The organism is Shewanella sp. SM73, from assembly GCF_025653795.1.
In the GTDB taxonomy this organism is placed as follows: domain Bacteria; phylum Pseudomonadota; class Gammaproteobacteria; order Enterobacterales; family Shewanellaceae; genus Shewanella; species Shewanella oncorhynchi.
In genome coordinates this window covers 173015-230685 of the sequence record NZ_JAKKRY010000006.1, presented here as the reverse complement: position 1 = coordinate 230685, position 57671 = coordinate 173015, and the positions used below count along the sequence as shown (strand labels likewise).

At 46.2% G+C, this 57671-nt stretch carries 53 protein-coding genes (1 of these 53 cut by a window edge); 36 read left to right on the top strand and 17 right to left on the bottom strand.

Features of this window, described 5'->3' with window-relative positions; translation table 11 throughout:
• A protein-coding gene (locus tag L5M51_RS11360) for a LysR family transcriptional regulator (RefSeq protein ID WP_168822696.1) crosses the window boundary here: on the bottom strand, window positions 1-404 show its start. 520 nt of this gene lie to the left of the window's left edge; only the first 404 of its 924 coding nucleotides appear in the window; its start codon is at window positions 402-404; its stop codon lies off the left edge, out of view.
• 118 nt (window positions 405-522) lie between these two features.
• Here L5M51_RS11360 and L5M51_RS11355 point away from each other — a divergent pair, with 118 nt between their 5' ends.
• Both L5M51_RS11355 and L5M51_RS11350 read left to right on the top strand, forming a co-directional pair.
• Complete coding sequence (locus L5M51_RS11355; protein ID WP_168822697.1) at window positions 523-1212, top strand: SDR family oxidoreductase; 690 nt, start codon at window positions 523-525, stop codon at window positions 1210-1212.
• A 98-nt stretch (window positions 1213-1310) separates the two neighbouring features.
• A complete protein-coding gene (locus L5M51_RS11350) occupies window positions 1311-2498 on the top strand; it encodes an MFS transporter (protein ID WP_168822698.1) in 1188 nt (395 codons plus the stop codon).
• Between the two features lie 383 nt (window positions 2499-2881).
• Here the strand turns inward: L5M51_RS11350 and L5M51_RS11345 are convergent, their stop codons facing one another.
• Both L5M51_RS11345 and pyrC read right to left on the bottom strand, forming a co-directional pair.
• Entirely contained in the window at window positions 2882-3928 is a 1047-nt protein-coding gene (locus L5M51_RS11345; RefSeq protein ID WP_263172751.1) for a hypothetical protein, read from the bottom strand.
• Between the two features lie 131 nt (window positions 3929-4059).
• Window positions 4060-5091: a dihydroorotase gene (gene pyrC, locus L5M51_RS11340; protein ID WP_263172748.1), complete on the bottom strand. Its 1032-nt coding sequence runs from the start codon at window positions 5089-5091 to the stop codon at window positions 4060-4062.
• A 354-nt stretch (window positions 5092-5445) separates the two neighbouring features.
• Here pyrC and L5M51_RS11335 point away from each other — a divergent pair, with 354 nt between their 5' ends.
• The 10 genes from L5M51_RS11335 (at window position 5446) to L5M51_RS11290 (ending at window position 15706) form a co-directional block, all read left to right on the top strand.
• A complete protein-coding gene (locus tag L5M51_RS11335) occupies window positions 5446-6708 on the top strand; it encodes an efflux RND transporter periplasmic adaptor subunit (protein WP_131523180.1) in 1263 nt (420 codons plus the stop codon).
• A 109-nt stretch (window positions 6709-6817) separates the two neighbouring features.
• Window positions 6818-7081 (top strand): hypothetical protein, encoded by a 264-nt coding sequence (locus L5M51_RS11330; RefSeq protein ID WP_028761690.1) that lies wholly within the window; start codon window positions 6818-6820, stop codon window positions 7079-7081.
• Window positions 7082-7166: 85 nt separating this feature from the next.
• The gene (locus L5M51_RS11325; RefSeq protein WP_028761691.1) at window positions 7167-7916 is read left to right on the top strand and encodes an ABC transporter ATP-binding protein; all 750 of its coding nucleotides are present in this window, start codon (window positions 7167-7169) and stop codon (window positions 7914-7916) included.
• Between the two features lie 11 nt (window positions 7917-7927).
• A complete protein-coding gene (locus L5M51_RS11320; RefSeq protein ID WP_263172745.1) occupies window positions 7928-9238 on the top strand; it encodes an ABC transporter permease in 1311 nt (436 codons plus the stop codon).
• A 10-nt stretch (window positions 9239-9248) separates the two neighbouring features.
• Window positions 9249-10448, top strand: a complete 1200-nt coding sequence (locus L5M51_RS11315) for an FtsX-like permease family protein (RefSeq protein WP_028761693.1) — start codon at window positions 9249-9251, stop codon at window positions 10446-10448.
• A gap of 123 nt (window positions 10449-10571) precedes the next feature.
• Entirely contained in the window at window positions 10572-12050 is a 1479-nt protein-coding gene (locus tag L5M51_RS11310; protein ID WP_263172742.1) for a sigma-54-dependent transcriptional regulator, read from the top strand.
• Window positions 12051-12096: 46 nt separating this feature from the next.
• Window positions 12097-13785, top strand: a complete 1689-nt coding sequence (locus L5M51_RS11305) for a sensor histidine kinase (RefSeq protein ID WP_263172741.1) — start codon at window positions 12097-12099, stop codon at window positions 13783-13785.
• 298 nt (window positions 13786-14083) lie between these two features.
• A complete protein-coding gene (locus tag L5M51_RS11300; RefSeq protein ID WP_263172739.1) occupies window positions 14084-14494 on the top strand; it encodes a curli production assembly/transport protein CsgE in 411 nt (136 codons plus the stop codon).
• 10 nt (window positions 14495-14504) lie between these two features.
• Entirely contained in the window at window positions 14505-14900 is a 396-nt protein-coding gene (locus tag L5M51_RS11295) for a curli assembly protein CsgF (protein ID WP_106649655.1), read from the top strand.
• Entirely contained in the window at window positions 14900-15706 is an 807-nt protein-coding gene (locus L5M51_RS11290) for a CsgG/HfaB family protein (protein WP_105251644.1), read from the top strand. Before L5M51_RS11295 ends, L5M51_RS11290 begins: the two co-directional genes overlap by 1 nt.
• Window positions 15707-15853: 147 nt before the next feature.
• Here L5M51_RS11290 and L5M51_RS11285 read toward each other — a convergent pair whose 3' ends face one another.
• Complete coding sequence (locus tag L5M51_RS11285) at window positions 15854-16459, bottom strand: TetR/AcrR family transcriptional regulator (RefSeq protein ID WP_263172737.1); 606 nt, start codon at window positions 16457-16459, stop codon at window positions 15854-15856.
• A 17-nt stretch (window positions 16460-16476) separates the two neighbouring features.
• Entirely contained in the window at window positions 16477-17901 is a 1425-nt protein-coding gene (locus L5M51_RS11280) for a coniferyl aldehyde dehydrogenase (RefSeq protein WP_263172733.1), read from the bottom strand.
• A 226-nt stretch (window positions 17902-18127) separates the two neighbouring features.
• On the opposite strand from L5M51_RS11280, the gene L5M51_RS11275 reads away from it, so the two are divergent.
• The 3 genes from L5M51_RS11275 to L5M51_RS11265 all read left to right on the top strand — a co-directional run bounded on the left by L5M51_RS11275 (window position 18128) and on the right by L5M51_RS11265 (window position 19660).
• Window positions 18128-18511 carry an STAS/SEC14 domain-containing protein gene (locus L5M51_RS11275; RefSeq protein ID WP_028761699.1) on the top strand — a complete coding sequence of 128 codons (384 nt, stop codon included), beginning with the start codon at window positions 18128-18130 and terminating at the stop codon, window positions 18509-18511.
• Window positions 18512-18619: 108 nt separating this feature from the next.
• On the top strand, window positions 18620-19051 hold the full coding sequence (locus L5M51_RS11270; RefSeq protein ID WP_028761700.1) for a universal stress protein: 432 nt from the start codon (window positions 18620-18622) through the stop codon (window positions 19049-19051).
• A gap of 171 nt (window positions 19052-19222) precedes the next feature.
• Complete coding sequence (locus L5M51_RS11265; RefSeq protein WP_219251157.1) at window positions 19223-19660, top strand: universal stress protein; 438 nt, start codon at window positions 19223-19225, stop codon at window positions 19658-19660.
• Window positions 19661-19675: 15 nt separating this feature from the next.
• On the opposite strand, the gene L5M51_RS11260 is transcribed toward L5M51_RS11265, so the two are convergent.
• Both L5M51_RS11260 and L5M51_RS11255 read right to left on the bottom strand, forming a co-directional pair.
• Window positions 19676-20533, bottom strand: coding sequence for a substrate-binding periplasmic protein (locus L5M51_RS11260; protein ID WP_263172731.1), 858 nt, complete (start codon window positions 20531-20533; stop codon window positions 19676-19678).
• A gap of 151 nt (window positions 20534-20684) precedes the next feature.
• The gene (locus L5M51_RS11255; protein ID WP_263172730.1) at window positions 20685-21236 is read right to left on the bottom strand and encodes a DUF924 family protein; all 552 of its coding nucleotides are present in this window, start codon (window positions 21234-21236) and stop codon (window positions 20685-20687) included.
• A gap of 207 nt (window positions 21237-21443) precedes the next feature.
• Between L5M51_RS11255 and L5M51_RS11250 the strand changes: the two genes are divergently transcribed.
• The 5 genes from L5M51_RS11250 (at window position 21444) to L5M51_RS11230 (ending at window position 26277) form a co-directional block, all read left to right on the top strand.
• Complete coding sequence (locus L5M51_RS11250) at window positions 21444-21770, top strand: winged helix-turn-helix domain-containing protein (protein WP_113941178.1); 327 nt, start codon at window positions 21444-21446, stop codon at window positions 21768-21770.
• A 25-nt stretch (window positions 21771-21795) separates the two neighbouring features.
• Window positions 21796-22134, top strand: a complete 339-nt coding sequence (locus L5M51_RS11245) for a carbon starvation protein CstA (RefSeq protein ID WP_198571788.1) — start codon at window positions 21796-21798, stop codon at window positions 22132-22134.
• Between the two features lie 241 nt (window positions 22135-22375).
• The gene (locus tag L5M51_RS11240) at window positions 22376-23665 is read left to right on the top strand and encodes an NCS2 family permease (protein ID WP_131523194.1); all 1290 of its coding nucleotides are present in this window, start codon (window positions 22376-22378) and stop codon (window positions 23663-23665) included.
• Between the two features lie 203 nt (window positions 23666-23868).
• Window positions 23869-24987: a glutamate 5-kinase gene (proB, locus tag L5M51_RS11235; protein WP_105251651.1), complete on the top strand. Its 1119-nt coding sequence runs from the start codon at window positions 23869-23871 to the stop codon at window positions 24985-24987.
• A gap of 12 nt (window positions 24988-24999) precedes the next feature.
• Window positions 25000-26277 carry a glutamate-5-semialdehyde dehydrogenase gene (locus tag L5M51_RS11230; RefSeq protein ID WP_168822721.1) on the top strand — a complete coding sequence of 426 codons (1278 nt, stop codon included), beginning with the start codon at window positions 25000-25002 and terminating at the stop codon, window positions 26275-26277.
• A 104-nt stretch (window positions 26278-26381) separates the two neighbouring features.
• On the opposite strand, the gene L5M51_RS11225 is transcribed toward L5M51_RS11230, so the two are convergent.
• The 3 genes from L5M51_RS11225 to L5M51_RS11215 form a co-directional block, all read right to left on the bottom strand.
• Window positions 26382-26690: a hypothetical protein gene (locus L5M51_RS11225; RefSeq protein ID WP_212599364.1), complete on the bottom strand. Its 309-nt coding sequence runs from the start codon at window positions 26688-26690 to the stop codon at window positions 26382-26384.
• A 229-nt stretch (window positions 26691-26919) separates the two neighbouring features.
• Window positions 26920-27396: a Cys-tRNA(Pro) deacylase gene (gene ybaK, locus L5M51_RS11220; protein WP_028759489.1), complete on the bottom strand. Its 477-nt coding sequence runs from the start codon at window positions 27394-27396 to the stop codon at window positions 26920-26922.
• Between the two features lie 119 nt (window positions 27397-27515).
• Window positions 27516-28436, bottom strand: coding sequence for a DMT family transporter (locus L5M51_RS11215; RefSeq protein ID WP_263148816.1), 921 nt, complete (start codon window positions 28434-28436; stop codon window positions 27516-27518).
• Window positions 28437-28724: 288 nt separating this feature from the next.
• Between L5M51_RS11215 and dnaK the strand changes: the two genes are divergently transcribed.
• Both dnaK and dnaJ read left to right on the top strand, forming a co-directional pair.
• Window positions 28725-30644 (top strand): molecular chaperone DnaK, encoded by a 1920-nt coding sequence (dnaK, locus tag L5M51_RS11210; RefSeq protein WP_263172727.1) that lies wholly within the window; start codon window positions 28725-28727, stop codon window positions 30642-30644.
• 110 nt (window positions 30645-30754) lie between these two features.
• Entirely contained in the window at window positions 30755-31891 is a 1137-nt protein-coding gene (gene dnaJ / locus L5M51_RS11205) for a molecular chaperone DnaJ (RefSeq protein ID WP_263172725.1), read from the top strand.
• A gap of 561 nt (window positions 31892-32452) precedes the next feature.
• Here dnaJ and L5M51_RS11200 read toward each other — a convergent pair.
• Both L5M51_RS11200 and L5M51_RS11195 read right to left on the bottom strand, forming a co-directional pair.
• Window positions 32453-33469, bottom strand: coding sequence for an IS110 family transposase (locus tag L5M51_RS11200; protein WP_106649633.1), 1017 nt, complete (start codon window positions 33467-33469; stop codon window positions 32453-32455).
• 1046 nt (window positions 33470-34515) lie between these two features.
• Complete coding sequence (locus L5M51_RS11195) at window positions 34516-34794, bottom strand: DNA polymerase III subunit epsilon (RefSeq protein WP_263172723.1); 279 nt, start codon at window positions 34792-34794, stop codon at window positions 34516-34518.
• Between the two features lie 542 nt (window positions 34795-35336).
• Here L5M51_RS11195 and L5M51_RS11190 point away from each other — a divergent pair.
• From L5M51_RS11190 to L5M51_RS11155, 8 genes are all read left to right on the top strand, one after another.
• The gene (locus L5M51_RS11190) at window positions 35337-36668 is read left to right on the top strand and encodes a DEAD/DEAH box helicase (RefSeq protein ID WP_263172721.1); all 1332 of its coding nucleotides are present in this window, start codon (window positions 35337-35339) and stop codon (window positions 36666-36668) included.
• A gap of 137 nt (window positions 36669-36805) precedes the next feature.
• Window positions 36806-37390, top strand: coding sequence for a GNAT family N-acetyltransferase (locus L5M51_RS11185; protein ID WP_263172719.1), 585 nt, complete (start codon window positions 36806-36808; stop codon window positions 37388-37390).
• A gap of 149 nt (window positions 37391-37539) precedes the next feature.
• Window positions 37540-38349 (top strand): M48 family metallopeptidase, encoded by an 810-nt coding sequence (locus tag L5M51_RS11180; protein WP_263172717.1) that lies wholly within the window; start codon window positions 37540-37542, stop codon window positions 38347-38349.
• A 219-nt stretch (window positions 38350-38568) separates the two neighbouring features.
• Window positions 38569-39186: an FKBP-type peptidyl-prolyl cis-trans isomerase gene (locus L5M51_RS11175; protein WP_006083907.1), complete on the top strand. Its 618-nt coding sequence runs from the start codon at window positions 38569-38571 to the stop codon at window positions 39184-39186.
• A 71-nt stretch (window positions 39187-39257) separates the two neighbouring features.
• A complete protein-coding gene (dapB, locus tag L5M51_RS11170; RefSeq protein ID WP_105251661.1) occupies window positions 39258-40070 on the top strand; it encodes a 4-hydroxy-tetrahydrodipicolinate reductase in 813 nt (270 codons plus the stop codon).
• Window positions 40071-40238: 168 nt separating this feature from the next.
• Window positions 40239-41399, top strand: coding sequence for a glutamine-hydrolyzing carbamoyl-phosphate synthase small subunit (gene carA / locus L5M51_RS11165; RefSeq protein WP_113941188.1), 1161 nt, complete (start codon window positions 40239-40241; stop codon window positions 41397-41399).
• A 27-nt stretch (window positions 41400-41426) separates the two neighbouring features.
• Window positions 41427-44651: a carbamoyl-phosphate synthase large subunit gene (gene carB / locus L5M51_RS11160; RefSeq protein WP_105251663.1), complete on the top strand. Its 3225-nt coding sequence runs from the start codon at window positions 41427-41429 to the stop codon at window positions 44649-44651.
• Window positions 44652-44823: 172 nt separating this feature from the next.
• Window positions 44824-45555, top strand: coding sequence for an RluA family pseudouridine synthase (locus L5M51_RS11155; protein WP_263172715.1), 732 nt, complete (start codon window positions 44824-44826; stop codon window positions 45553-45555).
• A gap of 80 nt (window positions 45556-45635) precedes the next feature.
• Here the strand turns inward: L5M51_RS11155 and L5M51_RS11150 are convergent, their stop codons facing one another.
• The 4 genes from L5M51_RS11150 to L5M51_RS11135 all read right to left on the bottom strand — a co-directional run bounded on the left by L5M51_RS11150 (window position 45636) and on the right by L5M51_RS11135 (window position 50080).
• A complete protein-coding gene (locus tag L5M51_RS11150) occupies window positions 45636-46409 on the bottom strand; it encodes a substrate-binding periplasmic protein (RefSeq protein ID WP_263172713.1) in 774 nt (257 codons plus the stop codon).
• A 216-nt stretch (window positions 46410-46625) separates the two neighbouring features.
• Window positions 46626-47714, bottom strand: a complete 1089-nt coding sequence (locus tag L5M51_RS11145; protein ID WP_263172711.1) for a methyl-accepting chemotaxis protein — start codon at window positions 47712-47714, stop codon at window positions 46626-46628.
• A 265-nt stretch (window positions 47715-47979) separates the two neighbouring features.
• Window positions 47980-49353, bottom strand: a complete 1374-nt coding sequence (mgtE, locus tag L5M51_RS11140) for a magnesium transporter (RefSeq protein ID WP_173243187.1) — start codon at window positions 49351-49353, stop codon at window positions 47980-47982.
• 19 nt (window positions 49354-49372) lie between these two features.
• The gene (locus L5M51_RS11135; RefSeq protein ID WP_263172710.1) at window positions 49373-50080 is read right to left on the bottom strand and encodes a hypothetical protein; all 708 of its coding nucleotides are present in this window, start codon (window positions 50078-50080) and stop codon (window positions 49373-49375) included.
• Window positions 50081-50846: 766 nt separating this feature from the next.
• On the opposite strand from L5M51_RS11135, the gene L5M51_RS11130 reads away from it, so the two are divergent.
• Window positions 50847-52052 carry an endonuclease/exonuclease/phosphatase family protein gene (locus L5M51_RS11130; RefSeq protein ID WP_263172708.1) on the top strand — a complete coding sequence of 402 codons (1206 nt, stop codon included), beginning with the start codon at window positions 50847-50849 and terminating at the stop codon, window positions 52050-52052.
• 301 nt (window positions 52053-52353) lie between these two features.
• Entirely contained in the window at window positions 52354-53544 is a 1191-nt protein-coding gene (locus L5M51_RS11125; RefSeq protein WP_011788387.1) for a class I SAM-dependent rRNA methyltransferase, read from the top strand.
• A gap of 183 nt (window positions 53545-53727) precedes the next feature.
• Here the strand turns inward: L5M51_RS11125 and rpiA are convergent, their stop codons facing one another.
• The gene (rpiA, locus tag L5M51_RS11120; RefSeq protein ID WP_263172705.1) at window positions 53728-54390 is read right to left on the bottom strand and encodes a ribose-5-phosphate isomerase RpiA; all 663 of its coding nucleotides are present in this window, start codon (window positions 54388-54390) and stop codon (window positions 53728-53730) included.
• Window positions 54391-54629: 239 nt separating this feature from the next.
• Here rpiA and L5M51_RS11115 point away from each other — a divergent pair, with 239 nt between their 5' ends.
• The 4 genes from L5M51_RS11115 to L5M51_RS11100 are packed head-to-tail and all read left to right on the top strand — an operon-like array spanning window position 54630 to window position 57670.
• The gene (locus tag L5M51_RS11115; RefSeq protein WP_105251669.1) at window positions 54630-55562 is read left to right on the top strand and encodes a DUF808 domain-containing protein; all 933 of its coding nucleotides are present in this window, start codon (window positions 54630-54632) and stop codon (window positions 55560-55562) included.
• A gap of 35 nt (window positions 55563-55597) precedes the next feature.
• Window positions 55598-56530 (top strand): 3'-5' exonuclease, encoded by a 933-nt coding sequence (locus L5M51_RS11110; protein ID WP_263172703.1) that lies wholly within the window; start codon window positions 55598-55600, stop codon window positions 56528-56530.
• The gene (locus L5M51_RS11105; protein ID WP_263172701.1) at window positions 56527-56685 is read left to right on the top strand and encodes a hypothetical protein; all 159 of its coding nucleotides are present in this window, start codon (window positions 56527-56529) and stop codon (window positions 56683-56685) included. The genes L5M51_RS11110 and L5M51_RS11105 overlap by 4 nt, the downstream gene beginning before the upstream one ends.
• A 40-nt stretch (window positions 56686-56725) precedes the next feature.
• Entirely contained in the window at window positions 56726-57670 is a 945-nt protein-coding gene (locus L5M51_RS11100; protein ID WP_263172699.1) for a hypothetical protein, read from the top strand.
• Window position 57671: the final 1 nt, after the last annotated feature.

Genomic DNA, 57671 nt, shown 5'->3' with positions numbered 1-57671 from the left:
GCAATATTAGACAAATTATCATTGAGATACAGATAGGGAACGATATCGGGGTAGCGGTCGGTGAAGGCGGACAAAATCGGCAGTATATATTGTTTGCCTATATCTTTTGGCGCAGCAATTTTTAAGGTGCCTTTGACCTCTTTTACCCCATTCTGCAGCAAATTTTCGGTTTCTTTTACATTTTCGATAATCCCCAAGCATGCTTGGTGATACAGGGCCCCAGAGTCTGTGAGTGACAGATGTCGAGTACTTCGATTGAGCAGCTTAACCCCGTAGCGTTCTTCAAGTGCTTGTAAGCGCGCCGTGACGGTTGCTGGAGAAAGTCCGAGCTCGCGACCCGCCGCTGCCAACCCTTGATGTTTCACTATGCTGATAAACAGCGCCATATCTGAAAATTTATCCATTTTCACTTCTATTGTTTGTCTGGGCTGAATAATGAATTCATATATTAATCAATTATCAAAATATGTCGAATGAATATACTGACTCTACTAACCAATCAGCAGTACAGAGAGTAGTCACATGAGCAGCCATATCAGTAATCAGATTAGCAATCAGAGCAATAGCGATAAAGCTGTGGTTGTCATCATCGGCGGAACATCAGGAATAGGGGCTGCGCTTGCTAGGCAGCTAACGGCAGACAACCAGATTGTCCATGTCGCCAGTCGTCAAACAGGCGTAGATGTGGCGGACGAACAATCGGTAAATCGATTTTTTGAATCCATTGGTGCGTTCGATCACTTAGTGATCACCGCGGGTTCTTCTGCGCCAGCTGGCAAGGTCGTTGATGTCGATATTCAACAAGCTAAAGCGGCTTTTGACACTAAGTTTTGGGGTTCAATCAATGCTACAAAACAGGCGGTTCGTTACATTAAACAAGGTGGTTCTATCACACTAACCACTGGGATGCTGTCACGAAAAGTGGTCGCTAATACCTATGTTAAAAGCACAATGAACGCCGCCTTAGAAGCCTTTACTAAGGTGCTCGCTAAAGAGCTTGCCCCCATTAGAGTCAACGCCGTTAGCCCTGGATTAACAAGAACCGGGTCAATGCCAGCGCAAACGGCGATGTACGAACAAGCCAAAACCACATTGCCTGTGGCAAAAGTGGGTGAGCCGAGTGATATCGCTATGGCCTATTACCTTGCCATTAACAACAGCTTTATGACTGGCGCCATTATCGATGTTGATGGTGGCGCGCTGATTAACTAATGCGCTGAATAAATAGTGCTTTTACCCATGATTGCACCGAGCTGATAACACATCGCCGGTATGTTCCCTACACAAAATTTAAAATAAGCGAGATTACAATGAACAAGGAAAAAATGCCGTTACAAGTGTGGATACTAACGCTAGCAGCGTTTGCAATTGGCACCGCAGAGTTTGTGATTGCTGGTATCCTGCCACAAATTGCCACGTCTTTGTCTATTAGTGAAGGTCAGGCAGGGTATTTGATCAGCGCCTATGCATTGGCAATTGTGTTTGGTGGTCCTATCCTCACGATTTACTTGGCGCGGTTCAATAAAAAAACCGTACTGACCAGCTTAATGGTGCTGTTTATCTTGGGTAATTTGCTGTCGGCATTTGCCCCCAATTACACCTTGCTGATGATTAGCCGAGTGATTACTGGCTTAGTTCAAGGCCCATTTTATGGCATAGGTGCCGTAGTGGCGACCAGTTTGGTATCTGAAAAAATGGCCGGACGTGCTGTGGGTCAGATGTTTGCGGGTTTAACCTTAGCTAACGTATTGGGTGTACCAGGTGGCACTTGGATTGGCTTGCAATTTGGTTGGCAAACCACCTTTATCACAGTCGCGATATTGGGCGTTATCTCAATCGCGTCTATCTTCAAGTTTATTAATGCGACCGGCCATGGTGAAGCTAAAAATGTTTCGGCTCAGCTGCGAGCGTTTAAAAACCCTATGTTGTTGATTAGTCTTGCTATCACAGTGTTTGCTTGGTCCGGTTTTATGACTGTTTACGGTTATATTGCGCCAATTGCGATGCACATTACGGGTTTTAGTGAACATGCAGTAACGTGGATTTTAGTTATCGTCGGCTTAGGTTTGATATTGGGTAACACTTTAGGTGGGCGTTCATCGGATAAAAACCTGCAGAAATCGTCGATGTTTTGGGCGATAGCCATGATAGTGTCGCTGCTACTGGTTGGTTTCGCGCTGGACAGCAAAGTGATGTTTGTGATTGCCGTTTTTGTCTTTGGTATCGCTTCGTTTGCTAATGTTCCTGCGATGCAGTTACGGGTAATGAATCACGGTGGTGAAGGCCAAGAGTTGGCAGCAACCGCTAATATTTCAGCCTTTAACCTAGCTAATGCGTTCGGTGGATTTTTAGGGGGGATGGTGCTGGATAGCCAGATGGGCGCAGGCATGATCCCTTATGCAGCAGTGATTGTCCCTGTGCTTGGCTTAGTGTTTATTTCGATGGTAAACAAACGTGAGACACGTGCCGCGAATGCTGTAGCTGTGCCTAGTATTTAAATGTGGTAGAAGGTCTGATTACTTCTGATATAGGCTGCCATTTATTTTAGCTAAAATGCTCAATGTAACTCATTGAGCATTTTGTATTTTAGGCTCAAATGTAGCTGACCTTTGTGATTCTGCAAGATTGATTCATCTATCGTCTATCTTGCTTAATTTATATTCGGACTAGACACACTTTTAAATTCCACTTAATAACTGGCCATGTTAAGCATCAGAAATATGCCAACTCCCGGCGAAGCTACTAATCAATACCTGTAACTTCGCTAGGGTGAGTGCTGTGTAGCAGTGTTACGAACGAGAGTCAGGGATGGCGAACTGGCAGTTAGGCATCATCGCCATGACTGCTTTCTTTCCCTCTAGTATTTTCTCAGTTAAGTACACTATTCCAATAGCTTAAGTTGTGTTTGTCCCCATTGGGTGGCATAGGGCATCGTTTCTTGCGGGCTGAGGACAAACTCATTTTCACAGCCATCGCCGCGGGGCGTTTCCCAGAATTTGATCCCCTTTGGCTCAAGGGTGAGCTGGTAATATCCTGAGCCGTCTGATGTGGGGCATTCTGCGTCCGGTGCTTTGCCAGCAAACAATTTGTCCCTTAATGCAGGGGGTAAAGGATGACTCATACCCTCGAGCATGCTTTGTGGTTGAGTATCGGCGAGAAACCATTGCCATGGGTGGAAAGGTTTGCCGTCGGTAAGGGAGAAACTCACAAATTCTTGGCTGATACCATTGGCGCCATAACCTGCCGCCCAGCGATATAGGCGCACACTGAGCCAATGCTGATTAATAAAAATCGGTTCGGCAAAGGTTTCGTCAGTCACAAAACTGCCCATTTGTGCCAGCATTCTGCGGCGAGTATCAAAGGTTTGTGCTAGTTGGGCTTCATCGGTGAGCTTATGTTCAAGCCATTGATTAATTGCCAAGATACCCGTTTGTGGGCCTTTAAATTCGATACCCACATCTGTGCCAAAAGTCAGCGGGCGATACTCAATATTTTCGTAGTTTTGCCATTTACCTCGGCTGAGTTTTGGCGTGGTTTCTAGCGGTAGATTGTAAGCATCGGCACCACAATCCTCGACCTTATCTGGGCTGATTTCTCGCTCAAGTTGCACTGGTAATGATTTACTCGCGGTATCTTTAAACCAATGGCCGCTCAGTTTTTGTGGCGTGACACTATCAAACTGCCAATTTCCGGTATTGCCTTCTTCTTTCCACAGTTCATCTTGCTGCTCGAGTCTTATCGGCGTTAAGTAGCGTTGATAGTAATAACTGCCTGTTCCATATTGATTAAAACAAATTCTGACTTTGCTTTTACCTAACTGTCCCTGCCAGATCCCTGTGAGTTCATTGGCCGCAAAGGTCGGCAAAGAGATCGCGGCGGTCAGCAATAGGCTTGAAGATAAAACGGAGAATAACATCCTTGTGGGCATACTGATTTTCTCTTAAAAGGTGATAAGTAAGGGCCGTATTCTAAGCGCAGGATACTGACCGATTGTGGATTAAAAATCAAAATCTGATAAAAAAGTCGCCCGTAGGCGACTTGATGTTAAAGACTTAAGGCTTACTCAACTTGCCAATCAATGGCTTCTCCAGCACGAATAGGCACGACGTTAGTATCGCCAAGCGGGTAAGTTGCAGGAACATCCCATGACTTTTTGACTAGCGTGATGGTATCGGTATTGCGTGGTAGATGGTAAAAGTCAGGGCCGTTAAAGCTTGCGAACGCTTCGAGTTTATCCAGCGCATTGACCGACTCAAATGCTTCGGCATACAGCTCAATGGCGGCATGAGCCGTGTAGGAACCCGCGCAGCCACAGGCCGCTTCTTTCTTATCCTTGGCGTGTGGCGCTGAATCTGTACCGAGGAAAAACTTTTTGCTGCCGCTTGCCGCTGCACCTAACAACGCCTGCTGGTGGGTGTTGCGTTTTAAAATCGGCAGGCAGTAAAAATGCGGACGAATACCGCCTGCCAGCATGTGGTTGCGGTTATACAGCAAATGGTGGGCTGTGATAGTCGCGGCCACATTGTCTGAGGCTTGAGTGACAAAATCGACCGCATCTTTGGTGGTGATATGCTCAAGCACGATTTTAAGCGCGGGGAAATCGGCGACAATTTTACTGAGGATATTTTCAATAAAGACACGCTCGCGGTCGAAAATATCAATGGCTGAATCTGTAACTTCACCGTGGACTAAAAACAGCATGCCGACTTCTTGCATGGTTTGGAGTACGGGATAGATGTTTTTAACATCGGTTACGCCGGAATCTGAGTTAGTCGTCGCGCCCGCTGGGTAGAGTTTAGCGGCGACAATTTTACCCGAAGCTTTAGCCTTGCGGATTTCATCTGGGCTGGTTTTGTCGGTTAAATACAACACCATCAAAGGTTCGAATTGTGAGCCCGCGGGCACCTGCGCTTTAATGCGATCGTAATAGGCCAGTGCGGTTTCGGTATCGATAGCGGGGGGCACTAAGTTTGGCATCACGATGGCGCGGCCCATATAGCGGCTGATATCGCGTACTGTATCTTTAAGCTGGGCGCCGTCTCTTAAGTGAATATGCCAGTCGTCTGGGCGAGTGATTGTTATTGTAGTCATAGGGTTTGGTCTTTTGATCGTTTTTGCTGCGAGGGTGGCGGGATCTTATGTGGCAAGGATTTTACTGTAAAGGGAAACTCGGCTGTTTTGGTTAATAAATCTAGATTCTAGACCCTAGAATCTTGGAACTGCTTTTTTTCAATCGGACACTTTTCATTTCACTGCTGCGGACACTTTTAAATAAAAGCGCCAGTGTCCGCGGACACTTTCATCTACAATTTTTTATTAACGTTATGAAAGTAAATAATTTTACTTGTTTGGCATAGACTTTGCTAACTCTAGGGTAGAGATTTCCAATAGTGTCCGTTGATGCGTTCCGGCACTGATGATTACAACAGGGAAGCGAGTAAAGCCATGATTAAAGATACTAGCGGCCAAGATACAGTACTTGTGCCATCGACCTCTAAACGTCTTAAGTTACCGCTGATCATTGGCGGTTGCGCCTTATTAGTCAGCGCCTTAGTGTGGGCAAGTTTAGGCTCTGATAGTGTTAGCAAATCCCTTAGCCGCAGCGACATCACTACCGCAAAACTCTTTGTTGGAACGTTAACCCGCGATGTGGCGACCACAGGTAAAATCGTGGCGGCCAATGCGCCTATTTTGTATAGCACAGAGGAAGGTACTGTGACTCTGCTCAGCAATCCTGGCGATACTGTTAATAAGGGCGATGTGGTCGCCAAACTCGATAGTCCAAGACTCACTAATCAGCTAGAGCAAGCCAAGTCCCTATTAGCGGGCATGGAGAGTGCATTAGAACGCGCTAAGTTGGATGCAAGACGCGATCAATTACAAGCTTATCAAACCTTAGATATCGCAACGGTCGATCTTGAAGCGGCGGATAGGGAAAGCCGACGCGGAGAGGAGCTGATTCAAAGTCAGCTTATTGGCCAGATTGATTATGAAAAGGGCAAAGATGATTTACACAAAGCCAAGCTGAAGTTTAAGCATGCAGAGCAAGAAGTTGCGTTAACGAAAGATACGTTAACCTTTGAAATTAAAAATAAAGCCCTAGAAGTTGAGCGTCAAACTCTCGCGGTGCGTGAATTAGAACGTCAAGTCGATGCCTTGAATATTGTTGCACCTGTTAACGGCATTATCGGTAACTGGATTACCGAGCAGAAAACCCGTCTTAGCGCTAACCAACCGATTTTAACCGTCGTGGATTTAAGCGCCTATGAGGCTGAGTTAGCCGTGCCTGAGTCCTATGCGGACGATCTGGGTTTAGGCATGGAAGTCGAGTTGAGTTTTGGCAGTATTAAGTTAATGGGCAAGTTATCGTCAATTTCCCCTGAAGTGCGTAACCGTGAAGTGACCGCTAGGGTGCAATTTGACCAAAGCGACAGCCTAACACTGCGCCAGAATCAACGCATCTCGGCCCGAGTGTTATTAGAGCACAGACCCAATGTTCTTATGGTAAAACGCGGCGCCTTTATGACCAGCGGTGGGGGTAATGTGGCTTATCAAATCGAGGGCGATTTAGCCAGTCGTCGTGAGGTTAAGCTCGGCAGTACTAGCCTGAGCCAAGTCGAAGTGCTTGATGGTGGCAAAGCCGGAGATGAGTGGGTTATTTCAAGTGTCGACCCCTTTAATCACGCCGAACAGGTCAGAATTCATTGATGACCGATATTCGTAAATTATTAAACAACCAATCTGATGAATTTAACAGCGCAGTGATCAGGGTGAATGACGAAACCTGCTGTGACATGGATAAGAATAGGAGCCGGATATGCGTGATAAACAATTTGATATCAGCGTGTTGATGTCATCCAAAATGTTTGGAGTACTAGCCTTATTATTACTGGTGGTTGCGGTGGAACTAAGTATCGGTGAGGCCAATAGCTGGTTTTTCCTCGGACTCAATTTGTTGGAATGGAGCAATCCTTTGGATGAGTTTCGCCAAGTGGGTGAGGTTTCAACCGAAACTGCCAACCTTATGTTGGGCGCTTTTATGTGGTTTTTAGAGTGTGTTGTTGAGCCATTCTTTGGCTGATTACGGTCGTACATGAGTCGATGCCTAAGGTGTAGACGCAGAGTCTAGGCGCAAAAATAGATTTGATTATTTAAAGGAAATTAACATGTTATCAATGAAGAATGTGAGCAAGGTTTTTAAAACGGATTTAGTAGAAACCCACGCCCTGCGCGATTTTAACCTCGAGGTGAACGAAGGCGAATTTGTCGCTGTCACAGGTCCTTCTGGCTCGGGTAAAACCACCTTTTTAAATATTGCAGGTTTACTCGAAGGTTTTACCCACGGTGACTATTTTCTCGATGGGATTAACGTGTCTAACTTGAGCGATAACAAGAGCGCCACTATCCGAAATGAGAAAATTGGCTTTATTTTCCAAGGTTTTAACTTAATTCCCGATCTTAACTTAGCTGAGAATATTGAAGTGCCGCTGCGCTATCGTGGTTTTAATGCCAAGGAGCGTCAACGTCGTGTACAAGAGGCATTAGAGCAAGTGGGCTTAGCTTCACGGCTCAAACATTTACCTACTCAGTTGTCGGGTGGACAACAACAAAGGGTGGCGATTGCTCGTGCTTTAGCGGGGGAGCCACGTTTCCTACTCGCCGACGAACCTACGGGAAACCTCGACAGCCTAATGGCACGTCAAGTGATGGAATTACTCGAAAATATCAATCAAGCGGGCACGACCATTATCATGGTGACGCACGATCCTGAACTCGCTCGCCGCGCCCAACGCAACATTCAAATTGTTGATGGTCAAGTGTGTGATTTTACTATGTATCATCAAGGTCATCGACATGTCAGTGACATCACTGCTGCGACTGATATCGACAAACTTGTCGCCAACGCCGACCGTTAAGGATATGCATTATGTTCTTTTATTATGTTGATTTAGCTTGGCGCAGCATTAAGAAAACCCCAGTGCTGTCGCTGTTGATGGTGTTGGCGATTTCGATTGGTATTGGTATCACGATTACTACGTTAAACGTGTACAAGATGATGTCATTTAATCCCGCGGGTGAACGCTCTGATGAGTTAAATGCGGTACAGCTTTGGAGCCAAGGCCCTGATTCTTGGGATGAGTTAAACTCGTTAGTGACTTACCAAGACGCGATGAATCTGCGCAACAATACCTTACCTAAACGCCAAGCTGCGATGTTTCGCACTGGGATGGCAGTGCAAACGGAGGATGCCAATTTTGCGCCTATTTTAGAAAGCATTCGGGTGACGGACAGTGACTTTTTTAAGCTGTTTGACGTGCCATTTTTGTACGGTAATGCGTGGGATAAATCCGTCGACACTGAACCTGCTTATCAAGTGGTGATTAACGATAAACTCAATCAAAAGTTGTTTGCGGGTCAAAACAGTGTTGGCAAAGTTATCTATCTTAATCGTAAACCTTATCAAGTGGTTGGGGTGATTGAAGCTTGGGATCCTAAGCCTAAATATTATGATCCCACTAACGGCGCCTTTAACGACACGGAACAAATTTTTGTGCCGTTTTCGCTGACGCCTATCGAAGAGTTTGATGTATGGGGTAACACGTCGGGTTGGAAGTTTGAGACGATGAATAGTTACAGCGATCGCCTTAACTCTGAAAAAGTGTGGCTGCTGTATTGGGTTGAGTTACCAAATAAAGACGCAGTAGCCAGTTACCGTTCTTGGCTCAGCAATTATGTGGCGGAGCAAAAAGCCCTAGGCCGTTTTACGGATAATAAATCTGCCGCTGACTCAGTCAAAGTATCCGATGTGGCAACTTGGCTTGAATACAATCATGTGGTGCCCGAAGACAATAAAATCTTGGTTGGCTTGAGTGCGCTGTTTTTAAGTGTTTGTTTAGTCAATATATTAGGTTTAATGCTGACAAAGTTCCTCAAGCGAGCCCCCGAGGTGGGAGTGCGCCGCGCAATCGGTGCTAGCCGTGGTCAAATCTTCGCTCAATATATGGTTGAAGTGGGCATGATTGGCTTATTCGGTGGTTTGCTGGGACTGGCTTGGGCCTACGCTTCGCTTTATGGGTTATCGGCTCAGTTTGAGGTCTCAAAGGGGTTAACCCATTTATCGGCGAGTATGTGGATTATCACACCAAGTATTGCGGTAGGCACAGCCTTGTTGGCTGGCTTGTATCCCGCATGGGTTGTGTGTCGCACTAAACCTAGCGTTTATCTTAAAAGCCAGTAAGGGACTCATTATGTTGCATATTAAACCTATTCTCAGCAGTTTATTGCGCAGTAAAAGCGGTCCAGTCTTACTGCTTATTCAGATTATCCTGTCTGTGGCGATTGTGGCGAATGCGAGCTTTATTATTCAAGAGCGTTTAGCCCTGATGCAGCGTGATTCGGGGATTAAAGAGTCAGAAGTCTTGACCTTTAGCTTGTTCAACTTCGATCCATTGATTGATAAAACCGCGCAAAACAAAATTGATCAGCAAATTTTGCGGGGGCTACCCAATGTGATTGATGCGACCTCAACCAATATGTTGCCGTTAAGCGGTGGCGGCTGGTCGAGCACGTTAAATCTGGGCCCCGACCCAGATAGCGCTAAATCGACACCGCAATTTGCCATGTATTTAGGGACAGATCACACCATTGAGACCTTAGGAATTAAGCTGATTGAGGGACGTAACTTTTACCCCCATGAACTTAAGGATAACCTCGATAGCCCTAGCCGATTAGCGATCATCTCCAGTGTGTTAGCCAAAGCCATTTGGCCTGATGAATCCGCACTTGGTAAAGTGTTGTATGAAGGTAAGGATGCACAGATCACTGTGATTGGCGTAGTCGAAAAACTACAAGGCGCGTGGATTGACAGTTCTAGCCTTGAAAATAGTGTGATTCAAAATGTGGATTATGGCAGCAGTTCTTACATGGTACGGGCCAAACCTGAGTTTCACGCCGAGCTTAAAGACGCGATAAAAAAAGCGCTGCTGGCCGAGAATCCAAACCGAGTGCTCGATGGATTTAAGTCAATCGAGGCCTTAAAAGATAGTTCATACCGAGATCATAAATTGATGATTACTGTGCTAACTATGATGGTGGTGTTGTTATTGCTTATCACCTCGCTTGGTTTAACGGGCATGGTGATGTTTAATATCCAGCGCCGCACTAAGCAGATAGGTACCCGCCGCGCATTGGGTGCTAAAAAGCGCGATATTATCAGTTACTTCCTCGTGGAGAACTATTTGATTTGCTTAGCGGGAGGCGTGCTTGGCGGCTTGTTAGCGATACAGTTAGGCCAACAGTTAATGAAAATCTATAGCTTGCCTATGTTGGACTTAAGCTACCCACTAATTACTGTGGCAGGTTTGTTTATTGTCACCACGTTAGCGGTTTACTTGCCGGCGCGTAAGGCGGCAAATATTTCGCCAGCAACCGCAACTCGCAGCGTATAGCGGAATATTTGATGTCACTCAAGGTGCGATAAAAGCTCGACAAAAGTGCGATAACAATAGGATGTTATTGCACTTTTTGTTACTTTACGGTTAACAGTTTTACTTAGGACAACACTCACACTTATGGATACTATCCTTATCGTCGATGACAATCATGCCATCTGCCAAGCCCTAGGTTTGATGCTAGAACTCAATGATTATCGGGTGCTGATTTGCCATAGCCCAGAGGACGCTCTTGGATTATTGACGACGCAAGATGTGGATTTAGTGATTCAAGATATGAACTTTACCCGAGATACCACCTCGGGTGAGGAAGGTCGGCAGCTGTTTTATGCCCTGCGCGAACGCCAAGGGGATTTGCCGATTATTTTGATGACGGCGTGGACGCAACTCGAAACGGCAGTTGAATTAGTCAAAGCGGGCGCTGCCGATTATATGGGCAAACCTTGGGATGACGCTAAGCTACTCAATAGCATCACTAATCTGATTGCGCTTTATAAACTCTCCCGTGCTAACCACCGCTTGGAGCGGGTGAATCATCAACGTCAAGTGGCGATCGCCGATGCGGATCTCTGCGGTATTGTCTTTGGTAGCGGTGCAATGCAGCGTTGTATTGATTTAGCCTTGCAACTGGCACGCTCAGATGTGTCGGTCTTGATCACTGGCCCCAATGGCGCGGGTAAAGACAAGCTTGCCGATATTCTCCACGCCAATTCACCCTTAAAAAACAAACCTTTCATCAAGGTTAATGTCGGTGCTTTGCCGATGGATTTATTAGAGGCCGAGCTGTTTGGTGCCGAGGCGGGCGCTTTTACGGGCGCGACTAAAGCACGTATTGGCCGTTTCGAAGCGGCAGACGGCGGCACGCTGTTTTTAGATGAAATTGGCAATTTACCTTTGTCTGGGCAAGTGAAATTATTGCGGGTGTTACAAACCGGCGAATTTGAACGCTTAGGAAGCCATAAAACCCAGAAAGTAAAAGTGCGGGTGATCAGTGCGACTAATGCGGATCTGGCCCAAGATATCGCTGAAGGGCGTTTTCGTGAAGATTTGTTTTACCGCTTAAACGTGATTGAACTGGCATTGCCACCGCTGAATCAACGCATCGATGATATTTTACCTTTAGTGCAGCATTTTATTGGCCGCGATTTTAGCTTGAGTAAACCTGCGTTGCAGGCGTTATTACAGCACCGCTGGCCGGGAAATGTGCGCGAGCTTGAAAACGCCTGTAAGCGAGCCGTATTGTTGGCGCAAAGCCATGTGTTGACGGAAGCTGACTTTGGTTTGGCGACTGTTGCGAGTGTTATAAAATCGGCTTCCAGTGTTTCAGCTGTATCTGAGTCGCGGCTATTTGGTTTGAGACACTCTGATCCTCTGCCTGTTTATTCGCCCGCTTCCATCCCCGTAAATACCGCATTTTATCATGAGTCTGTTCGTGCCCAAGTGTCAGATGCCAATGAGGCGATAGACGTGAGCCGAGAAGATATCGAAGCGGCGCTAAAACAGCATCATGGCGTAATTGCTCGGGTGGCAAAAGCGCTTGGACTCAGTCGCCAAGCGCTGTATCGGCGGATGGACAAGTTTGGTTTAGATAAGTCATAGGCTAAGTGCAGATGCTAGGGTAAAGGCTATCGATTAAGGAATCTGAGTGTTAATTCGAACTAAACTTATCATTTTTTCAATGGCTTGCTGCGCCTTTGGCGTCTTGCTGAGTTTTGCCTTGGTGAAGTATATCTCACCCTATGCTTCGTCTGTTGCCACGTCTAACACGATTGAAATCCCTGATGTTAATGTGCAACTCGATTTTGCGGAGCTGGAGAAAACGGTCGCCTCCATCGAACTCGCCCTTAACAATAGTGAGCAATTGCAGGAGGCTGCGGCGATGCAAGCACACCAGAGGGCCGAGCAGATTAAGGCCGAGCTGCAAAAGCTTGAACAACTTAAACAAGAGCAGTTACAAATAAAACTCTTCAAGTTAGAACAACTTAAAGAAGGGCTGTTTAATTCTATTCCTCATGTGGTTGAGCCTTTACGTGTAGAACCGCTATCCATTTTACCGCCAAAAGCACCTGCATCTCCTGCGGTATCCGCTGAGATAGCGAAGGGAGAGCGTGTATCGAGTTTGACCTTAGGTGAAGGTTTGTTCGTGTTGTTTCTCGCTTGTACTGTCTGTGGTTTAGGTATTGCTTGGTTGACTCGACATCTCGGCCGCAGTTTAGATTCCCTTGAAGTCGGCTTGCTAAATTTTAGTGATAATGACTTTAGTGTGAGTATTCCTGAACATGGCGAAGGTCAGCTCAAAACCTTAGCGCAGTTATTTAACCATAGCGCTGCTAAATTGCGCCAAGAAAGGCAGTACATTTACCAGCGGGAGTTATTACTGGATAAGGTGATTCAAAGTTCTCCCAATGTGATGTTGTTACTGGACGATCATCAGCGGCTCATTTACGCTAATGATGCGGCGCGTCACCTATTCCATAAAAAGGGCAGAATGGAAGGCTTGAGCTTAGATGAATTGCTGGTGGATTTGCCCGAAGTATTGGCCTTAGCGCTTAAACATGAAAAGAACGGACTCTTCGCCATGGGTGAAGATGATGTGGAAACTTGGTATTTAAGTCGCGGCCAATTTTTATTGAATAACCAACAGCATAACTTGATTTTGCTCAAGCAGATGACCCGCGAGCTCAATCGTCAAGAGGTGGCAGTATGGAAAAAAGTCATCCGCATTATTAGCCATGAACTCAATAACTCAGTGGCGCCCATCGCATCCATGGTGAACTCCGGCCGGCTGCTCACCAAAGATATCGATAATCCTAAGCTAACTTTGATTTTCGATACGATCGAGAATCGCACCAGTCATCTAAGCCAATTTATCTTCAACTATGCCCGTTTTGCTAAGTTGCCGCTCCCACAACGGCGTCAGGTGAATTGGACGCAATTTACTGCCCAGTTAACTCAGCATTATCCCTTTAAACTCATTCATGAGTTACCTGAGGTTGATGGTTTTTTCGATCAAGGACAGATGGAGCAAGTGCTCCTCAATTTACTTAAAAACGCCCATGAATCTGGCTCAAACCCCGAGGATGTCACTCTATCGATTCGGTATCAAACCTTAGTGGATGGTGGAGGTTTTAGTATTGTGATTGAGGATCGCGGCGCAGGTATGTCTGGTGAAGTATTAGAGCAGGCGCTACTGCCGTTTTACTCAACAAAACAATCGGGTACAGGCTTAGGTTTACCTTTGTGCCGTGAAATTATCGAAGCCCACGATGGCAGTATTAGCATGCATAATCGCAGTGACGGTGGCCTGTTGGTTCGACTATGGTTACCACAATAATGCTAGCGTTTTGAATTAACACCGTAATGCGACTCTTAAGTCGCATTTTTATTGCTTATCTTATCTGCTTGTTTAATGCATAACTCCTATCCTCAACAGCCTCTTGGCGTATTAGCCAAATGGGCTATTTTTGCATTTTTACCTTAGCTCTTCGGGCTAATTTGCCCCCTAGCGTAATGACGGGAGATCTTTAACCCTGTTAACCTGTTTTATCGAAAATTTGCGTTAAAACTCACCTTGTTCTAACAGAGGTTAGCGCGGTTTTTAAGGTTCGATTAAAAAGGTTAAGGAGGGATAAGTGAAACAGTTAAAACAGCGTCTGCTGATCTGCGTTTTATGTCCATTCCTGCTGCTGGCTTCCCCTATCACTATTGCCGATAACGACATTGAAATTAGTGGCTTAGTAATAGATAGAACCTTGACTCGGTTTGGTAAGGACTTTGGCTTTTACTACTCAAGCTATTGGCGCGAACTGCCCTTTACCCAAGGTTTTAACGTCACTCTATATGAGACAGTGTTTCCACAGGCTGGAACCGTTTTAACCTTAGAGGTAAACGGGACTCGGATTTACACCACCCATTTTGGTCGTCGTGCAAATCCGATTAAAGAGAGCGCAGAACAGGCGATTTTGCTTACGATTGATTATTTAGCGCAAGTCAGAGCCAATGCAATAACAGGTGATTTTTCAGGAACATCGGACGACTTTTAGGATAATAATAATGACATACAGGACGTTACTTGCTCTTGTCACGCTATGTGTGGCAAGCAGTGGCCAAGCCACTGAATTGATTTATACGCCAGTGAATCCCAGTTTTGGCGGCAATCCACAAAATGGGGCTTTCTTATTAAATAAAGCCCAAGCCCAGAATGACAATAAATCTACCTCTACCGAGAAGGACTTTGTCACCCGTTTTAAAGAATCCCTAGAGCGTAATATCATTAACTCAATCACCCGCGGTGTTGCTGATGGTGAAATTACCGATGGTGTTTACGATACAGGTGATTTTCGGATTGAAGTGGCTTCAACGGGAAATGGCGTGATGCTAACTATTACTAATACTGAAACCGGTGAAGTCACTGTGATTGAAATGCCGACATTCGGAGGAGTCAACTAATGGCCCGTCTAGTGTTAGTGAGTTTATTACTGCTAAGTGTGTCGGCCTGTAGCCTGATCTCCAAACCCGATTTAAATATCACGGCTGCCGAGGTTAACCCCTTGAGTGAGGTGATGCGTGGGCTGCAAACTCAACCAGGACCTAAGTTTCCTATCCCTGTGGCCGTGTATTCCTTTCGCGATCAAACTGGCCAATATAAGCCGCAGGCTAACGTGAGTTCGTTTTCGACCGCGGTGACTCAGGGCGCAACATCGATGTTGATGCAGACTTTGCTCGACTCTAAATGGTTTACACCCGTTGAGCGTGAAGGGCTACAAAATTTGCTTACCGAGCGTAAGATCAGCAACAAGCAGAGCGGTACTAAGGGCGATGAAGTGCCCGTATTATCCACCGCCAGATTGTTACTCGAAGGTGGGGTGATTAGTTATGAGACCAACACTAGCACTGGTGGTAGCGGGGTCGAATACTACGGCATTGGTGCCTCTGAAATGTACCGTGAAGATCTGGTGACCATTTATCTACGCGCCGTGGATGTACACACAGGTAAAGTCATGATGTCGGTCTCAACCAGCAAACGTGTTTTATCCCAAGAAATGCGTGCGGGTTTGTTCCGTTACACGAGTTTAAATCGATTAGCCGAGGCTGAAGTCGGTTTTACTACCAATGAGCCAGTGCAATTTTGCGTATTACAAGCCATTGAATTGGCGGTCGCTGAGCTGATTGATAAGGGTATCAAACAAGGTTACTGGAGCCCAACTCAAGTGGCGCAGCCAGCAGAAAAAGCCCAGGAGTTGAGTCAGGGCTAGGTGCCTGAAAGCCGGTATTAGATGCTAGAGCAAAGCAGACTTCTGCTTTAGCACTTAGTCGCGATAGCGAAAAAGAAAACCGAGCCAGTTAAGCTGACTCGGTTTTTTATTGCGGTTATTACAGCAGTCAGTTGATATTAGGCTATTTTAGTCCGCTTGCATGGCCTTCCAAAACAGTTCAAAACTGGCATCACGGTATGTTTTATCTGTCCCCAAGTGCGGGTTATCGATAAAGAATCGGGTTGCAGCTAGATATTGGCCGTGGCAGTTTTCTAGCATCAATTCCACTGGATAATGGGCGATTAGCCCCATCATTTGTCCCTGCTTAATGAGTTCGCTAATAAAGCCTAAGATGCTATTCATCGCTTGATCGCGCACCTTAGCTGCAATCATGGGTGACATTGAATATTGCTGAAAAAACAGTTGTTTGACAGGGTTATCCAGCGACCAGTCTATCGCACTTTGCCATAGTTGTAGGGCATTGTGTTTAAGATCGCTGCCCTTATGGGTGTTTAACAGTAAGGCATCGGCAAATTCTTGTTTTATGTTAAGAAACAAAGATTCCATCAAGGCTTCCTTAGAAGGGAAGTGATGGAACAAGGTGCCCGTTGCTACACCTGCTTGTTTCGCAATCGAGGCGGTAGACGTGCCATGAAATCCTTGGCTGACAAAGAGCGCTAAAGCAGTATCGAGAATAGCTTGGCGTTTATCAGTCATGGTTTTAATGGGTTGTGCTGTTGATGGTTTATTCAAGATTTATCCCCCAATGACTAGCGCAAAAATAGCTTCATTAAGATGCGCTGGATAAAAGTGCCGTAGGGCGGGTGAACAAATTTGCCTGTGTTGAATCGGCCACGGCTGAGTACCGTTTTAGCGTGGCTGAAGGTCAAAAAGCCTTCCTTGCCATGGTAATGCCCCATGCCCGACGGGCCTATTCCGCCGAAGGGCGCATCGTCGGCGGCGACATGAAACACGGTTTCATTGATACAAACACCGCCAGAATGGGTCTGCTGGAGGATCTTTTGCTGAGTTGGCTCATCGAAACTCATCACATAAAGCGCTAAGGGTCTGGCTCTGTGGTTGATGTACTGAATCGCTTCATCTAAGGAGTCGTAGCCAATGATCGGCAGTAATGGACCAAAGATTTCCTCTTGCATCAATAGCATGTCTTCACTGGTGTGAGTTATCAACTGAGTTGCGAGTTTACGATGTTGGCTATCTATGGCTTCGTCAGTTGCTGAAATAACACGGGCACCTTTTACTTTGGCGTCTTCGAGCACTGTCATCAAGCGGTCAAACTGACGTGTATTAATGATGCTGCCATAGTCCTTATTGTGGTTAATGGTGCCGTACATGGCCTTAAACTTAGCTTGGTAGGCGGCGATAAAGTCATCCACCTTGGCTTTAGGGCAAAGCACATAATCAGGTGCGACACAGATTTGCCCGGCATTCAAACACTTACCGTAAATCATTCGTTCTACTGCTATCTCAAGCGGCATATCGGGGGCGATAATCACAGGGGATTTACCACCCAATTCGAGTGTTACTGGGGTGAGATTATTCGCTGCGGCGCGCATCACATGGCGGCCGACTGTGGTCGAGCCTGTAAAGAGTAAATGATCGAAGGGCAGGGCAGAAAATTGGGCAGCAATGTCCGCCTCACCTTCAACAACCGCCACGTGGGATTCATCGAAGACTTGTGCCAATAACTGTTTGATCACTTGGTTGGTCGCTGGGGTAAATTCAGACATTTTGAGCATGGCATGATTACCCGCGGCAATAGCAGTAACTAGCGGGCCAATTGACAGCATGACGGGGAAATTCCACGGCACGATAATGCCGATCACACCCAAAGGTTGATAATGCACTGTGACTTTGGCGGGTGCGAGTAAGATGCCGGCATGGCGAGCGCTGGGCTTGAGCCATTTTTTGAGGTTTTTCAAGCTGTAATTGATGTTGTTGATGACAGGCATAATGTCTGAGATCAGGCTGTCATCAATCGATCTATGGCCGTAGTCTTGGCTTAAGGCTTCGACTAAGGGTGTTTGAAATTGCAGTATGGCCGCCTTCAGTCGAGTTAATTGCTCCACTCGCGTAGCGTAATTAGGATTCGGCGCCGCTAAATAACTGCTGCGTTGGCGTTGGAGCAACTGAGTCAGTGGCGAAGTATTAAGGTGTTCGGTGGCCATATTCATAGTGGTTGCTCCAAGGGAAATGGTAGGCAGAGTCTTATTCGGTACTTTATTTAAGTAATCGTCTAGATTGAGTCTTTTATTAAATCAGTACCGACTGATTAGTCGGTTTATCCTAGCTTGCTTAGTGAGATGGTGCAAGGTATCTGGTGTATTTTTGAGCAAGATCACGGCTTGTTGTGGCGTTAGCTTTTACACTAAATCAAGGGTTGTTACATAAGGAGTATGTATGGCATTGTTAAAGCACGGAATTTCGATTGGTATTGAGCGTTATGGTGATGATGATTTTTTCGTTACCTTTAAAGCTATCGGTACCTTAACTCATCAAGACTACGAAATGATGGTGCCTGTGTTGGAGTCTGCATTAGCTGGGGTGAAAGATCCTGATATCTTTGCCTTGGTAGATGTCACCGAGTTGGAAGGCTTGGAACTACAGGCCGCTTGGGACGATCTCAAACTTGGGGTGAAGCATATTCGTCATTTCGAGAAAATAGCCATCGTCGGTAAGACGACTTTGCAGGAAGTGTTGGCTAAATTGGCAAACTGGTTTACGCCTGCTGAGGTAAGGTTTTTTGTTGATAATGGCGATGCTGTTGCTTGGCTAAGAGACTAAGGTTGTGAGATGAAGTTTGTGGTCTGCCAATGCGCTAAATCGGGCGTTATAGCAGCACAGTAAAGATTCACCCAGCAATCCATTCGCGCCATAGAAGGAGTACAAATTATGCGTACAGGTCAAATACTCTGGCCCACAGATTTTTCGGAAACTGCGGCCCATGCACTGAGTTATGCCATTGAAATGGCTAATCTATACCACGTAGGGCTAAAAATCTTACATGTGGTTGAACAGCCGATCGGTGATGAAAACTTTATGATTCTATCTATTACCCCTGAAGAGCTTGCTAAAAGCATGGAGGAAGCGGCGGCAACTAAAATGCGAGCACTATTGGATGGATTGAATACTGAGCTTCCTATCACTACCTTGATCCGCCGTGGCGATCCTGTCTATCAAATTTTAGAAGAGGCCAACAGTAAAGACATTGGCATGGTAGTAATTGCTAGCCATGGCCGAACTGGGATTTCGCATTTTTTACACACCAATGTCTCAGAAGCGGTGGCGAATGGTGCAGCTTGTCCTGTGCTTGTGGTTAAGTAACTGGCTTTGACTCTATAAATTCAAAGGGCGCTTATAGCGTCCTTTCTTTTTGATTGATAAAGAATAATTAATTGAAATGGGTACGCAAGAAGCATAGCAAACTGCTATAAAATAGTGGTATTTTGGCCTTAATAATTAGCTTAATTAAAAACTCAAATGATGGATAAGCTTATGCGTACTCAAGAAGTGTTATGCCCTACGGATTTTTCATCCACTGCGGCCCATGCGTTAAAATATGCGGTTGAAATGGCAAATGTTTATCACGTCGATATTCGGTTGTTGCATGTGACTAGCCCTGCCCGTGGCGCCCATTGTTATGGTATTGCGGTCGATATTCCCGCTACATTGGAAAATGAACTCAAAGCTTTCGTTGATGCAAAAATGCAAAGTTTGCAGCAGGAAATGCAGCAGAACCTTACCGAAGGGCTCAATATTAAGTTAGTCGTGCGCCATGGTGATGCTATTGATGAGATTTTAGCGGAAGCCGTTGATGTAGGCATGGTGGTTATCGCTAGTCATGGGAGCAGCGGTTTAGCTGACTTTTTAAAACCCCACGTTACACAGGATATTGTTAAGTACGCTAAGTGCCCTGTGTTGGTGGTGAAATAACACTATGGGATAAGTTTAGTAGGAATCATTTTTGATCATTTTAGGTTCTGTTAACTTAGTCGACGCCTCGGCTTCATTGTCAAATGACATCAGGCGTCGATACTTTTCCTGCAGAGCCACTAAGCTACCATCTTGGGTAATTTGTTTGAGTCCCGCATTAAAATCATCCCGAATTTGTTCACTGAGAAACGCGAACTTGTATTCCGTAGGTGGGAATATTTGGTGGCAAATAGCCTGTTGTTTTAAGTCTTTCTCAGTGAGTTTGCCCTCAAGATAGGCCTGCTTTAAGTAGTATTTGAAAATATTTTTATCCATCACAACGACATCGGCCCTGCGCTTCATCAGCATATAAACCTGCTGCACTTGCCTCGCTTGTTCTTGGTAGCCACTATTGGTCTTAACCATATTGGCAAACTCTTCCCCCAGTAACGATGATGCACGTTGAAAGGCGACGACTTGTTTGTTGTTTAAATCGTTTATGCTATTGATGTTAAAATGATTACTTTCGAGGCTGATGGCGCAGTTTTGGTAGGTTATCGCAACGTTGGAATAAAAAACGTTGTTAATCATTCCTTCTTTGATGTTGATGATGCCATCGAGTTTACCTTCCCTGAGTTCATGGAAAGTGCGCGCCAGTGGTAAGTAGTGGATAGAAGCTGTATGGCCTTTAACGGCGAGGGCTTGGTTAAGCAATTCGAGTTCGATCCCGCTATTTGTTGCTTGGATGACATAGGGTGGGATAGACAGGCTGACGCCTATCTTAATTTCAGCCGCTTGGCTGAGCTGAGCGCCGCATAGGATGAGTAACCCCATCAATTTATAGCGGTTACGACGAGCCACTGAGCTATTTGGCTTATTGAGTTTATGCGCCATAAGTTACCAACACCTCCGCGGTATACACTTGCAACTGTGTTTGATACTCGCCAAGTCATTCCATGACTTTCTTGAGTAAGTGTAGTGTGTCTGTGAACTCAGCACGGCTTTATTTATCAAATACACATTAACGCTTTAACCTATGACAGGCTCAAAAGGATGAGCCCGGTTCAGTCAGAAAAGCAATTTCTTCCGCCGTAGACTCCCTGCCTAAGATAATATTTCTATGTGGATAGCGGCCAAACCTGTCGATAATCGCTTTATGGCGCAGTTCAAACGTTAGGTTTGTTATCGCAGCTTCGCGATTAAACAGTTTTACTGCTACTTGGTGAATGGCTGCCGATTCGCTGTGCATATAGGGCATAAATAGAAAAGGGACTTGTTTGGATTTTAGTGCGGTATCGACCCGTTGGGCAACGGCCTCTTGGGCGAGCACTAAGGCTATCGCATCGGCTTCGAATGCGGCAGGCGTATCGCGGTAAATATTACGGGAGAATTGATCGAGCACTATTATCTCAGCTAATCGACCTTGAGGCGTGATTCGCCAATGTGAAAGTTCCCCCTGTTTGGCTTGAAATAGCACACTTTCGAAGCGTTGTTTGATCTGGATATCAAATTCAACATCTTTAATCCACCAGAGCTTTGGGTCAATGTCTTCAAACCAAAATGTCAGTATTTGGTCTGCTGTGATTGTCTGGCTCATTTTAGCCTTTCTTCATAGGTGTTGAGTGATATTAGAAATAACAGTTGTTGGGGGAGGATGACAAGTCGTTTCGTTTGATTTAAGTGCAGATTTGTTATCTGATGATCTTGTCGCGAACCGTAAGTATTTAGCATTGGCTATTGCCTTATTGACTGAATATAAAGTAGTTTTGATGATAATTACTTTTGTTTCCAGATAGGTCATCCTATGTCACTTTCAATGCCAGCATCCCAACAGGTTTCAAAGCAAAATAAGGCGTTTCTGCGTAAGTTATATTTGGCGCATTTAATGGATGATGACCGCCATAATCTATTATCACTCAATAAGTTAACCGGAATGCCTCGCCGAACTTTACAGGATGCTATCGCAGCTTTTGAGGATATAGGTATTCGAGTCGAGTTTGTGCAGGAAGGCAGCCGTAACAATTCAGGTTATTACCGCATAGTCACCTGGGGGCCAATCAGCAGCGCTTGGGTCGATACCCATCTAAGCGAAATCGCTGAGCTGATAGGATTTTACGATAAGTCAATTTAAACGCTGTTTGTTACCAAGGACGAATTTGAGAACTCTTCAACTATTAGGTTTTATTCTTGCCATTGCAGGCGTCATTTTGGGATATATAACGCTAGCATCTATTGACGGTCAAACATCTGAAGCTTCTGCTGGGGCTGCGGGTTTAGGCATGATTTTTATGGTATTACCAACCTTTGGCTGTTCTGCGTTAATGTTGGTACCTTCTTCTTTAACATTATGCAAATCAGAAGTAAGGCTACGTACCTATTTTAAAGGGAGTTTTTGGTTGAGTCTGTGGAAATTGAATTTAGTTATTTCTGCTGTATATATCCTTGTTACTCTTTATGTGGGCTGTTTATGGCTACAAATCAGCATTGGTCGCTAACGAGTGAATCATCTTGTTCATAATATGTTCATTTTTTATGCTTAACCTTCAACGCGAGTCTCACCCGAGGATATTGCATTCGTTTGCATAGATATTTGAGCATTTTCTCTTCGTTACTCCTTTGCCAATTTTCTGGCCTGACCAGCCTAAACTCCCTATAATCGGCTGCAAATGTCATCACGTTACATAGTGTTCACATCTAAATACCCTACATACTTAAAATAAAAAGGAACCTTGTTCCATGTTAGAAAAACTGTTCAAACTGAAACAAAATCAAACGAGCCTCAAGCAGGAAGCGGTCGCAGGTTTGACAACATTTATGACGATGGCCTACATCATTTTTGTGAACCCAATGATGTTAGCCGATGCGGGCATGGACCATGGTGCTGTATTTGTGGCGACCTGTTTGGCGGCGGCTGTCGGCTGTTTGGTTATGGGTCTGATGGCGAATTATCCCATTGCGCTTGCTCCAGGTATGGGACTTAATGCCTTTTTTACCTACACAGTCGTGGGTGAAATGGGTTACAGCTGGGAGACTGCGTTAGGCGCGGTATTCCTGTCGGGAATTTGCTTTTTAATCTTGTCCTTAGTGCGTATTCGAGAATGGATTGTAAATAGTATTCCCATGTCGTTACGTATCGGTATTGCTGCAGGTATTGGTTTGTTTCTTGCCCTGATTGGCCTTAAGAGCGCCGGTATTGTGGTGGCAAGTCCTGCTACGCTAGTGACGCTGGGCGATATCACGGCATTTCCGGCGGTTATGGCTGTGCTGGGCTTTTTCCTCATTATTGCTATGGTGCAGCGGGGAATGAAGTCGGCGGTGATTGCCAGCATTCTGATTATCACTGGCCTAGGACTAGTGTTTGGTGATGTGCAGTATCAGGGCATTGTATCAATGCCACCTTCAATCGCACCTACATTTATGAAGATGGATTTATCCCAAGTATTTGAAGTAACTATGTTATCAGTCGTTTTTGCCTTCTTATTTGTGGATCTCTTCGATACCTCTGGCACCTTAGTGGCGGTTGCACAGCGCGGTGGTTTTCTCGATGATAAAGGCCGTTTACCACGTCTGAATCGTGCCTTAACCGCTGACAGTTTAGCAACGATTGCGGGGGCGGCTTTTGGCACTTCCACCACGACAAGTTATATCGAAAGTACTGCGGGTGTGAGCGCAGGTGGCCGTACTGGTTTAACGGCCGTTGTGGTGGGATTACTCTTCATTGCTGCGTTATTTTTATCGCCATTGGCGGGGATGATCCCGGCTTATGCGACTGCGGGCACACTGTTTTATGTAGCGATTTTGATGATGTCGGGACTGGTGCATGTCGAATGGGAAGATTTGACTGAAGCCGCGCCTGTGGTGGTTGTGTGTATATTAATGCCGCTAACGTTTTCTATCGCGACGGGCATTGCCTTTGGGATCATCTCATATGCAGCAATCAAATTACTCACAGGTCGCTTTAGCGATCTTAATGTGGGCATTTTAGTATTAGCCGCATTGTTTGTAGCTAAGTTTGTCTATGGTTGATGCTGTCGATTAATTCACCTGTACAGTAAAAACTCGCAGCGTAGATTGTTTACATTTTTTTGAGGGCCATCTAATCGATGGCCCTTTTTAATGCGCGATTCTAAGCAAAAACGAAAATTTATCTCGAGTTAATAACTCCTTGCTACCAATTACTCAGCGGATTAGGTATAAGGATTGTTCGGTTATTTTGTTACAAATGAATAATGAACTTAAGTGAGATTGCGTATCGCCGCGTGGTAGTGAAGTTAGGGACGAGTGTGCTGACCTCTGGCAGTAAACAGCTAGATAAAGCCCACATGGTTGAGCTTGCTCGTCAAATGGCCGCACTGATGAAGTCAGGGGTCGAAGTCGTATTATGCACCTCAGGGGCAATTGCCGCTGGGCGTGAACATCTCCAATACCCGACGCTGCCCGACACTATGGCCAATAAGCAATTGTTAGCCGCTGTCGGGCAAAGTCAGTTGATCCTCGCTTGGGCACAACTCTTTAGTATTTATGGGCTGCATGTGGGCCAATTGCTGCTGACCCGTGCCGATTTGCAGGATAGGGAGCGTTACCTTAACGCCCGCGACACGCTCAATGCCTTGTTGGCGAATAATATTGTGCCGATCATCAATGAAAACGATGCCGTTGCCACCAATGAGATCAAAGTGGGCGATAACGACAATTTATCGGCGCGCGCAGCACTCTTATGCGATGCTGACTTATTGATTTTATTGACGGATCAAAAGGGCTTATTCGATGCCGATCCGCGCACTAACCCGAACGCTAAGTTGATTTCACAGGTGGTGAAGATTGACGATAGTTTGCGTATGTTGGCGGGCGGTTCTGTATCGGGTTTAGGTACGGGTGGTATGTCGACTAAATTGGAAGCGGCGGATATTGCTCGCCGTGCAGGCATTGAAGTGGTTATCGCCTCTGGCCATCACCCTGATGTGATCAAAAAGGTGGTCGCCAAAGAGTCCGTCGGTACTCACTTTAGTGCCATCGAAAACCCGCTCGAAAGCCGCAAACAGTGGATTCTAGCGGGACCTGCGACTCAAGGTTCTTTAGTGCTTGATGCGGGCGCGGTCAAAGCCGTGACTGACAAGGGCCGCAGTCTATTGTCTAAAGGTATCGTAGGCGTTAAAGGTCAGTTTGAACGTGGTGCGACGCTACAATTAGTTGATCAACAAGGTAAAGTGATTGCTAAAGGGATGACACGATACTGTGGCCAAGCCCTGAGTTTGATTGCAGGTAAGCATTCCGACGAGATCGAGTCTGTACTCGGTTACGATTATGGTGACGCAATAGTGCACCGCAACGACATGGTTGTCTTATAAGCGAGGTCTGTTTTGAGCCAAATGAATCAAGATCAGTATTTACAGCAACTTGGCCAAAATGCCAAACAGGCCAGTTATGCTTTAGCCAACTTAACGGCGAGCCAAAAGGCTGACTTACTCGAAGCTATTGCCGATGCGCTGACGGCAAACTCCGCCGCCATTTTAGCCGCTAATGCTAAAGACGTTGCCGCCGCTAAGAACGATGGATTAACTGAGGCGATGATCGACAGACTGTTGCTCGATGATGCGCGTTTAGCGGGCATTATCGGTGATATCAGCGATGTGATCCGCCTTGCTGATCCCGTGGGCGAAGAGTTTGGCAGCAAGTTATTAGATAACGGTTTAAGGCTGACTCGCCGCCGCGTACCGCTGGGCGTGATTGGGGTTATCTACGAGGCGCGCCCGAATGTGACTGTCGATATCGCGGTACTCGCCCTTAAAACGGGTAATGCGGTGATCCTCCGTGGCGGTAAAGAAACCCTTGAATCGAATAAGCTTATCAGCGAAGTGATCCGCGGCGCGATTGTCGCCCAAGGTTTGCCCATAGATGCGGTGCAATTTATTGATTCTTCAGACAGAGCCCTAGTGACAGGTTTACTTAAGCTCGATCAATATGTCGACATGATAGTGCCGCGCGGCGGTCAAGCATTGCAGCGCTTATGTGCTGAGCAAGCGACCATTCCGGTGATCTTAGGTGGCATAGGTATTTGCCACTTGTATGTCGATAAAAATGCCGACCTTGAGCGTGCCTTAGGCGTAATCGCTAATGCCAAAGTGCAGCGTCCAACTGTGTGCAATGCTCTTGATACCTTGCTGGTGGATGAGCGCGTGGCTAGCAGCTTTGTACCGCAAATTGCCGAATATCTGCATCGTCTAGGCGTGCGTTTTTCAGTTTGTGACACAAGTTTTAGTCTGCTGGATGGTTTAGGGTTCGATGTGACGCTTGCTAAGTCTGAGGATTTTGGTATTGAATGGCTGTCATTAACCTTAGGTATTAAAGTCGTGAGCGATATCGATGCCGCCGTTAGTCATATTCGCCAGTATTCTAGCGGCCATTCGGAAGCCATTTTGACCGATGATATTCATGCAGCGGCGCACTTTATGAATGAAGTGAACTCAGCCGCCGTGTATGTGAATGCCAGTACTCGTTTTACCGATGGCGGTCAGTTTGGTCTTGGCGCTGAAGTGGCTGTGAGCACGCAAAAACTGCACGCCCGCGGTCCAATGGGGCTTGAGGCATTAACCACATATAAGTGGTTAGCTTGGGGTGATTACACCAGTCGTGTTTAGCGGTAAATACTGATAAACCCAAAGCCGTTAACGCATTGCGTTGACGGCTTTTTTGTTTGCGGTATCCAACTGAATAGCGACATCAATATGTTTGGCTAACGAGTTTAGCTGCTTATGGTGAGCGGGGTATAAGTAACAAGTAACCAGATACAGAAAAATATCGTCGACATAACGACAGTAAATTTACGAAAGGCCTTGATGTATTCCAAGGTATAAATAAAGTACTTTTCTTGTACTCTGCGAGTGAGTAAAACCGAAGGCAGCATAAAACTGCAATAGAGCATGACTACCATAGTGGTAAAACTGTTTCCCCAGAAATGCTCATAAATAAATAAGGCGATGCAGAGTAGCATGGCGCACCAACTGATAGGGCTGATGCTATTTTCTGGATTCCATTGGGTTGATTTTTCCATCTGACTATCCTTAGTCGATTTGTACCTCAGTACAATTTATAGACGGATATCTCGACTTTATCAAACGCTTTCCACGGTTAGACTCAGTACGCTGGCCAGTTTGTTGCCGTTTGAGCCTTGTTCACCATTTATCCAATATGAGCGCGTACGACTTAAAGTGGAGTGAATTGCTTACTTAACGTTGAATGACTTGTGCTTAATGTGGTCGAGATAGCTTAAAGCATCTAGCTTAAAGTGTCTTGATATCGGCAAATTCGCCTTTGCAAAGCAGGGCTAAGTCTGTGGCCGCTAAGCTTATCTCTAAACCGCGTCTGCCCGCGCTGACATAAATCCTGTCGAAGCCTTGAGCGCTGGCATCAATCAAGGTTGGCAATTGTTTCTTCTGCGCTAAGGGACTAATACCGCCAACCAGATAGCCTGAGGATTTTTGTGCTAGGTCGGCATCGGCCATTTGTAGTTTCTTTTGTCTTAAGCATTTAGCTACGGCTTTTAGATTAAGCTGATGATCGACGGGCACTAGCGCGACGGCAATCGGCGCATGGGCTTTGTCGATGGCAACTAAAAGGGTTTTAAACACTTGTGCGGGTTCGAGCCCTAAGGTGTTAGCGGCTTCTTCGCCGTAGGCGGCGCAGTGTGGATCGTGGCTGTACTCTAAGATATCAAACGCGATCTTGGCTTTTTTAGCCAATCGGACGGCCGGGGTCATTTTATACTCCTTCACAAAACGGGGGATATTAGCGCTTAATCTTGGCTTAAAATGTTAGCCAGCTCTTTTAATTGGCTCATTGCCGTGAGCTAACATTATTTAAGGCTGTTACTCAACGATTATTCCGCTAGCTTTGTGCTTATCTTGTTTTTACGCTCTAAATAACGGGGCAGAAGTTGCTGCAACATCATCCCCGATAAAATAAAGGCTAGGCCGAGATAGGTTGCCATCGCAATCGTTTCTTGCAAAATCCACGCGATAAAACCAATCGACATCACAGGGGATAAAAACACCATAGTGCTGATGTTCGCGGTGCGAGTGGCGGTTTTCAGCGCCATTAACCAGAGCACGAAGGTAATGCCCATCTCAAATAAGCCCACATACATACCTGCAAATATCGCCTTAATACTAAAACTGGGCAGGGTATCTGTCAGCACTAAGGTGACGGCAACAAAAGGTAAGCCGATAAGAAAACTCAATAATAAACTGACCACGGGATCGCCTTGATCTTTAGTGTTGACGATCCAATATAGGCACCAGAGTAAAGTGCTGGTGAGAGCAAGACCGATACCGAGTGGGCTATCAAAACTAAAGCCGCTGATATCGCCGCCGGTGGCAATGATAAATACCCCAGTGTAGGCAATCAGCGCCGCAGCAATGTCGCTCTTACGCAAATGTTGCTTTAACAAAGGCGCGGCAAGTAACGGCAGTAATACCGCCCAAGTGTAATTAAGTGACAACGCTTGCTGCGCTGGCAGTAAGGAATACGCTTTAAATAGCACGACATAGTAGAGGAAGGGATTGATGAGTCCAGTCACCAGATAAAACATGGGGCGGCGTAAAAACTGTTGCTTGAGTAAGGAAAGATTTTTTTGCCAAGCAAGGATTCCGGCAAGGGCAATAATCGACGTGAGCACGGCAACAAACACCAGTTGCAGCGGTGTGTAGTAACTCAAGGCAATCTTAAAGGCCGTGGCCACTGTAGACCAGAGAAAGACCGCCGCCATACCATACACGTACGCTAAATTCGAAGACTTCACTCTGCTACCTTACTAGGATAAACATCCGCCAAATGTGGGCAGATTGAATAACAGCTTTGGTTGATAAGCAAGACTATTTTATGTGATTGGATATTTTATCCCGCTGTAGATGCGAGAAAGATAAATCAGAAAATTTTTTTGTTCGCCCTTGTAATTAAATTCCCTGTCCCAATATAGGTATCAAGGCAGAGAAGGTGGCCAACGATGGACTTGATATTTCAACCGTCTAGCCCCATATCAAAACCAACTAAACAAATTTAGATTGAATGAAATTTTTCGGAGGACCTCATGGGTAAAATTATTGGTATCGACTTAGGCACAACAAACTCTTGTGTAGCTGTCCTCGATGGTGGCAAAGCACGTGTGTTAGAAAACGCTGAAGGCGATCGCACAACCCCGTCAATCATCGCTTATACAGATGATGAAACCATTGTCGGTTCGCCAGCAAAACGTCAAGCTGTGACTAACCCGACTAACACATTCTTCGCGATTAAGCGTTTGATTGGTCGTCGCTTTAAAGATGACGAAGTCCAACGTGACGTGAACATCATGCCATTCAAAATCATTGCAGCCGACAACGGTGATGCATGGGTTGAATCGCGTGGCAACAAGATGGCTCCACCACAAGTTTCTGCAGAAATCTTGAAAAAGATGAAGAAAACCGCAGAAGACTTTTTAGGTGAAGAAGTAACTGAAGCGGTTATTACTGTTCCTGCTTACTTTAACGATTCACAACGTCAAGCGACTAAAGATGCGGGTCGTATCGCAGGTCTTGATGTTAAACGTATTATCAACGAACCAACGGCTGCAGCATTAGCCTACGGTATCGATAAGAAACAAGGCGACAACATTGTTGCAGTATACGATTTAGGTGGTGGTACATTCGATATCTCTATCATCGAAATCGACAGCAACGATGGCGACCAAACATTTGAAGTGTTGGCAACCAACGGTGACACCCACTTAGGTGGTGAAGACTTTGACAACCGTTTGATCAACTACTTAGCTGACGAATTCAAGAAAGAGCAAGGCTTAGATCTGCGTAAAGATCCATTAGCAATGCAACGTCTGAAAGAAGCAGCAGAAAAAGCGAAAATTGAACTTTCAAGCACCAACCACACTGAAGTGAACCTGCCATACATCACGGCAGACGCAACAGGTCCTAAGCATTTAGTGATTAAAATCACTCGTGCTAAATTGGAATCACTGGTTGAAGACTTGATTATCCGTACATTAGAGCCACTAAAAGTTGCCCTGGCTGATGCAGATTTATCTGTAACAGACATCAACGAAGTGATTCTAGTGGGTGGTCAAACACGTATGCCTAAGGTTCAAGAAGCAGTGACAAACTTCTTCGGCAAAGAACCTCGTAAAGACGTGAACCCAGACGAAGCGGTAGCCGTAGGTGCTGCAATTCAAGCGGGCGTACTGTCAGGCGACGTGAAAGACGTATTACTGTTAGACGTAACACCACTGTCTCTGGGTATCGAAACCATGGGCAGCGTGATGACTAAGTTGATTGAAAAGAACACTACTATTCCTACTAAGGCGCAGCAAGTGTTCTCAACAGCCGATGACAACCAAAACGCAGTGACGATTCACGTACTGCAAGGTGAGCGTAAGCAAGCGAGCGCGAACAAGTCATTAGGCCAGTTCAACTTAGACGGTATTGAGCCAGCTCCACGTGGCCAGCCACAAATTGAAGTGATGTTCGACATCGATGCCGATGGTATTCTGCATGTGTCTGCGACAGACAAGAAAACCGGCAAGAAACAAAACATCACCATCAAAGCTTCTTCTGGCTTAAGCGAAGAAGAAGTGGCGCAAATGGTACGTGATGCCGAAGCTCACGCAGATGAAGACAAGAAGTTTGAAGAGTTAGTGCAAGCACGCAACCAAGCTGACGGCTTAGTCCACGCGACTAAGAAACAAGTGGAAGAAGCGGGTGATGCATTGCCAAGCGAAGACAAAGAGAAAATCCAAGCTGCTATGGCCGCTGTTGACACTGCCAGCAAAGGCAATGACAAAGAAGCCATTGAAAAGGCAACTCAAAACTTGATCGAAGCATCTGCTAAGCTGATGGAAATCGCTCAAGTTAAGTCTCAAGCTCAAGGCGGCGACAATGCCGACGCGGGCAAACAGGCTAACGCTGCTGCCGATGACGTTGTCGATGCTGAATTCGAAGAAGTGAAAGACGACAAGAAATAATGACTTGTTTTCAATCAAATAGATTGATTTCAAAGCGTTAATTTCTAGGCGGGCGTTACGGGGCAACCCTAACGCCCGTTTGTTCAACACCAGCTGAGAAGCATGAGATTATGTCAAAGCGAGATTATTACGAAGTATTAGGTGTCAGTCGTGACACCAGCGAACGTGAAATTAAAAAGGCCTACAAACGTCTGGCCATGAAATTTCACCCAGATCGCAACCCAGGCGACAAAACCGCAGAAGCTAACTTTAAAGAAATTAAAGAAGCCTACGAGATCCTAACCGACGCCGACAAAAAAGCGGCCTACGACCAATTTGGTCATGCGGGTGTGGATCCTAATCGCGGTGGCGGTGGTTACGGTGGTGGTCAAGGCGATTTCGGTGATATTTTCGGTGATGTCTTTGGCGATATTTTCGGCGGTGGACGTCGTGGTGGCGGTCAACGCCAAGCGGCCCGCGGCTCAGATTTACGTTACAACCTAGAGTTATCACTGGAAGAAGCCGTTAAAGGCTTAACCAAAGAACTGCGTATCCCAACGCTGGCGACTTGCGATCTATGTGAAGGCAGCCGCGCTAAAAAAGGCACCTCTGCAACCACTTGTGGCACCTGTCATGGTCAAGGCCAAGTCCAAATGCGCCAAGGTTTCTTTGCGGTGCAGCAGCCTTGTCCAACCTGTCATGGCCGCGGTAAGATCATCAAAGATCCTTGCACTAAGTGTCATGGCGATGGCCGTGTTGAAAAGAGCAAAACCTTATCGGTTAAGATCCCAGCCGGCGTTGATACGGGCGACCGTATTCGTTTAGCGGGTGAAGGCGAAGCGGGTGAGTTTGGTGCGCCTCCAGGGGATTTATACGTTCAGGTCAGCGTGCGTGAGCATGCGATTTTCGTCCGTGATGGCAACAACCTTTACTGCGAAGTGCCGATATCCTTCAGTAAAGCGGCCCTAGGCGGTGAGATTGAAGTGCCAACACTGGATGGTAAAGTCAGCCTGAAGATCCCAGCCGAAACGCAAACGGGCCGTATGTTCCGTTTACGTGGCAAAGGCGTCAAGTCGGTTCGCAGCCATGCGGTAGGCGACTTGCTCTGCAAAGTGGTTATGGAAACCCCAGTTAACTTAAACGATCGTCAAAAAGAACTGTTACGCGAATTTGAAGCCACCTTAACTGGTGAGTCGAAAAAACACAGCCCAAAGGCTGAGGGCTTTTTCGATGGCGTGAAAAAGTTCTTTCAAGATCTGAATAGCTAACTTGGTTTCGCTGCTAATGATATTAGTAGCGCGCTAGATGAATAAAGCCCTGCAATGGTTAACCTTGCAGGGCTTTTTTATGTCACAAATCTAGTTTGATATTTCGATTCTTTTTAAAAGAAAAGTCAAAGTCGTGGGGCTTCACCCCACACCCGACCAAGGAGGACTGCTCGTCCTATCCTCCTTGGATGCTCCATGACGCCCCTAACGGAGTTGAAAGCCCCTTGTGCTCATTGTCAAATTTGCTATCGCTTCCGAAGGATGCGTCCCTGCACCTGCGAAAGCTAGTCGGTCATATATGGCCCCATCCGGTTTGCAAGACATTCGATATCAATTTTGAGAAGAGTTCATTGCACCCATATATTCGGCCTGTTATTGAGGTATGCCTCTGGCCCTGATGGATATCTGCTTCTACTGTCCTTATCATCCTTGCGGCTTCATTATGAGCCTATGGCGAGCTAAGGTTTTTAGTAGATCAGTCTGACTGTCTCATCATCAATTCAAGTGTCTTAGCAACTTGCTGGTTGGTTAATTATTAACGTTTATTGAATCTATTCAGCACTATACTGGAAGTCGATATTCTTCGTCATGCGCCGCGATAACCCATGCCATTCTCGCGAGTTTATTGGCGACGGCTACACAGGCTCGGTTAAAACCTCGGCGCTCTGCTAACTGGATTGCCCAGCAACTAAACTTATCTTGCTTATTCTGGCTGTGTTGCAACACCGCTCTGGCGCCGTGGATGAACAGGGTGCGTAAATACGCATTTCCCCGCTTGCTTATTCCAAGAAGGTTATCTTTACCTCCACTGCTGTGTTGTTTGGGAACCAAGCCACACCAAGCTGAAAAGTGTCTGCCATTACTGAAATCTTTACCATCACCTGCGGCGGCATAAAAGGCGGTAGCGGTGACTGGACCAATGCCAGGGATAGTCTCTAAACGCTGGCAAATCACATTGTTTTTAGTTTCTGTGAGCACTTGTGCATCACAACTCTTAAGCCGTTTTTCTATATCACTAAATTCTTCATATAACTGATAAAAAATGGCCCGACCTTTAGTGGTCAGTGTATTGGCTTCATCCGCTAAAATATCTGGGAACTGTACTTTAAAAGCCGATTTACTTTTGGTCATCACAATGCCGTATTCTGCTAGCATCCCTCTGACTTGATTGATTAAGGCGGTTGATTGTTTAGTTAATCGTTCCCGCATACGGTGGAGCAGTTGCACATCTTGCTGCTCGACGCTTTTGGGTTTTACAAACCGCATGTTGGGCCGCTGCGCAGCCTCGGCAATGGCTAGCGCATCGTTGTAGTCATTTTTATTACCTTGCCGAAAAGGTACTACAAATTGAGGAGCAATTAACTTGACGCTGTGGCCCAACAGCTCAAATTCTCTGGCCCAATAATTTGCCCCACCACAGGCTTCCATCACAATCAGACACGGCTCAATTTGAGCAAGAAAGGGAAGTAAGTCCTTGCGTCTAAGCATTTTCTTTTTGATTAACTTACCCGCTTTATCGACGCCAACAGCATGAAAAACAGACTTTGCGATATCTAAACCGATTGTAGTAATCTTCATAGGTGGACCCGTCCTCTTTCTGATGAGTTTTAGCGACTACATCGTGGCCCATTGCGAGGCCGATTAAAAGTGGATGGGTCCATTCCATTATCCATGGCAAGACTCACGCAATTTGTCTATTCGCCCTGCGGCAACTCCGAGGGGATGGTGTATTCCTTGGATCTTGGTGTTATTTAACGATGGCTTGTTGAATTTAATGATGAGGTTAGCTTCTCAATCAGTAATGAATCTCTGTAGTAAATTGAGGCGGCACTAAATAAGGCATCCCAATTTTCATATATAGTGTTTAGTTTGATGTGGTTATTCCACTCTGTAGACTTTAGAGCGTCAGCGTTAAAGTTTGGGATTTTCGCTGCAATTACTAGCTCTTCAAATGTTAAGAAGTTAGAACAACCTTTAAGGAATTCTGAAGTAAGGATATTTGAGAGCATACAACTCATAGGCTTATCTTTGTCGAGACGAATTTGATTAATGCAGGGGTTACATATAAGAAATAAATCCTGCCGAATTACAATAAAGTTCTTTCTATCGTAAGAGGAAAATGATCTCTTGCAGTGTTGACATTGGTGTGAAAATTCACCTAGTGGTGAGACGACTAACCCGATTTCATTAAGTATTGACTGACAAGAGTTGCATACAAAACCTGAGTGTCCTAGAAGGTCAACTTTAAATTTTTCTGATTGATAGTTGATAAATGTATTACATCTTGCACAGATACAATTGGACTTTGAGGAGTAGTGAAAAATTATCCAGATAAGTGTAATTAATGGGCCTACTATGGTTAATAGTGTTGTTAGCACATTATTCATCTATTTGACCTAATATGACAAAATATCTGATATATCGATAAGCATACCCTATGGTGGGAAATAGAAGAAATCTTATATCTTATGAGCCGAAGACATTTTTATTGGCTATCGAATAATATCGTGGGTGATGCCCCACGACGTTGATTTTGATTTTGATTTGGATTTAAAAATCCAAACGAAGTTTGGAGATAGGGTATGCGTGAGCCATCAATGATGATCAATGGCTCTTTTGAGAAGTTACTCTTCTGTATTAGTAAATGCGGCTTCTACTTTCTCTAACTCTTGCTCGGTTTTCAGCTGAAACGCTTGCTGCTTTTTAAGTTTGGCTTCTTCTTCAAGAGCGGCTTCTCTTTGTTTAAATTCGTGTCTCTCTGGTTTAGTTAGAAACTTAAACGCGAGCTTGTTGCCCAGCACGTAGGCGACCACGTCTTCGCCTTTTGTGCGGCGTTCATCGACGCGTTGTGAAAAACGGGCGTTATCGCGGGCTTTACGTTCTTCGGCATTTAACTTACTCATAATCTTTTCTCCTCATTTAGTTAATCACGGTAGTGTTCCACTACGTTCAGTTAAACAAATGAGTTGTGTTGCACATTCATAAAGCTGATTGGGCGGGATTCTACCATAAGCGCTCACGAAAGCTGTGGGATTAAAATCTACCATCCCATCACCTGCGTTAACTTTGCGCACATAAGAAAGATGCGGCTAGAGTCTCTTTTAAGATAAACCATGAACACCGAAGTGACAGGCATTCACCTATTCCTGCGAACTGGCCGTTAGACATGAACCTTGTCGGCAGGGGAGATCCAAGAGGAGATTGCAGTTGATTCTCTTTAGGTCGGCTATTGATTTGACCTTTGGTTTAGAAATTCAAACGAAGTTTCAAACTAGACTTTCTTAGTGGCGTAACGCAAATGCCGTAACTGTATTGTTGCAAACCGTACCGTTACAAACCGTACCGTTGCAAACTGGTCAAGGCTTGCGTAAAAGCCGAAACAACATTGGTATTCAAAGGCAACTCTCAGTAAACTTTCGCTCCCATGTTTTGATCCGGTGCTGTGATGACCTTTCCCGAGCTTTCTTCTTCCCCTGAGTCGTTAACTTTTGCTGAGCTTGGCATAAATTCGGCGTTACTAAAGGCCTTGCCTGCAAGTCTTAAACATCCGACAAAGGTGCAGCAACTCTCGATTCCGGCCATTCTTGCAGGACGGGATTTGTTAGCCTTAGCACAAACTGGTAGCGGGAAAACCTTAGCCTTTGGTTTGCCACTCCTACAACAAATTTTGTTGCAACAGCAAACACAGTTGCAGGGCACAAAGTCTGTACAGCCTCCAAATGCACTGGCGTTAGTGCTGGTGCCAACACGGGAATTAGCGCTGCAAGTGACTGAGGCGCTGCAAACAGTGGCGAGTCAGTTATCGACTTCGTTGAACATTCAGCTTCTGTGTGGTGGAGTCGCGCTGGAAGACCAATTAGCCGAACTTGCAGCCAAGCCGCAGGTGTTAGTGGCAACCCCTGGACGTTTACTGGACTTATGCAAACAGTCCCACGTCAGCCTCGATTCGATAAAACATCTTGTGCTGGATGAGGCTGACCGTCTGTTGGAAATGGGGTTTTGGCCCGATGTGCAAAAGCTGATGGCGTTTATGCCTAAGCTTAAGCAAACCTCGTTGTTTTCTGCCACCTTGCCCGAGGCTTTGGATACATTGGCGGGCAAGCTACTGGTGAATAAGCCGCTGCGGGTCGAAGCTCACAAGGTGAATTCAGTGGCTGGTGAAATCGAAGAACAACTCTATTTAGTCAACAAGGGCAGCAAAGCACAGGCATTGATTGCTCTGTTAAAACAGTATCAATGGCCGCAGGTGTTGGTGTTTATCAGCGCCCGCGATGATGCCGATGCCGTCGCTAAACGGCTCGCTAAAGCGGGGATGAAAGTTGCCGCGCTGCACGGTGAAAAAGAGCAAACCGTTCGCAGCCAAACCTTGGCCGACTTTAAAGCCAATCGTATCCAAGTATTAGTGGCGACAGATTTGATGGCGCGCGGCATTCATGTTGATGCCTTGCCTGTCGTCATCAATTTGGATTTGCCCATGAGTGCGCCTGTATACGTGCACCGCATTGGCCGCACCGCGCGCGCTGGCGAAAAAGGGCTGGCGATTTCCCTCGTGTGCCACGGTGAAATGGCGACCTTAACGGCGATCCGTAGTTTAACCGCGCGAGAGTTACCGCTGGCATTATTGGCTGACTTTCCGGTAACGGATAAGCCGAGTGAAAATACCAGTGATGGCACCACTGAGAGCAAAGTTGAGCGTAAGCGACCACCACGGGATAAACAGGCGAATCGCCGTAGCATCAATAAGCACAGCGCCAAAGAGTTTAAAGGTAAGCGCTGAGCTTGAAGCTATTCATAGCGTTCAAGTTTGGCGTGCCACAATCACTAAACAGATAACAGAATAAAGCGCATTGGCCGCTGTTATCACTTTCGCTCTGGGTGTAACTTAGTGACTTATTTACATTAAGGAGCTAAGTCATGGGATCGACATTGGCGTTAAGCAAAGCACTTCATAAAGTGGTGAATAACGGTTTAACGACCGAGCACTTTGTACTTAGGCCATTCCAGCGAGCGGATCTTGAGGCTTTTACCGCCTATCGAGCCGACCCTAAGGTCGCCAAATATCAAAGCTGGACGGATTACCGCTATAGCGATGCACTCGCGTTGTTCGAGAAGATGGATTATGCACAATTTGGTGCGGTTGGTACTTGGTTTCAGCTTGCAATTGTCACTGTCGCATCGGGAACTACACCAACCCAATTAGTTGGCGATCTGGCGCTGCAATTTATTGATGAGCAGCAGGTGGAAATTGGCTTTACGATTGCGCCTGAGCATCAAGGTAAACATATTGCTTTTGAGGCCGTCAGCGCATTGCTGGATTACCTCTTTATTGAATTGCATAAGCATAGAGTTATTGCCATCACCGATGCACAAAATCTTGCCTGCTGTCGCTTACTCGAAAAACTCCGCTTTAGGCGCGAAGCCCATTATGTGAAAAACATCTTCTTTAAAGGTGCGTGGGGCGATGAGTTCGTCTATGCCTTGTTAAAGGAGGAGTATTAATTCCTTTTAGGTGCAAAGTATCGCTAACGCGCGCCGCCAGTGTTTCTCTATTTGGCTTATCTTGTCTATCTCAGTAAAATCTTTCCATTAGTTGAGCCCGTGTTGGCTCAAAGATCTTCACGCCCGTCATGGGATTTAAGGAGTGCCACATGAAATCAATGCGTTTAGGCTTAGTGGGTATGGCGGTCGCGCTCGGATTATCGGCCTGTGCGACCACGCAATCGCCAACGGGGCGAGGGCAGACCTTGTTGTATTCAGCGGCGCAAATGCAGCAGATGGGCGATTCCTCCTTCGAGGAAATGAAAAAACAGCAAAAAGTGAGTAGTGATAAAAAGCTGACGCAATACGTCAATTGTGTCGCTAATCGTATTACCGCAGTGCTGCCGGACCAAACCCAGCGCTGGGATCTGGTTTTGTTTGACTCTGAACAAGTTAATGCTTTTGCTCTGCCGGGTGGGCATATTGGGGTTTATACCGGATTGCTTAAGGTCGCTAAGGGACCTGATCAGCTTGCTACTGTGCTCGGTCACGAAGTCGCGCATGTGTTGGCGCAACATGGTAACGAGCAGGTTTCCCGTGGACAGTTAACGGGCGTTGGAATGCAGATTGCCGATGCAGCGCTAGGGGCGAGTGGTGTGTCGAATCGCGACTTATATATGTCGGCATTGGGACTCGGTGCTCAGGTAGGGGTCATTCTTCCCTTTGGCCGTGCCCAAGAGAGCGAAGCCGATATCATGGGCGTAGAGTTAATGGCTCGAGCGGGTTTCAATCCGGCTCAGAGTGTTGAGTTATGGCAGAATATGTCGAAGGTGGGCGGTAGCCAAGGGCCGGAGTTATTATCGACCCATCCATCGAACAGTAATCGCATTGCTCAGCTACAACAATTGCAAGCACAGATGCAGCCACTTTATGCCAGTGCTAAAGCGCAGGTGAAGAATCAATGTGTGGCGCCGAAATAAGCTGAAATCTATTTAAGATCTAAGTGCCCGTTTGGTGAGTGTTCGCTGTCGTTTGCGCAGAGATACGTGTCCTTAACCTATTTATGCTTTTGGATAAATACGCAATAAGTGTGTAAAAAAGCCTCCTTAGTTAAATAAGCAGTCAGTTTATCAGCATAGCTCGCTGAACTATGGTAAACTGGCGCGCAAAATTCCACTGATAATTGAGAGTCGTTAATTATGTCTGATAAATTCAGTACTGTTGAACAGCAAGCAAGCTACGGTGTAGGCCGTCAAATGGGTGAGCAACTGGCCGCCAATTCTTTTGATGGCGTGGATATTCCAGCCGTTCAAGCGGGTTTAGCCGATGCGTTTGCCGGTTTAGAAAGTGCTGTGTCTATGCAAGATCTGCAAGTTGCTTTCACTGAAATTAGCGGTCGTATTCAAGCTGCTCAAGAGCAAGCTGCTGCTGCTGCGTCTGCTGAAGGCGATGCCTTCTTAGCTGAAAATGCTAAGCGTGATGGCGTGACTGTGACTGACTCTGGTCTGCAGTTCGAAGTATTAGTCCAAGGTGACGGTGCTACTCCAACTTACGAAGATACTGTTCGTACTCACTACCATGGTTCTTTCATCAATGGTGATGTGTTCGACAGCTCTGTAGTTCGTGGCCAACCTGCTGAGTTCCCAGTTTCTGGCGTTATCGCTGGCTGGACTGAAGCACTGCAACTGATGCCAGTAGGCACTAAGTTGAAATTATTTGTGCCACATCACTTAGCTTACGGTGAGCGTGGCGCGGGGGCATCGATTCCTCCTTATTCAACTTTGGTATTCGAAGTTGAATTATTAGATATCATCTAATATTGAAAAAACGCCTAAGCCTGTCTTAGGCGTTTTCTTATGGAATACAAAGAAAGGTTGAGGAGATTGAAATGAGTGGACAAGTGAGAGTGGCAATCGTCGGTGCCGGTGGTCGTATGGGACGCACTCTTATTGAAGCGGCCTACAATCACGACCATATTTTACTGGGTGCCGCCATTGAGCGTGCAGGCTCAAGTTTAGTGGGTGTGGATGCGGGTGAGTTAGCTGGTGTGGGTAAATTAAACGTCATGATCATGGATTCGCTCGATTATGCGACTGATGATTTTGATGTGTTGATCGATTTCACCGCGCCAGACGCCAGTATTGTCCATTTAGATTGGTGTGTTCGCCATAAGAAAGCCATGGTGATTGGCACAACGGGTTTCAATCATGCTCAAAAAGAACAGATCAATGCCTTTGCCGAGCAAACGCCGGTCGTGATGGCGCCGAATATGTCTGTGGGTGTCAATTTGATGTGGAAATTACTCGAACTGGCTGCCGAAGTCATGGGTGATTACACGGATATCGAAATTATCGAAGGCCACCACAGACACAAAAAAGATGCGCCGTCGGGCACAGCCCTGAAAATGGGTGAAGTGATTGCTAAGACTTTAGGTCGCGATCTTGAAAAATGTGCCGTATATGGCCGCGAAGGGATCACGGGTGAACGTGACCGTGAAACTATCGGTTTTGCGACTATTCGTGCCGGTGATTTAGTTGGTGAACATACGGCCATGTTTGCCGATATCGGTGAGCGTTTAGAGATCACCCATAAAGCTTCGAGTCGTATGACCTTTGCTAATGGTGCTATGCGTGCCGCTCACTGGCTCGTGGAGCAAAAGCCGGGCTTGTATGATATGCAGCAGGTTTTAGGTTTGCATTAATATTAAAAACGCCGATATGGCGTTTTTTTTTGCACCCAGTTACCAGTGGGTGGACGGTTTCGCGTTTTTACTGTAAACTCGCTGGAATTTGTCAAAATTTCGTAAATTAGCGGAAATTGGTATCTTAACATAACATAAAAACATTATATTTCAGTGGCTTGGCTCTTTATGGAGGTCGCGTTGACAAAGTCTGCCTTACTCGTACTCGAAGATGGAACTGTATTCTCTGGCACAGCAATTGGTGCCGATGGTCTCTCTGTTGGTGAAGTTGTTTTTAACACTTCCATGACAGGATACCAAGAAATTTTAACTGATCCATCCTACTCACGCCAGATTGTAACATTAACCTACCCACACATAGGCAACACTGGTACCAATGATGAAGATATTGAATCCGATGGGGTTCACGCTTGTGGTCTTATCATTCGTGATCTTCCGCTCATCGCAAGTAGTTTCCGTAATCAACAAAGCTTAAGTGATTATCTCAAAGCGAACAATGTCGTTGGCATAGCAGATATCGATACCCGCAAGTTAACTCGTATTCTCCGTGAAAAAGGTGCTCAAGCCGGTTGTATTATGGCAGGTGCAGACTTAGACGAAGCAAAAGCGCTCGCCGCTGCCAAAGCTTTCCCCGGTTTAAAAGGCATGGATCTCGCTAAAGAAGTCACGACCAAAACTGCCTATCCATGGCGTAAAGGTAGCTGGCGTTTAGTGGGCGGCTTACCAGAAGATACGCCAGCAAATGAGCTTAAATACAAAGTAGTAGCCTACGACTACGGCGTTAAGCAAAACATTCTGCGCATGTTAGTGGACCGCGGTTGTGACGTCACCGTAGTGCCTGCTAAAACTTCAGCTGCCGAAGTGTTAGCGATGAATCCCGATGGTGTGTTCCTTTCGAACGGCCCTGGCGATCCAGAGCCATGCGATTACGCGATTGAAGCGATTCAACAAATTCTGAAAACCGACACGCCGATTTTCGGTATTTGTTTAGGTCATCAGCTACTCGCGCTGGCCTCAGGTGCAAAAACCTTGAAGATGAAGTTTGGTCACCACGGTGCAAACCACCCAGTGAGCAATATCGAGAAAGGTAACGTGATGATCACCAGCCAAAACCACGGTTTTGCTGCCGATGAAACGACCTTACCCGCCAACATTAAAGTGACGCATAAGTCGCTGTTTGATGGTTCACTCCAAGGTATCCATCTCACGGACAAGCCCGCGTTCAGCTTCCAAGGTCACCCTGAAGCGAGCCCTGGCCCGAACGATGCCGCCCCGCTGTTCGATCACTTTATCGAGCTAATCGACATATACCGTCAGAACGCCAAGTAGTACGCTAGCTAGGAGAAGAGAGAAGCAATGCCAAAACGTACAGATATAAAGAGTATTCTTATCCTAGGCGCCGGCCCAATAGTGATTGGTCAGGCATGTGAATTTGACTATTCTGGCGCACAAGCGTGTAAAGCGCTGCGTGAAGAAGGCTACCGTGTCATTCTGGTGAACTCTAACCCTGCCACCATTATGACTGATCCAGAAATGGCCGATGCCACTTATATCGAGCCGATTCACTGGGAAGTGGTCCGTAACATTATTGCTAAAGAACGCCCAGATGCGATTCTGCCAACCATGGGCGGCCAAACCGCACTGAACTGCGCATTAGAACTTGAAGCCAAAGGCGTACTGAAAGAATTTAACGTCGAGATGATTGGCGCGACTGCCGATGCCATCGATAAAGCTGAAGACCGTAGCCGCTTTGATAAAGCGATGAAAAGTATTGGTCTTGATTGTCCGCGCGCGGGCATTGCCCACAATATGGACGAAGCTTATGGCGTACTTGATCAAGTGGGTTTCCCTTGCATTATCCGCCCATCCTTTACTATGGGTGGCTCAGGCGGCGGTATCGCTTACAACAGGGAAGAGTTCGAAGAGATCTGTTCACAGGGCTTAGAGTTATCGCCAACGAGTGAACTGCTGATCGACGAATCACTGATCGGTTGGAAAGAATACGAGATGGAAGTGGTCCGTGACCGCAACGATAACTGCATTATCGTCTGCGCCATCGAAAACTTCGATCCTATGGGCGTGCACACGGGCGACTCTATTACAGTTGCACCCGCGCAAACCCTGACTGATAAAGAATACCAAATCATGCGTAACGCCTCTATGGCCGTACTGCGTGAGATTGGTGTTGAGACAGGCGGTTCGAACGTACAGTTTGGCATCAACCCGAAAGATGGCCGTATGGTTATCATCGAGATGAACCCACGGGTATCGCGCTCTTCAGCATTAGCATCAAAGGCAACGGGTTTCCCGATTGCGAAAATCGCCGCTAAGTTAGCGGTTGGTTTCACCCTTGATGAGCTGATGAACGACATCACTGGCGGTCGCACGCCAGCATCATTCGAGCCTGCTATCGATTACGTTGTGACTAAAGTGCCACGCTTTAACTTTGAAAAGTTTGCCGGCGCCAATGATCGCTTAACCACACAGATGAAGTCTGTGGGTGAAGTGATGGCGATTGGCCGTACTTTCCAAGAGTCACTGCAAAAAGCATTACGTGGTTTAGAAGTTAGCCGTAACGGTCTAGATCCTGTCACAGACATGTCTAAACCTGAGGCGATGTCGCGAATCCGCCACGAGCTGAAAGAGCCTGGTTGCGACCGTATTTGGTACATAGCCGATGCGATGCGTGCGGGGTTGAGCTTAGATGAAATCTTTAAACTGACCAATATCGACCCTTGGTTCCTCGTGCAAATCGAAGAGCTGGTTCAGCTCGAAGGTGTTGTCGCTGAAGCGGGTCTGGCGGGTCTGGATATCGACTTACTGCGTAAGCTGAAACGTAAAGGTTTTGCCGATGCGCGTCTGGCCGATGTATTAGGCGTGAACGAAGCCGAAGTGCGTAAGCTGCGTGATAAGTTCGACCTGCACCCAGTCTATAAGCGTGTGGATACCTGTGCGGCAGAGTTTGCGACAGACACAGCTTACATGTACTCAACGTATGAAGAAGAATGTGAAGCTAACCCATCGACCCGTGACAAAATCATGGTGTTAGGTGGCGGGCCAAACCGTATCGGTCAAGGTATTGAGTTCGATTATTGCTGTGTGCACGCGGCGTTAGCGCTACGTGAAGACGGCTATGAAACCATCATGGTGAACTGTAACCCTGAAACCGTTTCAACCGACTACGACACTTCAGACCGTCTGTACTTCGAACCCGTCACACTGGAAGACGTATTAGAAATCGTCCGTATCGAGAAGCCAAAGGGCGTTATCGTGCAGTACGGTGGTCAAACGCCATTGAAATTGGCCCGTGCCTTAGAAGCTGCTGGCGTACCTGTAATTGGTACTAGCCCAGATGCCATCGACCGCGCCGAAGACCGTGAGCGTTTCCAGCAAGCGATTCAACGCTTAGAGATGAAACAGCCTGAAAACGATACTGTGACTACGGTTGAAGGTGCTGTGATTGCCGCTGAGCGTATCGGTTATCCGTTAGTTGTGCGTCCATCCTATGTACTGGGCGGCCGCGCGATGGAAATCGTCTATGATAAGCAAGATTTGCTACGTTACTTCAACGAAGCCGTGAGCGTATCGAACGCGTCGCCAGTATTGCTCGATCGCTTCTTAGATGATGCGATTGAAGTGGATATTGATGCAGTATGTGACGGCGAAATCGTGGTGATAGGCGCGATTATGGAGCATATCGAACAAGCGGGTGTTCACTCAGGTGACTCAGGTTGTTCTCTACCGCCATACACGCTAAGCCAAGAAATCCAAGATCGTATGCGCGTTCAAGTCGGCAAGTTGGCGATGGAACTCGGCGTTGTCGGCCTGATGAACGTACAGTTCGCCGTGAAAGATAACGAAATCTATATGATTGAAGTTAACCCACGTGCTGCCCGTACTGTGCCATTCGTGTCCAAAGCGACCGGTGTGCCTTTAGCTAAGATCGCCGCGCGTGTGATGGCGGGCCAAAGTTTAACGTCGCAAAACTTCACTAAAGAAGTGATCCCACCTTTCTACTCAGTGAAAGAAGTGGTGTTGCCCTTTAATAAGTTCCCGGGTGTTGACCCACTGTTAGGCCCAGAAATGCGCTCTACCGGTGAAGTTATGGGTGTGGGCGATACGTTCGCCGAAGCCTATGCTAAGGCGCAGTTAGGTGCGACTTCTGAGGTGCCTAAGTCAGGCCGTGCATTATTGTCTGTGCGTAACAGCGATAAGAAACGCGTTGCCGATTTAGCGGCTAAGTTAATTGAGCTCGGTTATCAAATCGATGCGACTCATGGTACTGCGGTTATCCTAGGCGAAGCGGGTATCAACCCACGTTTAGTGAACAAGGTGCACGAAGGGCGTCCACACATTCTCGATCGCATCAAGAATGGTGAATACACTTATATCGTGAACACTACCGAAGGTCGCCAAGCGATTGAAGATTCTCGTCAATTGCGCCGCGGTGCTCTGCGTTACAAAGTTAACTACACGACGACCATGAATGCTGCATTCGCTACTTGTATGGCCCATGCTGCGGATGACCGTACTAACGTGACGTCAGTACAAGAACTGCATCTGCGCGTATTGGCTAAATAAGCCACAGCGTTAATGCCGTGAATTAGAGGGCCGCATAACTTAGGTTATGCGGCCTTATTATTTAGACTATATCTGTTTTGCTAAGTTTATGAGTCTGTTTTACTGAATGGTTTAGCTTGTTGTGATCGCCCATTGATCTACTTTTCACCTACTTATGTTGCCTGAGAAAACTATGTCTGCGCCAGCCGATAGCCTTGCCAAAGTCGATACTTTTATTGCGCCGCCTTGCCTCGGGCAAATACGCGTGCTTTATCAAGATAACGATATTCTACTGATTGATAAGCCAAGCGGATTATTGAGTTTGTCGGGGAAGAATCCGCTGAATCTCGACTCGGTGCATTATCGTTTAGTGCAGGATTTTCCGACGGCCACTTTGCTGCACAGACTCGATTTTGGCACTTCCGGTATCATGCTGGTGGCGCTGAATAAAAGCGTGAATGGTTTGCTGACAAAACAGTTTCAGGCGCGCACGGTTGAAAAGCGTTATACCGCCTTGCTGCACGGGCATTTAGCCGCTGACAGCGGGGTGATTAATCTGCCGATCGCTAAAGATAGTGACCATTTCCCGCTACAAAAGATTTGCCATAGCACAGGCAAAGTTGCGATCAGTGAATATCAGGTGCTGGAACGATTAACCGAACCTTTCGCCACGCGGGTCGAATTTATCCCTGTTTCTGGCCGAACCCATCAACTGCGGATCCACAGTCAGCAATTGGGTCACTCAATACTGGGGTGCGATCTCTACGGTGGCGTGGGTGAGTGCGTGACTGATAAGGCTGATGTTGATGAAGCTGATATCACTAATACGACGAGCAGCAGATTAATGCTGCATGCGATCCGCTTAGCGTTTAACCATCCTATCAAGGGTGAGCGTATCGACTGGGTTTGTGAGTGTCCTTTTTAAGCGCTTTTAAAAGAGCAATAGAGTTTAGCTCTCAGCATTCAGCATTCAGCACTTAGCACGTAGAATTTAGAGCAATGGGTTTAGTTGCTAAACCCGATACGTTCGGTCTGCATTGGCGGCGTATCGTTGGGGAGCCAAGTATGGTAAATCGTTGCGAAGGTGCCATCTGCTTTTATCGCTTCTAGGCTGTTTTTCCACTGTTCGATCACATCATTGGGTGTGCCTTGTGAAAAGGCAATATAAAGATGATTAGCACTAATCGTGAAGAGCGACTCTACATCATCAATGCTCGCGCCTGCATCCGACAGAATACTCGGCGCGGTGAGATTGGCATTACACCAAAGATCGACACGTTGCTTCATCAATTGTTTGGCACTCAATAAGGGCTCGGATGAGGCCGCAACATTCGTAAATCCCAGTTCGAGCAATAGGCGTTCTTCCACCGAGGCACGATAGACACCAATTGCCTTAGCTGTCTTTGCATCATCTATAGTGGTTATTTTTATACCGCTATTTTTTAAGGCATAAAAATTAGTCGTGCCGATAGCAACAGGCCCAATCATAGTAAACATTTGCTCCCTTTCTGCTGTGCGCGTCATCGTAAACAACACAGTATTAGGTTGCTCGGTCAGCATTTTCCAGCCGCGAGCCCAAGGTACGACCTTGATTGGATCTGGGTTCTTTATGCGCTTTTGAATTTCTTGTACTACCTGTACAGCTAAACCATCGGGTTTGCCATTGACAGAAAAGCTGATTGGTGACCATTCTTCGGTATAGATGTTGAGCGGCTGCGCGCGAAGAGAAACTGCGCTGCTAAGGGTGAGTGATAACAATAAACTTGTGACTAATTTCATTAATAACCCTAAAAATTAGAATGTTATAATTGAGTCTCACTGCTTGCTCTTGAAACGATTAAAGATGAAGGCTGTGTTTAAATCAAGTATAGCTAGGGGTTCATTTTCTAAGATTAAATTTACTATACCGTTTTGAACGATAAAAAAAGAGCGCGAGTATGGCGCTCTTAGGTAGGCTTATTTATGGGTGATAGCTTATCTTTCTGTGCCTATATATCACGCTCGATATACATCTCGCATAAGGTTATCAATGCAATGCACAACACGCATACTGGCGTCTTCCATTGAGTGCAGTTGTTTGACCATCTCAGGCAAATTACCTTTTTGTCTCGCATTGAGCGCCGCTTTTCCTGCCTCGTGTACCGCTTTATGTGGTGCATCTAATGCTTTGAAGTTACTTAAATGCTGATAATTCTCGGCACCAAATCCTTTGAAATACCATTGCCCTAGGCGGCACTCAGTGTGTGAGTTCACGTTGTGGTTATGCTGTGGTTTTTCAATTAATTGATAAACGCTACTTTTCCAGACTGCGTGATCGAGCTTAGTGGTATTCAAGAATGACGCTGTGGCTGCGTTATGGATAACGTGCTGCATTTGTTTTGAGCGTTGCAGGACATCTTCAACGACTTGACCAATTTGGGTTGAGGAGGTGGCTACATCAACGGCACTACTTTGATTATTATGAACAATTTCTTTAATCTCAGCTGCTTGCGCGACGATTTGTTTCACGAGCTTTTCAATATGGCTACTGGCTTCATGGGCTTTGCTCGCAAGCTGGCGCACTTCATCGGCCACCACAGCAAACCCTCGTCCTGCTTCGCCTGCACGGGCGGCTTCAATGGCGGCGTTCAATGCCAGCAAGTTTGTTTGTTCTGAAATTCCTTGAATTGCCGCAACAAATTGATTGATTGAAGAGGTCGTAGCATCGAGTTCTGTGACAGCTTTCATGCTGTTCGATGCTTGATCATTAATATAAGTCGCTCTAGTGCCTAAATTGGCAATGGCCACACGGGTTTGATCAAAAACGTGATTGAGTTCAGACAGTGATTCTTTTTCCGCAGAGAGTAATTCGGCACTACTGGCTAAGCCTTCGCGCACGGCATTAAGCATATCTCCGCCTAGGTTTTGGCAGGCGATCACTTCAGTGTAGTGGTCTGCATTTTGGCGCGACTGTTGCTGCATAGTCTCATTTTCACGGATCATGCCACGCAGTTCATCTACTTCATTTTGGTGTTGGCGTTCTAGTTGGATGAGTCGCTCTTTAAGCGCCTGGTTTTCAGCTTTGAGCTGGGAATTAAACCACATATAAAACCTCTCAAGTCGCTAGGACTATCACTATTGCTTATCGACTTACTGTGACTGGGCTCAGCGGTAAATACTGCAATGTTAATAAAAAGTAAAACGATTCAGGTATGGAAATATTAACTGATCTTTAAGCTTTATTCTTAATTTTTTTAAGGTTATTGAAGCTTTTATGCTTTGTCATAAATGGGTTAGTACTATCGAATGATAAGTGAACCACGCTAAGGTTAACTTAGCTTGGTTCACTTTGAGGTCTTAGGTCTTAGGCCTATGGCATAGGTAAGTCGAGCACCACTGTGGCTATGCTGAAATACACGAGTACACCTATGATATCGGCGATGGAGGTGATGAGTGGCGCACTAGCGGCCGCAGGGTCCATCTTTAACTTGCTCAGTAAGAAAGGCAGAGACATACCAATCAAGCTGCCAATAATCACCACAATTTGCATTGTGAGTGCCACAACCAGCGCGATTTCAGGTCCGCCGCGCCAAAATCCTAGCAAGGACACTGCCGCTGCCATGCTGGCTCCTAATAATCCAGCTACAAATAACTCGCGCCCTAGCATAGATAACCAATCTTTGAGAACCACTTCCCCTGTGGCTAAGCCGCGTACCATTAAGGTCGACGATTGTGAGCCCGCATTGCCGCCGCTATCGATCAGCAGAGGTAGGAAGAAGACTAAAGAGACATAACTGGCAATGGTGTCTTCGAAGAAGGCGATCCCCGCTCCCGAGAAAATATTACCAAAAACCAAGATTACCAGCCAAACCACGCGCTTACGGTAAAGTAAGCCTATGCTGGCAGTCTTGAGGTTATGGTCAATATTGCCGATGGCCGCAGTTTTTGTGAACTCAAGATCCGCCTGTGAGCTGGCGATATCCATAGCATCATCATAGGTGACGATACCGACGAGCTGGCCTTTGCCATTGACTACTGGCAGCGCCATTAAGTCGTAATGGGCGATCATCTGCACCGCTTCTTCGCGAAAGGCATTGGCATCGAGCGCGACAGGATCGGGTTTCATAAAGTCGACCACTCGCTCGTGCGGTTGCGCCAGCAATAACTGCCTTAAAGATACAGTTCCTATTAAGCGGCCTAACATATCCACCACATAGGTTTGATAAATCGTTTCTTTATCTGCCGCTTCAGTACGTAGAGTATCAATTGCTTCTGCCGCAGTATGGCGGCTATTCAGTAATGTGTAATCCGAGGTCATGACCGCGCCGACTTTAGCTTTATCATAGGCGGCGAGGGTGCGCATATCTTCGCGTTTGGCCAATGCTAGCGCAGGTAAAATCGCCGCTTGCTGGGTTTCATCGAGCAGATTATAGAGGTCGGCACGTTCATCTGCTGCCATGTGAACCAGCAGCGCAGATAGCGTAGTTTTATCTAATTGCTGTACTAAGCTGGCTTGCAATTCATCGGTCAGATAGCGAAACAAATTGGCACAAACCTTAGGTGAGGCCAGTTGCAATAATAGGACTTGTTGAGCTTGATTAAAGACGTTAAATACGGCTGCAATATCGGCAGGGTGGCGTTTTTCGGCTAATTCAGCCATGGCGCTGGCACTGCGTTGCTCGATAATCATTTGCAAGTTATGGATGATTTTTTTAGTGTTGTTTGTGCTGTTATTCATGTTCATAGTTCATTCTCTCAACGATCTAGTGACCAAAGTAAAAGGTGATGTCTGCGCCAAGTTGCAGCGCGTTGCCACGAAGGGCATTGCCTAAGCTCAATTCCAGCTGTAGCTGTTGTTGTGGCGTGTGTTGATAAGCGAACTGATAGGTAGTCTCGCTCAATTCTTTTTGATAAATCTCGGCTATCACGCGATGGTGACTACTGAGTTCATACGCCGCCGCGATACCCACAAGCAATTGGGTTGATTGATTAAACTCATGGGTAAAACCTAAATTGGTATAGAGACTGACATCAGAATCGCCTAAGGTTTTGCCAAAAATGCCGAAGACTTCGGTGGCTAATTCGTTACTGGCATCGAGGTTTTTCTGCAAGTTGATCACCAGTGCGCTGTGCCAATCATCCTGTTGCTGCTCTGAATCTGAGTGGGAGTTTACGTTGAGCGGCAGCTTAATGCCGACTTCAGCTTGCTCCTCACGAATATCGTCATTGGCATTGGACGCTAATCCTAAATGCCATTCCCATTGATTGCGGCTGCAAGTCGTGGCCGCGTTTAATTGTGGGCGAGCATGATCCGACCTAGGTTGTTGCCAGCCCATTTCTAATTCACAGCGATCCGCGAGGGCAGGATCATCCACTTCGAGATGGGATGCCGCCGCACTCATGCTGTAGTACAAGCTGATACTTGCGCAGGATAAAGATCGCAAAATTGATGTGTTGTTTATGTAAGCCATATTTAGGCTCCTCAGATGTAAACCCATAGATGTAAATCCATAGGGAAAACGAAGTCCACTGAGGCAAAAAACTTGCTTTGAGATGCAATAAATACACATAACTGAACCCCAGCAAAATGCTGGAATTGCTAAAGCGCAGCCATAGGCTCAGGCTTATTGTCTGTGATTGATATTTTGGGGGAGGCTGAGTGAAGAATGGTTCACACTACTACCCTGCTTAGCAGGTAGCAGCAAATATTGCGGGCTAGTGCTAGGCGTTAAATCCTGTCTTTTGGACAGGGCATCTACTGTCGCTTATGTGTGTGCCCACAGTGGGTCTCCGCAATGATTAAAGTCGCCACATTCTAAGGGACTGAAATGTAAAGTCAACCGCACATGTTATTACATATGTTTTTGTTTGAATTTACACTTTAAGGAAAAGTTAATTTTATGATCATTCCTGGGCTTGCGTGATTTTGTTGGGAGTGCTGGTGGTTTTGCGTGCTAATCATTGTTGTTTGATTGTTTATTTTTTGGCTGGTAGCGGTTGATTTTTGTTGTCGGATTTAACTGTGATATTGAATTGTGGTTTTTAACGGTATGACTTATCTCAGTAAGCTGTATTTGAGTCGCCAGAGATGAGTTAACACTTTATCCATAATGGGGGATTTGGCATTAGTGCACTTCGGGTATACCCTTGTCGTGCCTGCGGTGAGTCATTGTGCTCACTCAGATTAAGTCAGATTAAGTCAGATTGCTGTATTCAGATTTTGGGGGGGATTAAGCTGTGGCACACAATATCGATGAGTTGGAATCAATTACTGCACCTATCGATCTTAAGTGCACCGCGAATATCAAGATCGCCAGTATCAATCTGTTTAACTTTATTGAGCCGCCTTTGGCTTACTATGATTTTGAAAATATCTATAGCCATGGGCAATGGCAGAAAAAGTGTCAGTGGTTGAGTGAGTTTCTCGCACATCGCCAGCCCGATATTGTGGGATTTCAAGAAGTGTTTAGCCCTGAACCGCTCAAACGAATCGCCAGTGAGCAAGGTCTAGGGTATTTTGCGGTCGTTGATGAGCCAACTCTTATCAGTGATTACATTTATCGCAGCCCTGTGGTCGCGCTTGCCTCCCGTTATCCCATAGTGGAAATCAGCAGTGTCGAACCTGATGCGCGTTTAGTGGCAGCCATGGGATTATTGAGTGAATTTGCCTTTAGCCGTAAGGTGCTGCGCGCAACCGTTGAAGTGCCACACATCGGCAAGTGTGACTATTATGTGGTGCACTTTAAGTCAAAACGTGCCGGATTAGCGCTCGAGCCTAAGCTATTTGAACATCAGCCCCTTGAACATCAACCTCTCGAACATCAGCCACTTGGGTTAGATAACTTGGCTCCCGCAGCAAGCATGAAACTGCATTCAGAAACCCAACTACTCACAGAGCAAGCCTTAGGCCGCTGGGCATCTACCATGCAGCGCGGCGCAGAAGCAGCATTATTATTCAATGGCATATTAGTACGCAGGCAAGAATCTAAACATCCCGTTATCGTGATGGGGGACTTTAATGACAGTCTGACAATGGGCGCCTTAGATGCGTTAACGATACAGGGCGAGAGTATCCACAGTAATGACATTAAAGCCGCTGGCCTTGGGCATTTATCGGATGCGGCGTTAGCGGCGGTGTTTGTTCAGTATCAACTTAAGGATGCCTATGAGTTATTTATTGAAGCGAACTTGAGGGACAGTTTGACGGGTAATACCGCTTACCATAGGGAACACCGAACGGCGACCCATTACTATGGCCCCAAAGGTTCTGTGCTGGATTATATTTTGCTTTCGAGCGAATTTGATGCGAGCCATGGCCGCAGTTTAGCGCAAGTGGTGGATTATCAGACCTGCGATAGACACTTAGTCAGACCTGAATATGAACGCGACGCCTACAGTACTGACCATGCGCCCGTCATTGTTGAGTTAGCGCTACGTAGCTAAGTTCTCGTGTTTACTGATTAATTCGTTTTATTTCAATCATGTCAGTTGTCTTTATCGCGCAGGCATCTTCTCGCTACGGTTTTGTTATCGTTGTTTCATTAACCATTCCAACATCATTTCGCATGAATATCATTCAGAATTAACCGTTAAAATAAGGTATGATCGGCCACCCGTGGATGATGGAAAATAAGCGCTGCGGCGCGTTCGGTACTCGCACTTAGGTGACATTGGGTATATCATCCGTTTCCCATTTTTTAGACAGCAGCCCTTTTTAGTGGCGGCACTATTTTTAAAGGCAACTATGGCTATCAGAATCAAACTTAAACCCGGCCGCGAGAAGTCACTTGAGCGTCGCCATCCTTGGGTATTTTCCAATGCTATTCATAATATTAAGGGAAAACCTGAAGCGGGTGAGACAGTCGATGTGGTCGCGCATGATGGTCATTGGTTAGGTCGTGGTGCTTGGTCGCCTGAGTCGCAAATTCAAGTGCGGATTTGGACTTTCGATCGCGAAGAAGAAATTGATCGCGCGTTTTTTGCCAGACGTTTACAGCGGGCGCAAATCGGCCGTAACGATTTAATCCGCGAGCAAGGCTTAACAGGTTACCGTTTAGTGGCTGCTGAGTCCGATGGTTTACCTGGGATCACCATCGACAGATATGCCAATGTGTTGGTGTGCCAGTTACTGAGCACAGGTGCTGATTTATGGCGCGATACCTTAGTCGAGCTATTGGCTGAGCAATATCCAGATTGTGCTATCTATGAGCGTTCCGATGTGGATTCCCGTAAGAAAGAAGGCCTGCTGCCTGTTACCGGTTTACTGCACGGCACTCTGCCAGAAATGCCAGTGATTATCGAAGAAAACGGCATCAAGATCGCCGTCGATGTGATTAAAGGCCATAAGACAGGTTTCTATCTCGATCAACGTGATAACCGCGCGATTGCCGCCCGTTTTGTCAAAGATAAATCGGTATTGAACTGTTTTTGCTACACAGGGACTTTTGGTCTGTACGCTGCGAAAGCAGGTGCTGCCAGTATTGAAAACGTCGATGTGTCTTCTCTAGCCTTGGCGACAGCGCGCCTCAATATGCAAGTGAACGGTTTGAGTGATGACAATGTGCATTACAACGAAGCCGATGTGTTCAAGTTGTTGCGCCAGTACCGTGATGAAGGCAAAACCTTTGATGTGATTGTGCTCGACCCGCCTAAGTTTGCCGATAACAAAGCGCAGTTAAACGGGGCTTGCCGTGGTTATAAAGACATCAACATGATTGCATTGCAGTTATTGAATCCGGGCGGCGTGTTATTGACCTTCTCTTGCTCAGGATTAATGCCTGCGGATCTGTTCCAAAAAATCGTGGCTGATGCCGCGCTCGATGCGAAACGTGAAATCCAGTTTATCGAACGCTTAAGCCAAGCGAGCGATCACCCTATCGGTAGCGCCTTCCCAGAAGGATTCTACTTAAAAGGTCTAGTTGCCAGAGCTTGGTAAGCAAAGCGTTTGATATAAGCTGTCTGCGATGGGCAACTTAGTTAGATAACATTGAGCTATAAAAAGAACCATAAAAAATGCCAGCCCTTTGAAAAAAGTGGCTGGCATTTTTACAGCGTATTTTTTACTGTGCATTTTTACAATCAGCAGCCTTGTGACTGTGATAGGATTTTTACGCTTAACTTATTTGGCGGTAAAGGTTTTTACGCCATCAGGGGTGCCAACGAGTAACACATCTGCACCGCGTTTGGCGAACAGACCGTTAGTCACTACACCGACTATCTCATTGATCTGACTTTCTAATTCTTTTGGATTAAGGATCTTAAGATTGTACACATCGAGGATCACGTTACCGTTATCGGTCACAACGCCTTCACGGTACACAGGATCGCCGCCAAGTTTAACGAGTTGACGCGCCACATAAGAGCGTGCCATCGGAATGACTTCTACGGGTAGTGGAAATTCACCTAGTATGTCGACTTGCTTAGTGTTATCCACGATACAGATAAACTTCTCAGCCACAGCCGCGACAATTTTCTCGCGAGTTAATGCCGCGCCGCCACCTTTAATCATATCCATGCGGTCGTTGATTTCATCGGCACCGTCCACATAGACAGATAAACGATCGACGCTGTTTAAGTCATAAACGGGAATACCCAGCGCTTTCATTTTCTGAGTTGATGCCTCAGAGCTAGAGACTGCGCCTTCGATATCGGCTTTCATGGTCGCCAGTGCATCGATAAAGTGATTCACAGTCGAACCCGTACCAACACCAACAATGCTGTCTTTTTCAACGAACTTAAGTGCGGCCCAACCGGCAGCTTTTTTCATTTCATCTTGAGTCATGTTGACATCCTGTAACGGCAAATGAGTAAAAAATTCTGGGCTTAGTATACTCTTTTCCGATAAATAATGTGGCGCAATTCCACCGTGGGTGTGATCTAGATTGCTGGCATTTTCACATTAGCAAGCAGTCCCAATAACGTAAGTAACTTAAGCAGTTAAGTTGGAAAGCATTTCGCTATACGCAACTAATCTAACTAAGCTACTATGGCAAAAGTAGAATGATTTATTGAGGATTTAGCATGGCAGGCGCGAGTTTATTAACCTTACTCGACGATATCGCATCGATTTTGGATGACGTAGCGGTAATGAGTAAAGTAGCGGCAAAGAAAACCGCGGGTGTACTGGGGGATGATTTAGCCCTCAATGCCCAGCAAGTGACTGGCGTAAGCGCCGATCGTGAATTACCTGTCGTGTGGGCAGTGGCCAAGGGATCATTCCGTAATAAGTTGATTTTAGTGCCAGCAGCAATGCTTATCAGCGCTTTTATTCCCTGGGCTGTCACCCCTTTATTAATGTTTGGTGGACTGTTTTTATGCTACGAAGGGTTTGAAAAACTGCATCACAGCTATAGCCATAGAAAAGGCCAGCAACAACACGAAACCCAAGTAGAGAATGAGTTACCTGAGATTAAAGATTTCGCCGCCTACGAGGCCGAAAAAGTCAAAGGGGCGATTCGTACCGACTTTGTGTTATCGGCGGAAATTATTGCCATTACCCTTGGTATCGTGGCGGACAAATCCCTATCGACACAGTTTTTTACGTTAGCTGTCATTGGGATAGTCATGACCATAGGCGTGTATGGCTTAGTGGCGGCGATTGTGAAAATGGATGATGCGGGTTTGTACTTGAGTCAACGTGAAGGTGCCTCTGTATTAACTCAAATGAACCGTAAATTAGGTTTTGGTTTATTGAGCGCAGCTCCCGTATTAATGAAAAGTTTAACGATTATTGGCACGGCAGCCATGTTTATGGTGGGCGGTGGGATTTTAACTCATGGTCTACACCTAGTCGGCGAGCAAATCCACCATGCTGAACAAGCGGTTGCTGCCATTGGTGTTGTTGGACCAGTGTTTGCTGTGCTGACGCCAAGTATTCTTAATGGCTTATTTGGTGTCGTTGCTGGCGCTGTTGCACTTATTGCGATGACAGGAATACAGAAATTGCGTAGTTAACTAGCTGCGCGCATCAACCATCAAGGATGAGCACGATGAAGTTAATGAAGTACTGTGTCTCCCCGAGTAAGCTGGCTTGGTTACGTAAAGAGTTTGGCAAAGATGCCGATGGGTTAATGGCGGCAATGGATGCTGCTGGCACGGCTTATCTTGATAACCTCAATGCCTCGACTGAGCCGCTGAAAAGTGAGCGGGTATCGGCCAAGGCTGAAAATGCGATTAAAGCTAAAACTCAGCTTCAAGCGCAGCGTCAGTGGGCATATTTGTGGCTGCAGCAACGTATCGCTTTGACTACACGTATTGATGATATTGAACTTGCAGCGTTAGCTGCTTTTGAATTTCAACATGTCCGCATCGAGGTAGTTGAGCCGTCGGAGTTTAATACAGTATTAGCACTATTACAGGCTGAGCAAGTCTTAGGTTTTGATACTGAAACCCGTGCAAGCTTTGAGCGCTGCGTGCAACATCCCTTGAGTCTTATTCAAATCGCGACAGTGGATACCTGTTATTTATTTCAGCATGCCATTTTGGGTGAGCAATTCACCCAGTTAAAAGCCTTATTAGAAGATGAAACCATACTCAAAGTCGGGGTTGGTTTACGCAGTGATACACAAGCCCTCAGGCGGCAATGGGGCATTAATGTCGCCTCAACTTTAGATTTAAATTGGGCACTGGCGCAACTTGGAGCGGAGAAGGAAATGGGGACGCGCCAGTTAGTTGCGGCGCTTTTGGGTGTTCGTATCGACAAACCTAAAAAAGTCACCTTATCGAATTGGCAGCACGTGCCGTTATCCAGTGCGCAAATTCATTATGCCGCCGCCGATGCCTTGGCCGCACTCAAATGCTTCAACGCGCTAATCACTCAACTGACACCCTTTTATCATGCATCAAGTGCCGCAAAAGCCGCATTATTAATTCCTTCAAGTTTGATAGTGCCATTGGCGAAATATTTTAAGGATGCAGAATGAAACACAAAACCCAAAATGCCGCAAAAGTTAAAATCATGCCATTACATTCGGATGCGAGCTCGCAAGGCACCAGTACTTTAGGTTTGATTTACCGCGTACTTGGCATGTTGCTTCTGTTAAGTGTTATCACTTTTGGGATTAATGCTTGGGCATAGATAGCGGTATTGCCAGCAGTCGAAAATAAAGGAGAACACTATGTTAGATGCTATTTGTGAACTCGAAACAGAGGATCATTTAATTGCGAGAACGACTTATAGTGTTTTTAAGTTTCAACAATTACCCGATGAGGATATCGAGCGTTTGCGGCAATGGTTAATTTGCCCCGCCTGCGGTGGTAAAGCATATTTCCGTAAAGCCTCAAAAGACGGTAAAGCCGCTTGTTTTGGCTCGCGATATCATCAAGCCGATTGCATTGAATTTAAACCTTCGGCACAAAAGTCCCGTGAGGAGCAAGATGCCATCGAAGTGCAGCAACAGCTGGTGGACGCCGATGCCTTAATGATCGATTTTAGCCGTAAACCTCGTCGCCATACGCCTGCAAACAAAGTTTCGACTGCACAGGTATTAACCAGCAAGACTGAGCCAACGCCTAAATTGTCCTCTATGCCTGAGTCATCGAAAGCGTCTGTTGCATCGTCAGTGGATGATCGGATACAAGAGTCGAAAACAGGCTACCAAGTTAACACAGCTGGACATACCACTGAAAAACGAGTGCCCAGCCAAGGGCTCGAAAAATTACTCCACAGTTTATTGCGCGGTACAGATTTGGCGAAATCGGATCTCTGGGTATACACAGACGCTGAGCGAAAATACCGTTGGCGGGCGAAGAACCTGTTTGTCAATTTTGCCGATGCGGACCCAAGCGACAATAAACCCCACATGTATTGGGGCACGATATCCCACACTGACCCGACGATGAGTTGGCTTAATCCCGCCGACAGCAAAGATATCGGCATTCCTATCGATGGGATAAAGCAACGATTATTAGTGCAATTTGAAATAGAAGATAAACGCTGCTTTGAAGGCGCTGGTTTGATTTTATTTGGTAAATGTTTTTGGAATAAAGAAAAGACCCGCAAAATTATTCAGCTATGGAATAACGATTTGCAGCGGATTTTTATCTCAAAGTTGGAAGATTAGC

Bases quoted from the DNA above. Each gene is read 5' to 3' on its own strand.
- L5M51_RS11355 (WP_168822697.1), top strand. From the start codon at position 523: ATGAGCAGCCATATCAGTAATCAGATTAGCAATCAGAGCAATAGCGAT.
- L5M51_RS11350 (WP_168822698.1), top strand. From the start codon at position 1,311: ATGAACAAGGAAAAAATGCCGTTACAAGTGTGGATACTAACGCTAGCA.
- L5M51_RS11345 (WP_263172751.1), bottom strand. From the start codon at position 3,928: ATGCCCACAAGGATGTTATTCTCCGTTTTATCTTCAAGCCTATTGCTG.
- pyrC (WP_263172748.1), bottom strand. From the start codon at position 5,091: ATGACTACAATAACAATCACTCGCCCAGACGACTGGCATATTCACTTA.
- L5M51_RS11335 (WP_131523180.1), top strand. From the start codon at position 5,446: ATGATTAAAGATACTAGCGGCCAAGATACAGTACTTGTGCCATCGACC.
- L5M51_RS11330 (WP_028761690.1), top strand. From the start codon at position 6,818: ATGCGTGATAAACAATTTGATATCAGCGTGTTGATGTCATCCAAAATG.
- L5M51_RS11325 (WP_028761691.1), top strand. From the start codon at position 7,167: ATGTTATCAATGAAGAATGTGAGCAAGGTTTTTAAAACGGATTTAGTA.
- L5M51_RS11320 (WP_263172745.1), top strand. From the start codon at position 7,928: ATGTTCTTTTATTATGTTGATTTAGCTTGGCGCAGCATTAAGAAAACC.
- L5M51_RS11315 (WP_028761693.1), top strand. From the start codon at position 9,249: ATGTTGCATATTAAACCTATTCTCAGCAGTTTATTGCGCAGTAAAAGC.
- L5M51_RS11310 (WP_263172742.1), top strand. From the start codon at position 10,572: ATGGATACTATCCTTATCGTCGATGACAATCATGCCATCTGCCAAGCC.
- L5M51_RS11295 (WP_106649655.1), top strand. From the start codon at position 14,505: ATGACATACAGGACGTTACTTGCTCTTGTCACGCTATGTGTGGCAAGC.
- L5M51_RS11290 (WP_105251644.1), top strand. From the start codon at position 14,900: ATGGCCCGTCTAGTGTTAGTGAGTTTATTACTGCTAAGTGTGTCGGCC.
- L5M51_RS11280 (WP_263172733.1), bottom strand. From the start codon at position 17,901: ATGAATATGGCCACCGAACACCTTAATACTTCGCCACTGACTCAGTTG.
- L5M51_RS11275 (WP_028761699.1), top strand. From the start codon at position 18,128: ATGGCATTGTTAAAGCACGGAATTTCGATTGGTATTGAGCGTTATGGT.
- L5M51_RS11270 (WP_028761700.1), top strand. From the start codon at position 18,620: ATGCGTACAGGTCAAATACTCTGGCCCACAGATTTTTCGGAAACTGCG.
- L5M51_RS11265 (WP_219251157.1), top strand. From the start codon at position 19,223: ATGCGTACTCAAGAAGTGTTATGCCCTACGGATTTTTCATCCACTGCG.
- L5M51_RS11260 (WP_263172731.1), bottom strand. From the start codon at position 20,533: ATGGCGCATAAACTCAATAAGCCAAATAGCTCAGTGGCTCGTCGTAAC.
- L5M51_RS11255 (WP_263172730.1), bottom strand. From the start codon at position 21,236: ATGAGCCAGACAATCACAGCAGACCAAATACTGACATTTTGGTTTGAA.
- L5M51_RS11250 (WP_113941178.1), top strand. From the start codon at position 21,444: ATGTCACTTTCAATGCCAGCATCCCAACAGGTTTCAAAGCAAAATAAG.
- L5M51_RS11240 (WP_131523194.1), top strand. From the start codon at position 22,376: ATGTTAGAAAAACTGTTCAAACTGAAACAAAATCAAACGAGCCTCAAG.
- proB (WP_105251651.1), top strand. From the start codon at position 23,869: ATGAACTTAAGTGAGATTGCGTATCGCCGCGTGGTAGTGAAGTTAGGG.
- L5M51_RS11225 (WP_212599364.1), bottom strand. From the start codon at position 26,690: ATGGAAAAATCAACCCAATGGAATCCAGAAAATAGCATCAGCCCTATC.
- ybaK (WP_028759489.1), bottom strand. From the start codon at position 27,396: ATGACCCCGGCCGTCCGATTGGCTAAAAAAGCCAAGATCGCGTTTGAT.
- dnaK (WP_263172727.1), top strand. From the start codon at position 28,725: ATGGGTAAAATTATTGGTATCGACTTAGGCACAACAAACTCTTGTGTA.
- dnaJ (WP_263172725.1), top strand. From the start codon at position 30,755: ATGTCAAAGCGAGATTATTACGAAGTATTAGGTGTCAGTCGTGACACC.
- L5M51_RS11200 (WP_106649633.1), bottom strand. From the start codon at position 33,469: ATGAAGATTACTACAATCGGTTTAGATATCGCAAAGTCTGTTTTTCAT.
- L5M51_RS11195 (WP_263172723.1), bottom strand. From the start codon at position 34,794: ATGAGTAAGTTAAATGCCGAAGAACGTAAAGCCCGCGATAACGCCCGT.
- L5M51_RS11190 (WP_263172721.1), top strand. From the start codon at position 35,337: ATGACCTTTCCCGAGCTTTCTTCTTCCCCTGAGTCGTTAACTTTTGCT.
- L5M51_RS11185 (WP_263172719.1), top strand. From the start codon at position 36,806: ATGGGATCGACATTGGCGTTAAGCAAAGCACTTCATAAAGTGGTGAAT.
- L5M51_RS11180 (WP_263172717.1), top strand. From the start codon at position 37,540: ATGAAATCAATGCGTTTAGGCTTAGTGGGTATGGCGGTCGCGCTCGGA.
- L5M51_RS11175 (WP_006083907.1), top strand. From the start codon at position 38,569: ATGTCTGATAAATTCAGTACTGTTGAACAGCAAGCAAGCTACGGTGTA.
- dapB (WP_105251661.1), top strand. From the start codon at position 39,258: ATGAGTGGACAAGTGAGAGTGGCAATCGTCGGTGCCGGTGGTCGTATG.
- carA (WP_113941188.1), top strand. From the start codon at position 40,239: ATGGAGGTCGCGTTGACAAAGTCTGCCTTACTCGTACTCGAAGATGGA.
- carB (WP_105251663.1), top strand. From the start codon at position 41,427: ATGCCAAAACGTACAGATATAAAGAGTATTCTTATCCTAGGCGCCGGC.
- L5M51_RS11155 (WP_263172715.1), top strand. From the start codon at position 44,824: ATGTCTGCGCCAGCCGATAGCCTTGCCAAAGTCGATACTTTTATTGCG.
- L5M51_RS11150 (WP_263172713.1), bottom strand. From the start codon at position 46,409: ATGAAATTAGTCACAAGTTTATTGTTATCACTCACCCTTAGCAGCGCA.
- L5M51_RS11145 (WP_263172711.1), bottom strand. From the start codon at position 47,714: ATGTGGTTTAATTCCCAGCTCAAAGCTGAAAACCAGGCGCTTAAAGAG.
- mgtE (WP_173243187.1), bottom strand. From the start codon at position 49,353: ATGAACATGAATAACAGCACAAACAACACTAAAAAAATCATCCATAAC.
- L5M51_RS11135 (WP_263172710.1), bottom strand. From the start codon at position 50,080: ATGGCTTACATAAACAACACATCAATTTTGCGATCTTTATCCTGCGCA.
- L5M51_RS11125 (WP_011788387.1), top strand. From the start codon at position 52,354: ATGGCTATCAGAATCAAACTTAAACCCGGCCGCGAGAAGTCACTTGAG.
- rpiA (WP_263172705.1), bottom strand. From the start codon at position 54,390: ATGACTCAAGATGAAATGAAAAAAGCTGCCGGTTGGGCCGCACTTAAG.
- L5M51_RS11115 (WP_105251669.1), top strand. From the start codon at position 54,630: ATGGCAGGCGCGAGTTTATTAACCTTACTCGACGATATCGCATCGATT.
- L5M51_RS11110 (WP_263172703.1), top strand. From the start codon at position 55,598: ATGAAGTTAATGAAGTACTGTGTCTCCCCGAGTAAGCTGGCTTGGTTA.
- L5M51_RS11105 (WP_263172701.1), top strand. From the start codon at position 56,527: ATGAAACACAAAACCCAAAATGCCGCAAAAGTTAAAATCATGCCATTA.
- L5M51_RS11100 (WP_263172699.1), top strand. From the start codon at position 56,726: ATGTTAGATGCTATTTGTGAACTCGAAACAGAGGATCATTTAATTGCG.